Source organism: Candidatus Methylomirabilota bacterium, assembly GCA_035709005.1.
Taxonomy (GTDB): domain Bacteria; phylum Methylomirabilota; class Methylomirabilia; order Rokubacteriales; family CSP1-6; genus 40CM-4-69-5.
On the sequence record DASTFB010000087.1, the window covers coordinates 1 to 56,150 of the forward strand.

The window sequence follows — 56,150 nt, forward strand, 5'->3', positions numbered from 1 at the left end:
CGCCAGGCCCTCGACGCGGGCGCCGCGGGCGTCTACGTCGCGGCATGCCATCCCGAGGACTGCCAGTTCCGGGAGGGCAGCGCCTGGCTCAGCGCCCGCCTGTCGGGCGCGCGCCTGCCGGCCCTCAAGGACGTACCGTCCGGGCGCGTGCGGGTCGGCTACTTTTCCCCGGTCGAGGTCGAACGCTTCCTCCGCGAGCTCGAGGAGTTCCGGCGGGGACTGCCGTGACCGCGATCGTCCCCGACCGCCGCCCGAAAGCCGCGCGCATCGCCGGCTTTCTGGCCCTGCTCACCGCCGTCTCGTGGGCCCTGGGCACGCTGGCGGCCTGGCCGTGGGCGGCGACGCCCGCCGGCGAGGCACGGCTGAGAATCTCGCTGAGATACGTGAGCGGTTTCGAAGAGGCGGCCCGTCCGGACGAGCAGACCGGCGGGCGTCTGCGTCACATGCGTCCGGTCGAGGGCACGTCCGGGAGGACAGCACGCCGCGCCCAGGCCCGGCTCACCGTGTTCATCCACGGGCGGCCCGTCCTCACCCGGACCTACCAGCCGACCGGGCTCAGACGTGACGGCCCCATCTACGGCTACGAGGAGATCGCCGTCACTCCGGGCCGGCACCGCGTGGCCGTGACGCTCACCGACCTCGGTCAGACGGAACGCCGGTGGTCTATCGAGCGCGAGGTGGAGTTCCCGCCTGGCCACGCTCCGCTTCTCGAATACGCGCCCGGGCGTGGCTGGCTCCCGAGAGAGGAGCACCATGACTGACTGCCCCTTCCAGCACCCCGGAACGACGAGCGACCCGCGCGTTGCCATCTACTGCCGCCTGCCCACGGGCCGCGTACGCATGCCGACCCGCGACGAGATCGAGCGGTACTGCCGCAGGGCGCGCTGGGAAGCCTGCCCCACCTACGTCGCCGCCCGGCGCCGAGTCCGTGCTCGTGGCGCCGCGGAATGAGCCGGACGGCCCGGAAAAATGAGCCAGGCTCCTGATTCGCACGGGCCACCGAACGCCCTACCGTACGGGCAGGTGGAACGCCCGTTTGGCGGGAGGTTCGGCGTGGCGATCGAGGCGCGGTACGACGGCATCCTGACGGCGGCGGCTGACGTCTTCGGCCGCCGCGGCTTCCACCAGGCCTCGATCCGCGAGATCGCGCGGGCGGCCGACCTCTCGGTGGCCGGGCTCTACCACTACGTGGGAGGCAAGGAGGAATTACTGTTCCTCGTCCTCGACCGCGCGCTCGATGACCTGCACGCGAGCCTGGATCGGGCGCTGGCCACGGCGCGCACACCCCAGACGAAGCTGCTGGCCCTGATCCGCACGCATCTCGACTTCGGCTTCCACCACCCGCTCGAGCTCAAGCTCATCAACCGCGAGACCGAGCTGCTCGCCGAGGCCCGCCGCGCCGAGATCGGCGCCCGGCGTAACGCCTATGTACAGCGTGGCCTGGCCATTCTCCGCGAGCTCGACCCGCATGGCCGGGCCGGCGACGAGCTGCTGTCGGCGACCAACCTGCTGCTCGGCATGCTCAACGGCATCGCTCGGCGTCCTCACCTCACGGCCGGCGACGAGGTGGGAGCGCTCGCTGCCAGCGTGGGTGCCCTCTTCCTCCACGGCTTCCTGGAACGCTCGGCCGTGGTCGACGGCCCACCGGCGACGACCCGGGGAGGCGGACATGACGGTTGACGCCATCATCGAGCATTGCCGGGCCGTCGTCGCCGAGCCGCTGGGCGCCGTCGCCGAACGCTGGAAGGCGGCTCACCCCGGTGGCCGCGCGGTGGCCGTCTACCCGGTGTGGGCGCCCGCGGAGGTGATCCATGCGGCGGGCATGCTGCCGCTCGCGCTCCTGGGCGGAGGCACCTCGGTCGAGCTGACCCACGCCGACGCGCGCTTTCAGTCCTTCGTGTGCTCGATCGCCAAGTCCAGCCTGGAGCTGGGCTTTCAGGGGCTGGTCCGAGGCGTGGACGGCTTCGTGTTCTCGAACATCTGCGACGTCGCCCGCAACCTCGCCTCGATCTACAAGCGGAACTTCCCCGAGGCCTTCGTGGAGTACCTGCACCTGCCGCAGAACTCCACCTCGCCGGCCGTCGTCGGGTATCTCCAGGGGGAGCTCCGGCGGCTGGCCGACGCCTTCGCGCAGAGCTTCGGTCTCGAGGTCACGGACGCGGCGCTGGCCAAGTCCATCGAGACCTACAACACGCTCCGCGCCCGGCTACGCGCCCTGTACAGGCTGCGCATCGAGGCGCCCGAGAAGCTCTCCACCGTGGAGCTCTACCTCGCGCTGCGCGCGGCCACGCTGGCGCGGCCCGAGGACACGCTGGGCTGGCTGGGCGACCTGGTGGCGGCCCTGCCCGGCCGGCCGACCCGCCGTCAGGACCGGATGCGCGTGGTCCTCGAGGGCGCGTTCTGCGAGCAGCCGCCCCTCGGCTTGCTCGAAGTGCTGGAGGAGGCCGGCTGTTACGTCGTGGAGGACGACTTGCTCCTCGGCTGGCGCTGGTTCACCGCCGACGTCGCCGCCGACGGCGACCCCTTCGAGCGCCTGGCCGCAGCCTACGTGAACCAGGCCGCGCCCTCGTCCACCCGGCACGAGGGGCGGCAGCACCGCTCGGCCGGTCTCATCGACAAGGTCCGCCGCTCGGGGGCGGACGCGGTCGTCTTCGCGCCGGCGAAGTTCTGCGAGCCGGCCCTCTTCGACTACGTGCTCATGAAGCAGGGCCTGGAGCGGGCCGGCATCCCGCATCTCGTCGTGGAGTTCGAGGAGAAGATGTGGACCTTCGAGCGCACCCGCAACGAGATCGAGACGTTCGTGGAGTCCATGCTGTTCGACTGACGACGACGGCTCGGGAGGGTCCGATGGCCGAGGCAGTCACGGAACGGCAGTACCAGGGACGGGTCCACCAGCGTTCCCGCCAGCTGATGTCGGCCTGGATGAGCGAGCTGGCCCGCGCCGAGGCCGAGGGCGTGCCCACCGGCGCCCTGATGATCTCCGGCAACTGCGTGGAGCTGCTGAGGGCCTGTCACGTCCTACCCATGTTTCCCGAGGTCACCGCGCTCCAGAACGCCATCCGCAAGAAGTCGCTGCCCCTCATCCTCAAGGCCGAGCAGGCCGGCTACTCCTCCGACAACTGCGCCTATGTCAAAGCCGACATCGGCCTCTTCCTGGACGGGGGCATGGGACCAGGCAAGCCCATCCCCTTTCCCACCATCACCGTGTGCAACTACGTGGGCTGCAACGTCTACGTGAAGTGGTTCGAGCATCTGGCCGACGTGTCGGGCTCCCGGCTCTTCGTCCTCGACACCCCCTTCGCCCGCACGCCCGAGCCGACCCCGGGGGATGTCCGCTACGTGGTGAGCCAGCTCGAGGAGCTCATCACGCTGTGCGAATCGGTCAGCGGCAAGAAGTTCGACATCGACTATCTGCGCGAGATCCTGGGTCACGCCGCCCGCGCCGAGGCGGGCTACGCCCGCTGCAAGCACCTCACCCGCCACCGTCCCGCTCCCTTCGACGCCTACTTCGACTCCATCAACATGATGGGCCCCATCAACGTTCTGCGGGGCACGCGGGAAGCGGCCGAGTTTTTCGACGAGGCCGTGGCCGAGTTCGAAGAGCTGGTGACCCAGGGCTTGGGACCGCTCAGCGAGGAGCGGTTCCGTACCGTGGTGGAGGGACCGCCTCCGTACCCCTACTACAAGAGCTTCCGCAACCTCTTCACCCGGTGGGGCGCCGTGGCCGTGCAGTCCACCTACTCGACGGTCGGCGGGATCTGGGAGTGGGGCTTCCGCCACGACCCGCAGCGTCCCCTGGAGTCGATCGCCGAGCAGATGCTGCGGGAAAACCTCACCAACCGCTCCATCACCGCCCGCTACGGCCAGATCAAGCGGTACGTCGAGGAATGGGAGGCCGACGCCCTGGTCATCCACTCGATCAAGTCTTGTCGCCTGTTCTCGGCGGGTCAGGGCGACATGCGCGATTACTTCACCCGGGAGCTGGGCGTACCGACGCTCCTGGTCGAATCCGATCTCGAGGATCCGCGCTACTACGCGGAGGCCCAGCTGCGGAACCGGATCGACGCTTTTTTCGAGGCCCTCGAGCACAAGAAGCTCGTGGGGGCGGGCCACTGAGGCGGCGATGAGGGACAAGACGCCGGCCACCGTCGAGAAGGTCCCCGTCTACTGCTATCAGTGCGTGGCCGGTCCCGATCTCCTGAAGGTCGTGGTCCGTGACGGCGTGGCCGTCGGCGTCGAGCCCAACGGCGATGTGGCCGCCGAGCACCCGGCCGGCGGCAAGGTGTGCGTGCGGGCCTACGGCCTCGTCCAGAAGCTCTACAATCCGGCGCGGGTCAGGACGCCGCTCAAGCGCACCAACCCCCGCAAGGGCCGCGACGAGTCACCGGGCTGGCAGGCGATCTCCTGGGAGGAGGCGCTCGACCTGCTCGCCCAGCGCCTGCGGGCCCTGCGGGCCACGGGCCTCGTCGACGAGGCGGGCTACCCGCGGCTGGCCGTCACTTTCGGCTCGGGCGGCATCGCCCCGGCATACCTGGGCACCTTCGCGGCCTTCCTCGCCGCCTGGGGCCCCATCGACCAGGGCATCGGCAGCGGGCAGGGCGTCAAGTGCTATCACTCCGAGCATCTCTACGGGGAGTTCTGGCACCGAGCCTTCACCGTCGCGGCCGACACACCCCGCTGCGACTTCGTGCTGTCCTTCGGCTACAACGGCGACGCCTCCGGCGGTGTCACCGGTGTGCACCGCCACGCCGAGGCGCGGGCCCGCGGCATCACCTGGGTGCAGTTCGAACCCCACCTCTCGGTCACCGGCGCCGGCGCTACCGAGTGGGTGCCGATCCGCCCCAAGACCGACGCCGCCGTGCTGCTGGCGATCCTCCACGTGATCTTGCACGAGCGGGACTGGCGCGCCGTCTGTGATGTCCCCTTCCTCGAGCGAATGACCGCTTCCGCCTATCTGGTCGGACCCGGCGGCTATTACCTGCGCGATCCGGAGACCCGAAAGCCACTCGTGTGGGATCGGGACCGCGAGCGACCGGTGCCCTTCGACGATCCGGCATGCGCGCGGCCGGCCCTGCACGGCGAGTTCATCGCGGCCGGGCTGGAAATGGGCCCCGATGGCGCCGAGCGCAGCGTGTGCGAGCGCGTCCGGCCGGCCTTCGCGCACCTGATCGACCACGTGAGCGGGTACACGCCGGAGTGGGCGTCGGCGATCGCCGACGTCCCCGCCGCCACGATCCGGCGCCTCGCCGGCGAGTACCTCGCTCACGCCAACGTCGGCGCCACCATTGCGATCGAGGGCACGATCTATCCCTACCGTCCGGTCGCTATCCTGCTCGGCAAGACCGTCACCAACGGCTGGGGCGGCTACGAGTGCTGTTGGGCACGCACGGTGCTGGCCGCCGTGGTCGGAGCGCTCGAGGTGCCCGGGGGCATTCTCGGCACTACGGTGAGGCTCAACCGCCCCGCCCAGAACCGGCTCGACTCCGTGCGGCCGGGACCCGACGGCTTCATGGAGCAACCCCTCAATGACACCGGCCGTGATCGATGGCAGGCCGCCCCCCACGTCCGCAACGCCTACCGCACGCTGGTGCCGCTCGCGGATCACTCACCGTGGTCGGCGGCGCTCGGGCCCGCCCATTTGCCCTGGCTCTTCATGGAGAGCCCGCCCGAGCAGTGGCCGGCCCCCACCGTGCCCGACGTGTGGATCATCTACCGCACCAACCCGGCCATCTCCAACTGGGAGACGGGGCGGATCGAGCGTGCGCTGGAGCGCTTCCCGTTCGTCGCTGCCTTCGCCTACACGCAGGACGAGACCAACTGGTACGCCGATCTCCTGCTACCGGAGGCCACCGACCTCGAGTCGCTTCAGCTCTACCGCGTGGGCGGCACCAAGTACATCGAGCAGTACTGGGAGCACACGGGTTGGGCGCTCCGTCAGCCGGTGACGCGCCCGCCGTACGACACCCGCGATCTCACCGATGTCGCCACCGAGCTGGCCGCCCGGACCGGCCTGCTCGACGCCTATCTGACGGCGCTCAACCGCGGCGCCGGCACCACCGTGCCGCTCACCGGCGACCACTACGACTACGCCTTCGCGCCGGGCGCAAGGCCGTCGGCGGACGAGATCTGGGACCGCGTGTGCCGGGCAGCCACCCGCTCGCTCAGCAAGGGCGCCGTTGAGCGCGACCTGGCCTGGTTCAAGCAGCACGGCGCCTTCTTCGTGCCGTTCCCGACGCGGCAGTACTACCTGCACGGCGCGATGGCGGCCAGAGGCCTTCGCTACGAGCTCCCCTACCAGGAGCGGATCAAGCGGCTGGGCCACGAGCTGGGCGCGCGCCTGCACGAGCGCGGCATCAAGTGGTGGGACGTGCAGCTCGACGAGTATCAGGCGCTGCCGCCGTGGAAGGACTTCCCCGGGATCTGGAGGGGGACGGCCGCCGCGCACGGGCGGAGCGCCGAGGACTTCCCGTTCTGGCTGCTGACCAGCCGGAGCATGCAGTACTCCTGGGGGGCCAACGTCTCGCTGCCCATCCTGGCCGAGGTCGCCCGCCGCGTCAGCGGCCACTTCGGCGTCATGCTCAACCGGCGCGCCGCCGGCCGCCTCGGCATCGCGGACGGCGATCTCGTCGAGATCGAGTCACCCACCGGCACCACGCGCGGGCGAGCCATCCTGCGTGAAGGCGTCCGTCCCGACGTGGTCGTCGTGCTGCAGCAGTTTGGCCACTGGACCACGCCGTTCGCGCGAGACCTGGGTATGCCCAATCTCAACCAGGTCGCGACGATGGATCTGGCCCTGACCGACGCCACGGGCAGCGGCGCCGATCTCGTTCCCGTCGCCGTCCGGAGGGCCGGCTGATGCGCTGGGGCATGGTGATCGACCTGCGCCGCTGCGTCGGCTGCCAGACCTGCACCATTGCCTGCAAGCAGGAGCACGGTCTGCCCGCCGACTACCAGTGGCGCTTCGTCGCCGACTGTGAGGTGGGCGAGTACCCGGACGTGCGCCGCGTGTTCCTGCCCATGCAGTGCATGCACTGCGCCGAGCCGCCGTGTGTGCCCGTCTGCCCGACCGGCGCCTCGCGCCAGCGGCCCGACGGCATCGTCTGGGTCGCCTACGACGCCTGCGTGGGATGTGGCTACTGCGCGGTGGCGTGCCCCTACCAGGCCCGGCACCTCATGCACGACGCCTGCGGCTACTTCGCGTCGCCCACGCCCTCCGAGGAGGCCGTGGCGCGCCCGGAGCGCCGGGGCGTGATGACGAAGTGCACCTTCTGCAAGGAGCGCGTCGACGCCGGCGTCGCCCGCGGCCTGCAGCCCGGCGTGGACGCCGACGCCACGCCAATGTGCGCCGTCGCCTGCATCGCCGACGCGATCCTGTTCGGCGACCTGGACGATCCCACGAGCCGCGTGGCCCGGCTGGCCGGCGCCGGCCGCGCCGTGCCGCTCCTGCCCGAGTGTGGCACGCAACCCTCGGTGTTCTACGTGGTGGAGTGAGCCGTGAGGAGCTTCGACACCTGGACTCCGGCCACGCTCATCCCCGTGCGCCCCCAGCGGCTCTGGGGCGCCCCGGCCGTCGCCAACTTCGCCGCCGGCGCCCTGGGCGCCGGCTTCTACCTGGCCGCCGCCGTCACCGCACACTTCCGGCCGGCGCCGGCGCTCACGCTGGCCTCGTGGTTGGGGCCGGCGCTGGTGCTGGCCGGGTTCCTGGCGGTGGCCACCGAAGCCGGCCGGCCCTTGCGCGGCCCTCGCGTGCTGGCGCGTCTGTCGACCTCCTGGATGTCGCGGGAGCTGTGGGCGGGCGGCGCCTTCGCCGTGCTGGCCGCAGCTGAGTTCGTCGTTCCTGGCCCGGGCCCGCGGCTGCTCGCTACCCTCGCGGCCGCCGGCCTCGTCCTGGCCCAGGGCTTCATGCTGCGCCGCGCCCGTGGCGTCCCCGCCTGGAATACGCCCGTCATGCCGCTGGTGAGCCTCGTCTCGGCGGTGGTCGCGGGCACCGGGCTGCTCACGCTCGCCGACGTCCTGGCGGGCGGAACGCCGAGCGGGGCCAGGCTCTTCGCCGTGATCGCGCTCGCCCTGGGCGCCGGCATCGTCTGGCTCGGCTACGTGACCTGGTATGGCGACGAGGCATCGTTGTCGGCTACGCGCGCGCTGCGGGAGGGCGGCGGCGCCATCGCGGTGGTGGCCGGCGGCTACGTGTTCCCGCTCCTCGTGGCCGCCGTCGGCCTGATCATCCCCGAGGCGGCGCGGATTGCCGCGGCCCTGGCCGGTACCCTCATGATGGCCGCACAGGTGCAGGCCAAGGCCCTGGTCATCCTCCAGGCCGGCCTGCTCCGACCCATCACCGTCCCCCACCTCAGGCTCGACAGGAGACCATCATGATCCTCGGCGCCGGAGTCGACGTGGGCTCCACCCAGACCAAGGCCGTGCTCGTCGACAGCGCCCGACGCATCGTCGGCCGCGCGCTGATCGATACGGGCGCCAACGTCACGCGTGCCGGTGAGACGGCCTTCGTGCGCGCCTGCCAGACCGCCGGGATCGACCGCGAGGCCATCGCCTACGTCGTGGGCACCGGGTACGGCCGCTACAAGGTCACCTTCGGCGATGCCCAGATCACCGAGATCACCTGCCATGCTCGCGGGGCGCACTTCCTCTTCCCGCGCACGAGGACCGTCATCGACATGGGCGGGCAGGACACCAAGGCCATCAAGGTCGGCCCGGACGGCTCGGTCGTCGACTTCTCGATGAACGACAAGTGCGCGGCCGGCACCGGGCGCTTCCTCTCGGCGGCGGCCGACGTCACCGGCCTGCCCCTCGCCGAGATCGGCCTGCGCGCGCTGGAGGCCAAGAACCCCGTCCGCCTGACCTCGGTCTGCACCGTCTTCGTGGAATCCGACATCATGTCCTACCTGGCTCAACGCAAGACGATCGAGGACATCCTGGGCGGCGTCCACAAGGCGATCGCCACGCGGACGATGGCCCTCGTGCGACGCGTGGGCGTGGACGACGAGGTCACCTTCACCGGCGGTGTCTCGCGCAACGTCGGGATGGTGCGCGCGCTGGAAGCCGTGCTCGGCCGCTCTATCAACGTCAGCGACGACGGCCACTTCATGGGTGCTCTCGGTGCCGCTCTGTTCGCGCTGGAGCGGGCCGAGGCGGCCGCCGCCGCGCCGCCCACCACCGCCCACGGACCAGCCGCGGAGCCCGCCAGCGCGGCCCCGGGAGTGCGGGAGGCCTGACCATGCTCGTGGCTGGGATCGACATCGGCTCGGGAACGACCAAGTGCGTGCTCGTCGACGCCGAAGGCATCCGGCGCGGGCGCGCCCAGGTGCGCACCAAGGCGGACTTCGAGCACGTGGCCGGCGAGGCGCTGGCCGCGAGCCTCGCCGACGCCGGCGCCGACTTTCAGGCGCTGGCCTACGTGGCCACCACCGGGCTGGGGCGCTATGCCGTCGCGGCGCGCGACATTCAGATCACCGACCTCACCTGCGGCGCCCGGGGGGCCGCCGCCGTGTTCCCCAGCACCCGTTACGTGCTCGACATCGGCGCTCAGTGCTCGCGGGCCATCAAGCTCCGTGAGGGCGGCAAGGTCAAAGAGTTCCACATGAACGAGAAGTGCGCGGCCGGTTCCGGCGGCTTTCTCGAGCGGGCGGCCAAGTACCTCGAGGTCGCCGTGTCCGACATCGGTCGGCTGTCCCTCGGCGCCGGCCGGCCACAGCCTATCTCCAGCGTCTGCGCCGTGCTGGCCGAGTCGGAGATCATCAACCACGTCTCCGAGGGCGTCGGCGTGGAGAACATCCTGCGCGGCATCCACAACTCGCTGGCCGACCGCGCCCTGGCCCTCCTCAAGCGCGTGGGCCTGGATGGCGAGGTCACCTTCATCGGGGGCGTGGCCCGTCAGGAAGGCATGGTCCACGCCCTCCGCGACAAGCTCGGTATCGCCGTCAACGTGGCCGACGAGCCGCAGTTCATCACGGCGCTGGGGGCCGCCCTCCTGGGGCTGCAGCGCTTCCGCAAGCGGCAAGCCGCCGCGGCGGCCTGAGGGAGGCGGCACATGAATCGCCCGGCCATCACCGTCCGCCCGGTCGAGCTGACCGACCTCGACGACATCGTCCGCATCGACGAGAAGCTCACCGGGCAGACGCGCAAGGACTACTGGCAGACCCGCCTGGAAATCGCCGCGCTCCGCCCGCCCTGGATGTCGCTGGTGGCCGAGACCGACGGCCGCCTGGTCGGCTTCCTCTTCGGCTGGGTCGGCGAGTCGGAGTTCGGCATCGCGGCGAGAATCGGCTGGATCGATCTGATCGGGCTCGACCCCCGCTACCGCGGCCTGGGGGTGGGACGCGCCCTGGTCGAGCGCTTCGTGACGAGCGGGCGGGAACTGCGCGCCCTCAACAAGGTCGCCACGCTCATCGACCTCGGCCAGACGGACGTGCGCGAGTTCTTTCTGCGCCTGGGCCTCCGGCACGGGCCGATGGTCCAGATGGAGATGTCGGTCTGATAGTGCATCGCCGGCCCGCCCCGGCCGGCCAGAGGAGGACGGTCATGCGCTTGCTCATCGCACTGCTGCTCAGCATCGGCACGGCGGTCGCGGCTACCTCGGCGGCGCCGGGCCAGGAGGTCTACAGGATCGGGGCGATCTTCTCCATCACCGGCCCCGGCTCCTCGCTCGGCATCCCCGAGCGTGACACCGCGCTCATGATCGAGAGCGAGGTCAATGCCAGAGGCGGGATCAAGGCGCCGGACGGCCGGCTGCACCCGATCAAGCTCGTCATCTACGACGACGGTAGCGACGAGACCAAGGCCGTCCTGGCCGCCAAGAAGCTCATCGACGAGGATCGGGTCGCGGCCATCATCGGCACCACGCTCAGCGGCACCTCGCTGGCCATCCTCGACACCGTGCAGAAGGCCGAAGTGCCGATGGTCTCCTGCGCGGCGGCCATCAAGATCGTGGAGCCGGTGGCCGAGCGGAAGTGGATCTTCAAGACTCCCCAGAGCGATCACCTGATCGTGGGGGTGCTGGCCGAGCACCTCAAGGCCAAGGGGCTCACCCGGGTGGGCTGGCTCAACGTGGATTACGCCTTCGGCCAACTGGGGTGGATCGAATTCGAGAAGGCGGCCCGGCGCCTGGGTCTCACTGTCGTGGCCAACGAGAAATTCGGCCAGCGGGACGTGGACATGACCGCCCAGCTCACTCGCGTGAAGGCGGCCAACCCCCAGGCCGTCATCGTCTGGTCGATCCCGCCCTCCGCCTCCCTCGCCACCAAGAACTACGCCGACCTCGGGCTGCGAGCGCCCCTGTTCCAGAGCCACGGTGTCGGCAACAAGCGCTACATCGAGCTGGCCGGTCCTGCCGCCAACGGGGTCGTCTTCCCCGTGGGCAAGTTGCTGGTCGCCGAACAGCTCGCCGACGGCGACGCGCAGAAGCCGGTGCTGCTCGCCTATGCGCGCGACTTCGAAGCCCGCTACGGCCCGCGCAACACCTTCGGTGGCCACGCCTGGGACGCGCTCTGGCTCGTGTTGCGGGCGATGGAGACGGCCGGACCGGACCGGGCGGCCATCCGCACAGCCATCGAGGGCACCCGGAACTTCGTAGGGATCACCGGCATCTTCAACTTCTCGCCGACCGACCACAACGGGCTCGACGTGCGGGCCGTCACCATGGTCCAGATCGCCGACGGCCAGTGGAAGGTCGCCCGGTGAGCATTACCGACCAGCTGGCCCAGTACCTCGCCTCCGGGCTGGTGGTGGGGGGCGTCTACGCCCTCATCGGGCTGGGCTTCGTGATCGTCTACAGTGTCACCCGGGTCATCAACTTCGCCCAGGGCGAGATGGTGATGCTGGGCGCGTTGGGTACGGCGACCCTGGTGGAGCGGGGCCTGGGCCTTCCCGCAGCCTTCGCACTGACGGTCGTCGCCGTCGCCGCGCTCGGCGCCGTGCTGGAGCGGGTGGCCGTCCACCCGCTCCGCGCCGGCCCGGCGTTGTCGCTCCTCATCCTCACCATCGGCGCCTCCATCGCCCTCCGGGGCGCGGCGCTGATCGCCTGGGGCACCGACCCCTTCGCGCTGCCCGCGTTCTCCCCGGGGCCGCCCCTTCGCGTGCTCGGGGCCGTGGTCGTGCGGCAGGGGCTGTGGGTGCTCGCCGTCGCTGTCGTCGTCTTCGCACTGCTGTGGGTCTTCTTCACGCGCACCTACCCGGGCACCGCCGTCCGTGCCTGCGCGGTGAACCCCCGCGCCGCCCGGCTCATGGGCATCCGCGTCGACCGCATGTTCCTGCTGGCATTCGCGCTGGCCGGCGCGCTCGGAGCCACCGCCGGCGCCGTGATCGCGCCGATCACGTACGCCACCTACGACATGGGCCTCTTGCTCGGGCTCAAGGGATTCGTGGCCGCCGTGCTCGGAGGCCTGGTGAGCCCGCCGGGCGCCGTCGCCGGCGGTTTCCTGCTCGGCGTGCTCGAGTCCCTGGCCGCCGGCTTCGTCTCCTCCGGCTACAAGGACGCCGTCGCCTTCGTCATCCTCATCCTGCTCGCCCTCGCCCAGGTGGCCGGCTGGCTGCCCTGGCGGGTGGCCGACGAGGCCTGAGCGATGAGCGCTCGCCGACGCTGGGCGGTGCTGGCCGCGGTGGGGGCAGGGCTGGCCGCGCTGCCGTGGCTCGTCGCCTCCGGCTACGTCCTGGGCACGCTCGTCTTCATCGGCCTCAACGCCCTGGCCGCGCTGGGGCTCTCGCTGGTCATGGGCTATGCCGGGCAGGTGTCGCTCGGCCAGGCCGCCTTCCTCGCCCTCGGGGCCTACGTGAGCGGCGTGTTGACCACCACTGGCGGCTGGAACGGCTGGGCCGCGCTCGCCGTCGCCTTCGTCGCCGGCACCCTGACCGCGCTCCTCGTGGGATTGCCGATCTTCCGCCTGTCCGGCCTGCTCCTGGCCATGGCCACGCTCGGCTTCGGCATCATCGTCTACTACGTCCTCGTGAACTGGAGCGCCGTCACCGGAGGGCCGTCGGGGCTCACGGGCATCCCGCCGCTGCGGGTGGGACGCTTCGCCTTCACCACCGACGCCCGCATGCTCTGGCTCACCTGGGCCTGCCTGCTCGTAGCCATGGGGCTCGCCGGCAACCTCGTCGACTCCCGTATCGGACGCGCGCTGCGGGCCATTCACGGCAACGAGGCCGCCGCCCAGGCGGCAGGTATCGACGTGACCCGGCTCAAGCTCGGCGTGTTCGCGCTGGCCGGGGGCCTCACCGCGCTCGCCGGGTCGCTCTACGCTCACTACCTGACCGTGATCAATCCTTCGCCGTTCGGGTTTGTCTACTCCGTCGAGCTGGTGGTCATGGTGGTGCTCGGAGGCGTTTCGAGTCTGTGGGGCGCGGTGCTGGGCGCCGCCATCGTCGTGGTGCTCGTGGAGGGGCTGCGGAGCCTGCTGCCCCGGGTGGCGGCCACACACGGTGCCGCCGAGTACGAGATCATCCTCTTCGGCCTCGCCCTCATGGCCTTCATGGTCTTTCTGCCTCGCGGCCTCAGCGGACTGCGACATTCGCGGCCATGACGGTGCGATCCCTCCTCGACGTCCAGGGTCTCGCCAAGCACTTCGGCGGCGTGGCCGCCGTACGCGGTGTCGACTTCGCCGTCGCCTCCGGCCAGATCAAGGCTCTCATCGGGCCCAACGGCGCCGGCAAGACGACCATCTTCAACATGATCTGCGGCGCCCTGGTGCCCACCCGGGGCCGGGCCTTCTTCCGCGGGGAGGCGCTGCCGGTAGGCCGCCCCGACGCCGTGGCGGCGCGCGGCATCGCCCGGACCTTTCAGCTCGTGCGGCTCTTCGGCGATATGACCGTGCGGGAGCACGTGCTGGTGGGCGGCCATCGAGGCGGGCGCGCGGGCTGGACGGCGTGCGCCCTGCGGACCCGGGCCACGCGGCGAGAGGAGCAGCGCCTGCACGCGCGCGCGGCCGCCGTCCTCGAGCGCGTCGGACTGGCCACTCGCGCCGATGTCCCGGCGGCCGCATTGCCTTATGGCGAGCAGCGGCTGGTCGAGGTGGCCCGCGCGCTGGCCATGGAACCGAGCTTGCTGCTGCTCGACGAGCCGGGGGGCGGCCTCGATGCCGGGGAGCAGGAACGGCTGGCCACCCTGATCCGCGCCATTCGCGACGACGGCACCACGGTCCTTCTCGTCGACCACCACATGGACTTCGTGATGGGGATCTCGGACGAGGTCCTGGTGCTTTCATACGGCCAGAAGCTCGCCGAGGGCCGGCCGGCCGACGTGCGCAGGCATCCGGCGGTGATCGCCGCCTACCTCGGCGAGGAGGCCGCCTGATGCTCGACGTCGTCGGCCTCGACGTCTTCTACGGCCGCGTCCAGGCGTTGCGCGGGGTGAGCCTGCACGTGACCCCGGGCGAGCTGGTCACCATCGTCGGACCCAACGGCGGTGGCAAAACGACGCTCCTGCGCGCGCTGACCGGCCTGGTGCCCGTGCGCGCGGGCACGATCGCGTTCGGCGGCGCCCGCATCAGCGACCAGCCGACCGAGGTCATCGTGCGCCGGGGCCTGGCCCTGGTGCCCGAGGGGCGCGAGCTCTTCGGGCCGCTCACTGTGCGGGAGAACCTCGCGCTGGGCGCCTACCCGTGCGGGCGGGCCGCGCGGCGGGCGCACCTCGGCCCCGACCTCGAGCGCGTCCTCGGCCTCTTCCCGGCCCTACGACCGCGTCTCGGTCAGGCCGCAGCCACGCTGTCGGGCGGGGAGCAACAGATGGTGGCGATCGGCCGCGCCCTGATCAGCCGGCCGCGCCTGCTGCTGCTCGACGAGCCGTCGGTGGGCCTGGCGCCCCTCGTCATCGGCGAGATCTTCCGGGCCCTGGCCGCGTTGAAGCGGGAGGGGCTCACCATGCTCCTCATCGAGCAGAACGCGCGCGCCGCGTTCCGTATCGCCGATCGCGGCTACGCTCTCCGCCCGGGCGGCGTGATCTCGGAGGTGACGGCGAACGGCCATGGTTCCGAGCCGGCCCACGCGTACGGCCTCGTCCTCAGTCGCCAGGAGGCTACCCCATGATCGACGCCACCGCTATCGAACGATCCTCGCGTCCCGACCTCACGGCCCTTCAGCTCCGCCGGCTCCGCCGGGCGGTGGCGTGGGCAGCCGAACGCGTGCCGCTCTACCGAGAGCGGCTGGCCCGAGCCGGCGTCCACTCCGACGACCTCCAATCTCTCGACGACCTCCGCCGCCTGCCCTTCACGGACAAGAGCGACTTCCGCGACACGTACCCCTACGGGCTGCTGGCCGTGCCCCTCGAGCGGATCGTCCGCATCCACGCCTCCTCGGGAACGACGGGCAAGCCGACGGTCGTCGCCTACACCCGGGGCGACCTCGAGACCTGGAGCGAGGTCATGGCGCGTACGCTCCAGATGGGCGGCGTCGGCTCCGCCGACGTCGTCCACAACGCTTACGGGTACGGGCTCTTCACCGGCGGGCTGGGCTTCCACTACGGCGCCGAGCGTGTGGGCGCCGCGGTGATCCCGATGTCGGGGGGCTTCACCGAACGCCAGCTGACGGCCTTTACCGATTTCGGCTCCAGCGTCCTCTGCTGCACCCCGTCCTATGCGCTTCACCTGGCCGAGGCCCTCGGGGATGCGGGAATCGCCACCAAGGACCTCCGGCTGCGCGTGGGCTTCTTTGGCGCCGAGCCGTGGACGGAGGCGATGCGTGACGCCATCGAGAGCCGGCTCGACGTCATGGCGCTCAACATCTACGGTCTCAGCGAGGTGATCGGACCCGGCGTGGCGGTGGAATGCCCGGAGCGCCGGGGCATGCACGTGGCCGAGGACCACTTTCTGCCCGAGATCGTGGACCCGGCCACGCTGGAGCCCGTCCCGCCCGGCGTCACCGGGGAGCTGGTCTTCACCACCCTGACCAAAGAGGCCTTGCCCCTGCTGCGCTACCGGACTCGCGATCTCACCGCAATCGACCCCGCGCCCTGCCCGTGCGGCCGGACGCTCGTCCGGATCGGGCGGATCATGGCCCGAACGGACGACATGCTCATCGTCCGCGGCGTCAATGTCTACCCCTCGCAGATCGAGCACGCGTTGCTCGGCGTTCCCGGGCTGGCCCCTCACTACCTGCTGGTACTCCGGCGCGAGAGCGCGCTCGACGCGCTGGAAGTGCGGGTCGAGACCGCCAGCGGCGGCGAGGGCCCGGCGGCCGGCGCGCTCAGCACGCTGGCACGTCGGAGGATCCACGAAATCACCGGGATCACGGCCGACGTGAGCGTCGTGTCGCCCAGAACCCTGGAGCGGAGCGTGGGCAAGGCCAAGCGGGTGCTGGATCTACGGAACGGGCGACGATGAGCAGGGCGGCCTCCCCGAGCGACTTCCGGTTCCTCCGTTACGCCGACGAGCGGGACATCGTCAGGATCACGCTGGCCCGGCCGCCGCTCAACATTCTCACCATCGAGGTGCTGCACGAGCTCGGCGAGGCCCTCGAGCGGGCGGCGGCCCGGCCGGCCCTGAAGGCGCTCGTGCTGGCGGCCGAGGGCAAGGCGTTCTGCGCCGGGGTCGCCGTGGAAGACCACCTGGGCGAGCAAGCGCGGCCGATGCTGGAGGCCTTTCACCACGTCTTCCGCCGACTGCGCGCGCTCGACTGCGCCACCCTGGCCGCCGTGCAGGGCGCGGCGCTCGGCGGCGGCGCCGAGCTGGCCACCTTCTGCGACCTCGTCGTGGCCGCCGAGTCGGCAACCTTCGGCCAGCCCGAGATCAAAGTGGGCGTCTTTCCGCCCATCGCCGCGCTGCGATATCCGGCTCGAATCGGGCCGGCCCGCACGTTGCGCCTGCTCCTGTCCGGCGACGTGATCGACGCCACCGAGGCGGAGCGGATCGGTCTGGTCGACCGCGTGGTGCCAGCGGCCCGCCTCGACGATGTCGTGGAATCGGAGCTGGCCCGCTTCCGCGCATTGAGCGCGGTCGTGCTCCGCCTCACCAAGCGCGCCGTACTTGCCACCGCCGGGCTCGACTTCGCCGAGGGGCTGGCCCTGCTCGAGGAGCTCTATCACGACGAGCTGATGACCACCGCCGACGCCGAAGAGGGTCTGCGTGCCTTCGTCGAGAAGCGCAGGCCGGTGTGGCGGGATCGCTGAGGAGGCTGCCATGAGATTACGGGGCCGGACCGCGCTCGTCACCGGCGGCGGTCGCGGCATCGGCCGCGCCATCGCCCTGGGCCTCGCTCGCGAGGGCGCCCAGGTCGCCGTCCTGGACCTCCTGGCGGAGGCAGCCGAGCGCGTGGGGCGTGAGATCGAGGCTCTGGGCGTCAAGGCGCTGGTTCTCGGCGCCGACCTCACCCACCGCACGGAAGTCGCCAGGGCCGTCGACGAGCTGATCGGGCAATGGGGCCAGCTCGACGTCGTCGTCAACAATGCGGGCTGGGACCGGATGGAGCTCTTCCTCGACAGCGAGGAAGAGACCTGGGACAGGATCATCGCCGTCAACTTCAAGGCCATGCTCTACGTGCTGAAGGCGGCCTTGCCCCACATGGTGGCGCGCGGCGACGGGCGGGTCGTCAACATCGGCTCCGACGCCGGGCGCGTGGGCTCGACAGGGGAAGCCGTCTATGCCGGCAGCAAAGGCGCCGTCATCGCCTTTTCCAAGACCCTCGCCCGCGAGCTGGCGCGCCACGGCATCACCGTCAACGTCGTCTGCCCCGGCCTCACCGAGACGCCTCTGCTGCAGGGCATCCGTGAGCAGTCGCCGAAGACGGCGAAGGTCATCGAGGCGGTCACCCGGGCCATTCCTCTCGGGCGGGTGGGGACGCCTCAGGACGTGGCCGAGGCGGTGGTGTTCCTCGCCTCGCCGGGGGCTCGCTACATCACCGGCCAGACGCTCAGCGTGAGCGGCGGCCTGACGATGTGCTGAGCTCGCAGCTTGCGCAGGTGGGAAAGGAGACGCCAATGACGGACAGGCCGAAGGCGATCGACATCATGTATTACGTGGCCACGCCCGAGTTCATCGCCAGGTGGACGGACGCCAAGAAGGGCGAGCTCATCTGCCGTATGGAGCGGGCCATCGGCAGCCTGCCCCAGTTCGAGTCGCTCCCGGCCATGCTCACGAAGATGGACGAGGCCGGGGTGGAGCGTGTGTTCATCGCCCAGACCAAGATGTGGTCCTACTGGAACCGCTGGATGTACATGGACACCCGGCTCGACGAAGTTCTCCAGTACACCGAGACGTACCCCGACCGGTTCGTCGGCCTGGCCGGCTATAACCCCTTCCGCATCAAGGAGAGCCTGGCCGAGATCGAGACGGCCGTGACCCGACACGGGTTCAAGGGGGTCTACGTCCACATCTACGGCTTCGACATCCCGCTCCACGACAAGAAGATGTATCCGCTCTACGCCAAGTGCGCCGAGCTCGACGTGCCTGTCTCGGTGCAGACCGGCCACGTGCTCGAGGCCATGCCCAGCGAGCATGGCCGCCCGATGTACCTCGACTACGTGGCTGCTGACTTCCCCACCCTCCGCCTGCTCGGCGCCCACACCGGCTGGCCCTGGGTCGAGGAGCTGATGAGCGTCTGCTACAAGTGGGACACCGTCTGGTTCGGCGTCGACGCCTGGATGCCGAAGTACCTCAAGCCCGAGATCATCAACTTCATCGGCAGCCGTATGGGCCAGGACCGAGCCGTGTGGGGAACGAACGGGCTCGGCTGGAAGGAGAGTCTGGACCAGGTCGACGCCCTGGGGCTCCGCCCCGAGGCGCGCCAGAAGCTGATCCGCGACAACGCTCGGGAGCTGTTCCGGCTCTAGCCAAGAAAGGAGCGTCCCATGAACCCCTGGCTGGTGCTGCTTGCGCTGATCGTCCTGGCCGCGGCATTCGTCGTCGCCCCCGTCGCGGCGGCCAGCCTGTCCTACTGGCGGCGGGCCTGGCTGGTGCGCTGCCCTCAAGACGGTGCCGAGGCCCGGATCGCCGTGAACGCCCGCCGGGCGGCGCTGGCCGAGGTGCTGGGCGGATCGGGGCCCGAGATCGTGCGCTGCACGCTCTGGCGGACGCTGCCCTCGCTGAGACCGTGCGGACAGGAGTGTCTTGCGCGCCCGATCAGCGAGCGGCGGCCGGCCGGGCCACGCTGGCACCGCGGGGCCGGCGTGCGCACGATCGTGGTCCCGCTCGATGGCGCACCGGGCAGCGAATCGGTTCTCCAGACCGCCGCCGACCTGGCCCGCGCCCACGGGGCCAGCGTGCGCCTGGTGCGCGTCGAGCAGCCGCCATCCCTCGTGTACTCCCTCGATGATCGGATCGTCGCCTACTCCGATCAAGAGAGCGCGCGGATCGAGCAAGAGGCACGGCGCTACCTGGCCGGTATCGCACGAGGGCTCCCGGACCTGCCCGTGGACCTGGTCGTCCGGTTCGGCGATTCCGCCACCGAGATCGCCGAGGAGGCCGAGAAGGCCGACGCCGATCTCATCACCATGGCCACCCATCGCCGGCGAGGCGTCATGCGCGCTCTCAAAGGGAGCGTGGCCGAGCGCGTCGCGCGCTCGACGGACATCCCGCTGGTGCTGGTCCCCTACGGCCCGCCGGCGGCGGCCTGAGGCGGTGACCGGCCCTCCCCCGGCCCGGCTCGTGGCGCCGAGTCGCGGCAGCGTCTGGACGACGCGCACCGTCGCCTGGTACGAGCGCGCCGACGCGCGGAGCGACTACGCGCGTCGCGTCCTCGACGTCATCGCGCCGCTCGTCGCCGACTGCCGCTCGGCTCTGGACGTGGGCGCTGGCTTCGGGGCCCTGGCCCTGCCCCTGGCCGAGCGCCTGCGGCAGGTCACGGCACTCGAGCCCTCGCCGCCGATGGCCACGGCCCTCCGCCGTGGCGCATCCCGGCGCGGCCTCGGTAACGTGACGGTGATCCAGGGGGCGTGGGGCGAGGTCGAGCTCGAGCCCCACGACCTCGTCATCTGCGCTCACGTGGGGTCCCTGCTGCACCCCGGCTCGCCCTTCCTCGCCGACGTCGGCCTGGCGGCCAGGCGTGGCGTGGCGCTCGTCCGCGACACGCCCGGCGGCGATGACAAGTTCTTCTTTTCCGAGCTGTACCCGATCCTGCTCGGACGGACCTACGAACGGTGCAACGGTGCCGCGGCGACGGTCGGCGCCCTCGACCCGCTCGGTGTGAACGCGGCGGCAACCGCCATCGAGTATCGTTCCGACCAGCCCTTCGACAGCCTGGACGACGCTTGCGAGTTCTGGACGACCCACCTGGGACGGGACGACGCGCAGGCCCGGGCCTTCCTGCGTGATTTCCTGGCGGACCGGCTACGGCGCGAAGGCGACCGATGGATCGCGCCCTACCGCAAGCGCGCCCTCGTGGTCCACTGGCGAGTGCCCCAGCCATGAACACACCGACCGAGACGCTTCGCGACGAGCACGTGCTCATTCTCCGGGCGCTGGATCTCCTCGAGACGGCGGCCGCGCGTGTCGAGCGTGGCCTTGCCACCCCCGAGGGGTGGTGGGCCGACGTGATCGCGTGGTTGCGCGGCTTCGCCGACCGGAACCACCACGCCAAGGAAGAGCGCGCGCTGTTCCCCGCCATGGCCAGGGCGGGCGTGCCGGCCGAGGCCGGCGGCCCCATCGCCGTGATGCAGGAAGAGCACGGGCAGGGACGCGCGCTGCTGCAGGTCGTGGCGGACGGCGAGGCCCGACCGCGCGTGGTGGCGGCGCGACGCTACATCGACCTGCTGCGCAACCATATCGAAAAGGAAAACGAGGTGCTGTTTCCGCTGGCCGACGACCTCCTCGACAGGGCAGCGCAGGACGCGCTCGGGCGCGAATTCGCCACGGTGACGGCGGAGATGGGGCGCCACGCTTCGCTCGAGCACGCCGCAGCGGCCCTCCAGGCGCTCGTCACGGGGCTGGCCGGTTCGCCTGACGCCGCCGGTACCCGCTAGCACGCCGTCAGGGCCGGCCGCTGACAGCCATGAGGTCCGGGGTCCAGGGCGGATCGAAGGTCAGGCTCACGCGGGCGTCGGTCACCCCCGGGACCCTCAGCACCGCCTCGCGCACCCAGTCGAGCATCACCTCGTGGATGGGGCAGCCGGACGTGGTGAGGGTCATGGTGATGTCGACCCGGCCGCCTTCGATCTCGACCCGGTAGACCAGCCCCAGCTCCACGATCGAAAGGCCGAGCTCGGGATCGAGCACGGTCCGGAGCGCCGCGACGACGTCGTCCCGTTTGACGGGCAGCGCCACATCGGAGCCGCCGGCCAGCACCGGTGTCGCCCCGGGCGCGGCCGGCACCCAGGCGCAGCCCGGATCCTCGGCCAGAGGATCCCCCGTCGCCGCCCAGGCCCGGGCCCGGGAGCCTCCGCAGCGCTCGCGATACTCGCAGCGGCCGCAGCGCCCCCGCAGCTGCGCGGCATCACGGAGCGAGCGGAATAGCGGGTGCTCGCGATAGACCGCCACCAGATCGTCCCGGCGCACATTGCCCGCCGATAGCGGCAGGAACCCGCTCGGGCAGATGGCACCCAGGTGATCGATGAAGACGAATCCGTTACCGTCGGTCACCGCGCGTCCGGCGCGTCCGATTCGGTCGGGGCGCACCCCCGATAGTCCGGGGCGACGGCCGATTCCCTGCTGGGCCAGCACCCGGTGATAGTGCGGGGCTTCGGTGGTCTTGACGCCGAAGGGCACGCGCGCGGCCAAGCCGGCAGCCCACACCAGGACGTCTTCGATCTCGTCGGCCGCCAGCGCCTGGCCAGCGTCCGCGCGCCCCACGGGAATCAAGAAGAACAGCGCCCACAGGGCGGCCCCGTACGTCTCCATCTGCGTGGCCAGCGCTGGCAGGTCGGCGACGGTTCGCCGGCAGACCGTGGTGTTGATCTGCAGCGGGAGCCCGAGCCCGCGGGCCCGCTCGATGATCCGCATGGTGTGCCGGTGCGATCCCACGACGCCGCGGAAGGCGTCGTGGACGTCCGCCGTCGCCCCATCGAGACTCACCGCGAGGCGGGCCAGCCCCGCGCCTTTCAGGCCGCGGAGCCTGGCTTCGGTGACCGCTGCGGTCCCGCTCGGAGTCAGTGACACGCTGAGGCCGCGCGCCGAGCCGTAGGCGACGAGCTCGGCGATATCCGGCCGCCGCAGGGGATCGCCGCCGGTCAGCACGAAGAGTGGCGGGGGATCGCCGAAGTCCCGCACCCGGTCGACGAGCCGGCGGGCTTCCTCCGTCGTGAGCTCGCCGGGATCGCGATGGGGCATCGCCTCGGCGCGGCAGTGCACGCACGCGAGCGCACACGCGCGCGTCGTCTCCCAGATCACGATGAACGGCGCTCGATCGAAGCCGCTCACGACGCCCGCTCCCGAGGCGACGCGGCCTGCCGGGCCCGGGCCCGCAGGTGGCCCAGGACCCGGACGAGCGCGAGACCGAAAGCCAGCCCCCCGGCGGCGACGAGGGTCGCGGCGATGGTGATCACCGCCGCGTCCCCAATGCCGATCGCGATCGCCAGCGTGGCCAGTCCCGTGGTCAGCAGCGCATAGGCGGTCCCCTCGCCGGCGGGCCAGCCGAGCTGAGCCAGCGTCGGCACCGGCCGCCGTCCCGCCCGGGGGCCATAGGCGCGGTACCAGACGAGGAACGGTACGATCTTCAGCATCATCCCCGCGATCGTGAGCGACACCCAGCCGCCCAGAGCCAGCACACCATAGGCGAGCGCCAGCCGGGGCCCCGACCAGAGTCCCGTCGCGAAGCCGAGGCCCAGCAATGTGGCCGGGGAAAGAAACGCCGCGCCCGTCAACACGAACCGCAGTCCCCAGTCGAGGCTCGGCCGCTTGCCGCGCCAGGCCATCTCGGCAACCCACGCGAGATGACCCGCGACGGCCACGGCCACCAGCGAGGCGCCGACGACGGTGAGTGCGCTCGCCTCGAGCAGGAGACCGGCGACAAGGCCGGGGACGCCGAGCACGAGGCCCCAGAACTGGGCGCGCCCTACCCAGCCGTCGGGCTCGCGCGCGAGCAGGAACATCGGGTAGAGGCGGGCCGCCACGCCGATCACCATGGGCAGCACCCAGCCGAGCAGGGCCAGATGCACGTGAGCGTGAAGGTTGGCGAAGACCGCGCCCGGCAGGAACCTCCAGATCTTGTCGAGGCTCAGAGCCAGTCCGAAGAGAGCGGTCAGGGCGAGCCCCGCCAAGGCCAGCGCCACCAGGCGAGCGGTGAAGCTCCACCGCCGCAGACCGCGCACGGTGAGCGTCACGTTGACGAGATGCATCGCCATCCCGGCGACGACGAGACCGGCGCCCCACGCGAGCCCCTCCCACCGGGCGATGGCGAAGTGCCCCACCATTCCTACGACGCCGGCGGCGAAGAGCGCCAGTTGCCAGCGCGCCAGCCGCTCGCTCCAGACGGGACGCTCCAGCACCACGGGGATGAGCTGGTAGCTCGCCCCCATGATGGCGAGCGTGATCCACCCGAGCGTCAGCGTGTGGGTGAGGGCGAGGAGCCGTGGCTGGTAGTAGTGGCCCGCCAGCTCGGAACCGAGCCACGGCACCGCCAGCGCGGCCACGACGAAGGCGGCCGCCGCGGTCATCAGGTAGCTCAGCGGCAGCGCGACCGACGGCCCCCGCCCAGGCGAGGGCCGGATCATCCCCGGCCGCTCGCCGATCCGGGCTCGTCTGGCAGCTCACCCAGCGCCGCGAGCAGCCTGCCGAGGTCGACGCCGGCCGCGGCCGACGCCTCGGCCAGCGTCAGGCCCGCCCCGCAGCAGTGATTGATCCCGAAGCGCTGCAGCACCTCGAGGGCCCTCGTGGACCGCCCGGCGACCTCGCCGACCGTCTGGGCCGCCGCCGTGCGCGAGGTTCCCGTGGCGTGCCCTTGATGACCGTGGCAGCTGCACGTGGCCATGACTGGTTCCTCCTGACACCAGCGTAGCCACCGGGTGCCGGCGCGCCTATGATGCCGGTCATAGGCCGGGCGAGCCGCGCTATCCGCGCAGGGCCAGACCGAGGACCACCACGGCGAGCACGACGAGGACGTTCGCTCGAGCCACCCACGAGGCGCGCACGCGCAGGCCGGGGTCGGCCCCCGGCGCCCCCGCGCGCGGCCCCAGAACGAAGTCGTGGATGACGCCGAGCGCCAGGGCGAGCACGACGAGCCCGAGCTTGACGTGGAACAGCGGCACCCCGAGCAGGTACGGCCGCAGCCACAGGTTCAGGAGCCCGCTCAGCAGGAGCAGGCTGAGCGCGATCCACCCCACCGTGCGAAAGCGCAGGCCCGTCGCGTGAACGAGGCGCAGACGCTCGGCTGGCTCCAGTCGTCGCACGACCGGGACCAGCACGAGCGCGATGAAAAGCATCCCGCCGATCCACACGATAGCCGCCAGCACGTGCAGGCTGCGGGCGAGGAGCGAGAGGCTCACGGCTCAGCCCATGAACGCGCGCGCCACGGTGAGATAGATCAGGATCGACAACAGATCCTGGATCACCGTGGCCAGCGGTCCGGAGCCGAAGGCCGGATCTCCGCCCAGGCGCTGCAGGAGCCACGGCAAGGCGATCGCCACCGCGGTCGCCGTGGAGCACGCCGCGGCCAGGGAGATGCCGAGGACCGCCATGAGCTGGCTGCCATCCCAGCGCCATGCCAGGGGGACCGAGGCCAGGGCCAGTCCGAGCCCGATCAGGATCCCGGTGACGATTTCCTGGCGTACCACGCGGACGAGCGGGATGCCGACGGATAGCCCTCGGACCACCAGTGTCTCGGTCTGGGTACCGACCGCGTCGGCCAGGTAAACGATGCCGGGCAGGAAGAACGCCAGGACGAGGCTCGAACGGACCTCGTGCTCGAAGGCGGCGACGAGGTCGGCAGCGAGCACCATGCCCGCCAACCCTACGACCAGCCAGGGCAGGCGGTGGGCCAGACGACGCCACACCGGCTCCTGGAGCGAACGCCTGGCCGAGAGCGCATCGCGCCAGAGGCCGCCGAGCCGGGCCATGTCCTCATGGTGCTCGGCGAGGAGCACCGCCAGGAGCCGCTGGGGCGGGATAAGCCCGACGAAGCCTCCCGCCTCGTCGACGACCGCCAGCGCCGACTCGCCCTGCTGAACCGCCTTCCAGGCGGCGAGCTCCTGGTCGGCCCCCGGACGTACGACGGGCGGGTCGGGATCCATGATCGTCCGCGCCGACGAATCGGCCGGGGCCCGCAGCAGCGCCTCGATGGGAACCAGGCCCACCAGGCGACCCTCCACGCACACCGCGACATCGGTGGCGCAGTCGTAGCGCTCGCCGGCGAGGGCCGCGCGGATCTCGCCGGCGGTGGCCTCCGGTGTCGTCGTCGGAACGCGCCGCGCGACATGCTCGCCGGCCGTCTCGAAGGCCACCGGGAAAACGGTCTCGTCGTCTGGGACCGCCATGTCTCCTCCCTGGGCGCGCCTAGCCGGCGGGGCGCGGGCGGCGTTTGACGACCAGCACCGAGCACGGGGCGTGATGGAGCACGCGCTCGGAGACGCTTCCCAGCACCAGACGCATCATGGTTCCGTGCCCGCGCGCTCCTACGACGACGAGATCGATCTGCGGCTCGCTGGCGGCGCCGATGATCTCCTCGGCCGGGTTGCCGAGAATACAGGATTGTTCAACATTTGCGGTCTTCGATCTCAGTTCTGTCTCGAGATCTCTCAGCACACCCTCGAGCCTGGTCCGCCAGGCTCCGGCCGACTCCCGGAGCGCCGTCGGGACCGGCACCGCAAAGAGCTCGGGATCGGCGACCGGGATGCGCGGGGGCTCGGCCACGGCAACCAGTCGAATGACGAGCGTCGGGTCCAGGGGGAGCGCGGCGAAGAACCGGGCGGCCCGCATGGAGTCCGGCGAGCCGTCCACGGCGATGACGGCCTTCCGCAAACCTGGCGGCCGTCCCTTGACGACGAGCACCGGGCAGGGCGCATGGTGTACGGCCGCCGTCGAGACGCTACCGAGCAGCCAGCCTTTGACAGCGCCCAGGCCCCGGGCCCCGACGACGACCAGGTCGGCGTTCCACTCCTCGGCAAGCCGGGAGATCTCCTCGCGCGGCTCGCCCTCGACCACCCGCGCGCTGGCCGCCCACCGCCGAGTGAGGTCGGCACGGGCTTGCTCGGCGACAGCGGCGGCAGCCCCTCGCAGGCCGTCGTAGTAGGCCCGCACCGTCGGAATGTCGAGGGCCGAGTGAGGCAGCGTCACCACCGCCAGGACGACGATCTCGGCTGAAGCTGGCAAGGGGAAGCGGCTCAGCCACTCTCCGGCCGCGCGGGCGTCCGCCGAGCCATCGGTCGCGTACAGGACCCGCATCCTCGACTCCTCCTCTGCCCGCGATCAGGGCTCGCGGGATGGCGCGGCCTGGCCCGGCGGCGTCTGGACCATCATGCCCGCCGGGCGCACGACCAGGACGGGCACGGCCACGCCGCGCAGGACGGCTTCGGCGACGCTGCCGAACATTTCCTTCTCCCGGCCGGTGCGGCCGTGCGTCGTCATCACGATGAAGTCGACCTCGTAGTCGCGGGCCGCTTTCGCGATGGCGGCCGCCGGTGCACCATGCCACAGGACCGTAGCCACCGCGGCGCCACTGCCCTCCAGGCGATCCCGTATCGACTTCAAATACGCCTCGGCTTCGCGGATGGGGGCGAGCTGGCCCTCGACAGGCGCGGGCTCGTGATCGAACCGCGCGCTGGTGACACGGACCACGAGCAGCTTCGCGCCGGAGGTACGGGCGAGCTCCCGGGCGACGGGCAGGGCCGCCTCGGCCGTCTCGGAGCCGTCGAGCGGCAGCAGGATTCTCTTCACTGGCATCGCATGTCCTCGTCGGGCGCCCCGGCCGACGCCGGAGCGTCATGGGTGAACCCATTCCAGCACGGCGATCGTGCCGATCCCCGCCACGATGAGCACGACCTGGCTGACGCCAGCGGTCAGGGCGGCCCGGCGATGCAGCGCAGGAATGAGGTCGGCGGCGGCGATGTAGATGAAGCCGGCGGCCGCGAGGGCCAGCACGTACGGCACCGCTCCGTCCACGACGTCGAGCGCAGCATACGCCAGAATGCCGCCGAGCGGCGTGCTGAGGCTCACCACCGTATTGAGGGCCACCGCCCGCGAGAACGAGTAGCCGCTGTCCAGGAGGACGGCGATGTCCCCCAGCTCCTGAGGCAGCTCATGGGCCACCACGGCGACCGCGGTGGCCACGCCCACCGGGACACTGACCAGGAAGGCCCCGGCGATCACCACGCCGTCGACGAAGTTGTGCAGGCCGTCGCTCGTCAATATGAGGGGCCCCGTCGCCCGGTGGGTATCGCACGTCCCGTCGTGGCAATGCCGCCACAGGATCAGCTTCTCGAGCGTGAAGAAGAGGACCAGCCCGGCGAGCACGGTCCCCAGCATGGCGACCGTCTCGCCCGCGCGAAGGGCCTCGGGCAGCAGGGCCAGGAATGCCGCCCCCATCAGGGTTCCCACGGCATAGCTCACGAGCCCGGACAGCAAGCGTCCGCGCATCCGGTCGGGAGCGGTGCGCACCAGCCCCGCGGCGACGAGCATCGCCGCCACCGTCATCAGGCTGGCCCCCACGATCCAGATCAGGCGCACCGAGCCTCTGGCTTGCCGAGACCCCGACGGAATGGGAGATTAGGGGGGGCATCTGGCCGACGGGCTCGGTAGTCAGCGGAGGACACGGATGGAAGCCTTTGTCGTCGGAGAGGAAACGTCTCATCACGTCGGTGATCCCAGATGCCCGGCATGCTGGGAATCGTATCCCGAGCTGTGTCCATGCGGGGGGTTGATTCACGCCGCCGGCGAGCCGGAGGAAGACGCCGACGGTAACCTGCTCGTGGTCACGCGATGCGATCAGTGTGGCCGCTCGGAGGACGACCTCGACGCTGTGCGGTAGGCGGAAAGGCCGGCCCTGAGTCTCGCGCCGCCCTACCCGATCGTCGACGTCGCCGGCCGTCTGGGCCTGGCCGACGCCGACCTCATCCCCTACGGCCGGAGCATCGCCAAAATCCACCTGCGCGCCCTCGAGGCGCGACGCGGCGCGCCCGACGGCAAGCTCGTCGTCGTCTCGTCCATCACCCCCACCCCGCCCGGAGACGGCAAGACGACGGTCAGCATCGGACTCGGCCAGGCCCTCAGCCGGATCGGCCGGCGGGCCATCGTGGCCTTGCGCGAGCCCTCGATCGGTCCGTGCCTGGGCGTCAAAGGCGGGGGCACGGGCGGCGGTCAGGCTCAGGTGGTGCCCGCCGACGCCATCAACTTGCACTTCACCGGCGATATCCACGCTGTCGAGGCGGCCCAGAACCTCCTCGCCGCGTGCCTGGACAACCACCTCCACCACGACAACACCCTTGGCATCGACCCTCGTCAGATCTTCTTCCGGCGGGCGATCGACATGAGCGATCGGGCCCTCAGACAGATGGTGCTGGGCCTGGGCGGGCGGGCCCAGGGCTACCCCCGTGAGGAAGGATTCGTCATCACGGCCGCCTCCGAGATCATGGCCCTGCTCTGCCTGGCCGAGGATCTGATGGACCTCAAGGCCCGGTTGGGCGGCATCCTGGTGGCCTTCGCCTTCGATGGTCGTCCCATCTTCGCCCGCGACCTCGGGGTGACCGGCGCGATGACGGCGCTCCTGCGCGACGCCATCCACCCGAACCTCGTGCAAACCCTGGAAGGGACGCCCGCGCTAATCCACGGCGGCCCCTTCGCCAACATCGCCCACGGCTGCAACTCTGTCGTCGCCACGAAGCTCGGGCTCAAGCTCGCGGACATCTGCGTGACCGAGGCGGGCTTCGGCGTCGACCTGGGCGCCGAGAAGTTCTTCGACATCAAGTGCGGCTACGCGGGGCTCGTCCCCGACGCCGTCGTCCTGGTCGCCACGGCGCGCGCGCTCAAGTTCCACGGAGGCGTGCCGCTGCCGGCGCTGGACCGTGCCGATCCCGACGCGCTGAAGACAGGGATGGCGAACCTGGATAAGCACCTCGAGAACGTCGCCCTGTTCGGCGTGCCCGCGCTCGTCGCCGTCAACCGCTACGGCTCGGATACCGAGGCCGAGCTGAGGGCGATCATCGAGCACTGCGCCGATCTGGGCGTGCCCGCCGCCGTGGCCGACGTGTACGGGCGCGGGGGCGCCGGCGGCGAGGCGCTGGCCGGAGCGCTCGCGGATCTGCTGGCGCGCGCGCCCTCACGGTTCCGGCCCCTCTACGACTGGCGGGCCCCGATCAGGGCCAAGATCGAGACGATCGCCACCCGCATGTACGGCGCCGGGCAGGTCGCCTACACGAGACGCGCGGAGGAGCAGATCGGCCGCGCCGAGGCGCTGGGCTTCGCCGGGCTGCCGGTCTGCATGGCCAAGACCCCGCGGTCGCTGTCCGACGATCCGGCCCTTCTGGGCCGGCCCCGTGACTTCGTGCTGACCGTGAACGAGGTCCGTATCTCGGCCGGCGCCGGCTTCCTGGTCCCGATCACCGGCGAGATCCTGACGATGCCGGGTCTCCCACGCTCGCCGAACGCGGAGCGGATCGACGTCGAGGCCGACGGGCGGATCACCGGCCTGGTCTGACTGCGTATAATCGTGGGCGTGCTGCGGCTCGAGCATCTGATCGAGCGGGCGGCCCGACACCTGGGCGGGCCCCGCGTGCTGGCTCTGCCCTTCCTGCGCGCCCTGGCCGTGATCTCCGGGTACGTCTGGCTGTTCCTGGCGCCCGACTACCAGGGCTGGCACGCCGTGCATGCCACCATGCTGGCCTTCCTGCTCTACAGCGTGAGCGTCATCACCCTGGTCTGGGTCCGCACGGCCAAGATGCTCCGCTTCCACGATCTCGTGCTCGCCGGGGATCTCGCCTTCGCGCTGCTGCTCATCCATCTCACGGGCGGGGCGACCAGCACGCTGTTCCTGGCCTTGCTGGTGATCGCCGGGCTGCAGTCCTACTACTACGGACTCACCCGGGGGGTGCTCGTCGCCGCCGTCTCGGCGGCCGCCTATATCGCCGTTTCCTGGCCGACGATCGATGAAGTCCAATGGGCCAACATGGCGATCCGGCTCTCGGTCCTCATCGGAACGGCCCTCGGCGTCGGCCTCCTGGGCGATGCCGAGGACCGAGAACGCCGCCAGGTCCTGATGCTGTCGGCCGACGCGGAGGAGCGCGAGCGCTTCATCCGGAGCGTCGTCGATAGCGTCGGCGAGGGGCTGATCGTGCTGGATCCCCAGGGACGGGTGACGACCTGGAACCACGCCCTGGAAGCCCGGTACGGCATCGCGGCCGCCGAGGTGGTCGGCCGGAATCTGTTCGAGTTCAATCCCGAATTGAAGCGCGAGGCGCTGGTCGAGCCTCTCGAGCGACTGCTGCGTGGCGACATCGACGAGTTCGCCCTCGACGCGATGGAGCACCAGACGCTGCGCAAAGGGCCGGTGGTCTTGAATATCCGGGGCAGCCTGCTCCGCCACCGCGGGCAACCGGCAGGAGCGGTCCTCCTGATCGAGGACATCACCAGACGAGTGGAATTGGAGCGGGCCGCCCGCCAGACGGAGAAGCTGGTGGCCCTGGGCACGCTCTCCACGGGGCTCGCCCACGAGTTGAACAACCCGATCGGAATCATCTCGTCGCGGATCGAGCTGATGCTGCTGGAGACCGATCCGCAGACCCTGCCCGCAGCCATCTGGGAGGACCTGAACGTTCTGCGCCGCCACGCGGAGCGCATCACGCGAATCGTGCAAGGCCTGCTCTCGTTTGCCCGTCAGTCCGGCCGGGCCACCGGCCCTGTCGATCTCAACCGGATCGTCGACGACACGCTGCTGCTCGTGGAGAAGCAGGTCGTCAAAGACGGCCTCACCCTGACCCGGCGCCTGACCCCGGACCTCCCCGTCATACAGGGCGACGCGACGGCGCTCGAGCAGGTGCTGATGAACCTGGTCCTCAACGCCCGCGAGGCCATCGACGGGCAGGGGGAAATTTGCGTCGAGACGGACCTCGCCGCCGGCCTGCCCCAGCAGGTGCGCTTGACCGTCCGCGACACCGGCCCCGGCATCCCCGCCGAGATGCTGTCCCGGATCTTCGACCCGTTCTTCACGACCAAGCCCCGCGGGACTGGTCTGGGATTGTCCATCTCGTACGGTATCGTGCGGGAGCACGGCGGGAGCCTGGATGTCCACTCCGAGCCCGGTCGAGGCACGACGTTCGTCGCGTCGTTCCCGGTGACCCGAGCGGCGTAATCCTTGCCAGAGCGCTCTGCCGAGGCCGTTGCGCCCCATCGGGGCTCGGCCACCCCACCGCGCCCTCCCCGATCACTGGTAACAGCCTGATTTCACGCGCCCTCGAGATGGCAGCACAGTTGCTCTCTCCTCTTCTCAGATCGCGGCTCGCTGGAGGAGGCTCGAACAGAGATGCAGCCCTCGGTCCTGGTCGTGGACGACGAGGCCGACCTGGCCGCCACCTGTGTCCGGCTGCTGCACCGCCACGGCTACAACGTAGTATCGGCGGGAACACGGCGACAAGCGCTGGAGACGCTGGCCAGTGGGCAGTATGACCTGGTCGTCACGGATCTGCGTCTTCCCGACGGCGATGGTCTCGACGTCGTACGCGCAGCCCGGGCGCTCGCCCTGCCTCGACCGGTCGTCGTCATCACGGGGTTCGGCTCGGCCCAGGCTCGTCAGCAGGCGCTGGCAAGCGGCGCCTCCGCGTTCCTGCCCAAACCCTTCGCCCTGACCGAGTTCGCCGATCTCGTCGACCGGCTCCTGCCCTCCAACTCCCGCGCCGCCCGCCCCCGCGCCTGACCGGGTGGTGTCCGAGGACACGGCGCCGCCCGAGCGGCCGGCGCGCGTCGAGCGCGCCAGGCATCAGGTCGGGCTCATCGCCGGACCGCTGCTGTTCCTGCTCGTCATCGCGCTGCCCGTGCCGGCGCTCGGCCGCGAGGCGCATCTGCTGCTCGCTGTGTTCGCGTGGGCCGTGGCCTACTGGGTCACCGAGGCGCTGCCGGTGGCGGTGACGGCCCTGCTGTCGTCCCTGCTCGCCATCCTGCTGGGCATCGCGCCGGCTCCAACGGTGCTGGCGGCCTACGCCGACCCCGTCGTCTTCCTCTTCATCGGCAGCTTCATCCTGGCCGAAGCGATGAAGAGCAGCGGGCTGGACCGGCGTCTGGCCTTCGCCCTCTTGCGTCACGACTGGGCGACACGGTCGCCCGCGCGCCTCATGCTGGCCATCGGCGTCGTGAGCTGCGCGCTGTCGCTCTGGATCAGCAACACCGCCACCACGGCCATGATGCTTCCGGTCGGCGTGGGCATCCTGCGCGCACTGGGCGAGACGGGTGGCGCGGCCCCGCGCTTCGCCATCGGCTTCCTCTTGATGCTCACGTGGTCGTCCTCGGTCGCCGTCGGCGTGCCGGTAGGCTCGCCGCCGAACCTGATCGCCATCGGCATGGTGCGCGACCTCACCGACCGCCGGCTGACCTTCTTCGACTGGGTCGCGGTCACCATGCCGCTCACCGTCGCGATGCTGCTGCTGTGCTGGCTGATCCTCGGACGGCTCTATCGGAGCGAGCCCCGGCCGCCTGGCCACCTGCGCGCCTACCTGGCCGAGGAGGAGCGGCGCCTGGGCCCCTGGAGCCGCGCCCAGACCAACGTCGCCTTCGTGTTCCTGCTGGCGGCGCTCCTCTGGATGCTGCCCGGGGCCGTGGCGATGGTCGCCTCACCCGGCGGCGCCCTGCCCCGTTTCTTCGAAGCGCGCATGCCCGAATCCGCGGTGGCGCTGGGAGCGGCCGTCCTCCTGTTCATGCTGCCCACCAACTGGCGGCGGGCCGAGTTCACCATCACCTGGCGGCAGGCGGCCCGGATCGACTGGGGCACCATCCTGTTGTTCGGCGGCGGGCTGGCCCTGGGCCGGCTCATGTTCGACACGGGGCTGGCCCGCACGATCGGCGACGCGGCCACGCGCCTGGCCGGCGCCGACAGCCTGTGGGGGCTCACCGCGGTCGCCATCGTGATCGGCGTGGTGCTCTCGGAGACGTCGTCGAACACGGCCTCGGCCAGCATGGTCGTGCCCATCGTCATCGCGGTCGCCCAGGGCGCCGGCCTGAGCCCGATCCCGCCCGCGCTGGGCGCGGCGCTGGGCGCGAGCTTCGGCTTCATGCTCCCGGTCTCCACGCCGCCGAACGCCATCATTTACGGCTCCGGGCTCGTCCCCATCGGCGAGATGATCCGCTCGGGGATCTACCTGGACGTGGCCGGCGCGATCCTGATCTGGGTCGGTCTCCGGCTGCTCTGCCCGCTCTTCGGGGTGCTCTAGCCCTTCTTGACCTTCGGTTTGGTGACACCCCACAGAACGCGTGGGCCCTGCGCGGCCTGGGAGAGCATGGTGTCCTTCCGGACGGCGGCGATCGCCGTCTTCCGGCGCCGGCGCACCTGGGAGGATCCGGCGATCTCCTGGCGAGGCTTGCCGGCCTTCGGCGATCGACCGGGCCCGGGCGCCGGCCCTTGGCGCCTCTTCGCTCGTGACTTCATGGCGTCTCCTTTCCAGTCATTCCGCCTCGACTGAGCGGACCGACAACACGGGGCACGGGGCGAGGCGGATCACCCGGTCGGCCACGCTGCCGAGCAGGGCGCGCTCGACTCCGCCCCGTCCGCGGGTGCCGAGGACGATGACGTCGATTCCGGCGCTCCTGGCCATCGTGAGGATGTCCTGGTACGGCACCCCGGCGCGAGCCTCCACCCGGACGACGAGTCCGGCCGCACGGGCCTCGGCGGCCCACTGCTCGAGCTTCTTCGTCGCCCACTCACGCGCGGACTCGTAGACCTCGCGCAGTCGCGGCCCGGAAACCGGCGATTCCGAGTACAGCGGCGCCTCGACCAGCACGTGGAGCAGCACCAGCTCGGCGCCGGTCGTCCGGGCGAGCTCCCTGGCAACCCGCCACGCCTGCTCGGACACCGACGAGAAGTCGGTCGGCACCAGGATCCGGCGATACGGTCCGGGCGCAGCGCTCACGCGCCGTCCTTCGTCTTCTCGCGCTCGGCGGCCTCTCGCTCGAGGTGCCAGTAATGCCGGTCGCGGGCTCGCAACATCTCCTCCGAGGTCCGCACCTCGGCATCGGCCGGCTGCTCGACCCCCAGGGCACGTCCCAACTCGTCCACGACGTCCTGATCCGGAGTGGCGACGCTGCCCCCGACCGCCTCCTCGCCGCTGCTCGTGGCGCGCTGCCAGTCCGCGTCCACGTCGCCGCCGGTGAGGATCGGGCTGGTCTCCGGGTGGGACAGACGCTCGGAGCCGAGCTCGCTTGTCTCGCTCTCCTGGCGGGACCTCGGCTCTCGTGGCGCGCCCTGCTTCTGCTTACGGAGCCGGGCGCGCTTCGGCTTACTTCGGGACACTCGACCCTTCTTCGACCGCGCTTTCATGGCGTCCCTCCGATCGATAGTGACGAGAAGCTCCTCGAGACTCCCGGGCCGGACTTCCTCGATCTCGTAGCGGACACGCACGAGAGGGCGGCGCACCTGAATGATGCGACCGAGATCGATGGGAGTGCCGAGCAGCACGAGATCGCAAGGCACCGCCTCGATCGTCGCCTCGAGATCCGCCAGTTGCGCGCGGTTGTAGCCCAGCGCCGGGAGGACCGGCCCGATGGCCGGGTAGCGCTCGAGCGCATGCCGGAGGTCGCCCCGTGCGTAGGGACGAGGATCGACCAGCATCGCGCCGTACCGGCGAGCGGCCAGGGCGGCGGCCCCGGCGCCCAGGCCTCCGTGGGTGAGCGTCGGACCATCCTCGACGGCCAGCACGCGACGGCCGGCCAGGCGCTCGGGCTCGTCCACGGTGACCGGCAGCCGCGTGTCCACGATTCGCGCCCGGGGATTGAGGGCGCGGATGGCCACCCGCACGGCCTCGACCGATGCCGGCGGCGCAGAGTCCTCCTTGACGATGACGGCCACATCGGCGGCTCGCAGGTTGGCCTCTCCGGGGTGATGCCGGCTCTCGTGCCCGGGCCGGTGAGGGTCCACCAGGCATACGTGCAGGGCCGGCGCGAAGAACGGCAGGTCGTTGTTGCCGCCATCCCAGACGATCACATCGGCTTCAGCCTGGGCGCGAGCCAGGATGGCGCCGTAGTCGACGCCGGCGTAGACCACACAGCCGGCTTCGATGTGAGGCTCGTACTCCTCCCGCTCTTCGATCGTGACGCCGGCCGCGTCGAGATCGGCCAGCGTGGCGAACCGCTGCACGCGGGCCGCCACCAGGTCGCCGTAGGGCATCGGGTGGCGCACGACCACCACCCGGCGCCGCCGCTCGCGCAGGATCCGCACGAAGTGCCGGCTCACCGCGCTCTTGCCGCAACCGGTACGGACGGCACAGACCGCCACCACGGGGACGGAGCTCGCCAGCATCGTGCGGCGGGGACCGAGGAGCGCGAAGTCGCTGCCCGCGGCCAGCGTCCGGCTGGCCAAATGCATCACGTCCTCGTGGCTCACGTCGCTGTAGGCGAAGACGACCTCGTCCACCGACAGGTCGCGGATCAGGCGCTCCAGATCTCCTTCGGGCTCGATCGGGATTCCCTGACGGTACCGAGGCCCGGCCAGAGAGGCCGGGTAACGCCGCCCGGCGATGCCCGGGATCTGGGCGGCCGTGAAGGCCACCACTTCCGTGGCCGGTTCCTCGCGGTAGACGACGTTGAAGTTGTGGAAATCGCGGCCGGCCGCGCCCAGGATCAACACCCGTTTGCGCCTGGCCAGGCTCATGGCGCCTGCAGCACGGCGCCCGCGCGCCCTCAGAGCGGAAACCGTAGCAGGGCCGCCATCCCGCCGGCTCGCTCGAGCGCCTCGTGAGCCTCGATCATCACGATCTCGCCGCCCGTCTCCACGACCCGATCGACGACCTCGTCGGACAGGCGGACACGCTTCGTCGGCCCACCGCACATCCGGCACGTCGCGGCCTCGCCGGGCTGCAAGGCCGCGCACGACGTGCAGGCCGCGCCCGTTTCGTCGAAGGTGCGGAGCAGGTAGAGCCTGCGCACCGCCCCCCGGCCCACGGCGCGCAGCGTCCCCTCGACGCCCGCGACCGCCTGTCCGCCCTTGGCCGCCTCGGTGAGGAGCTCGTCCACGACCCGGCCTTGCTCGCTGGCGTCCAGCCGGGCCAGCAGCGCGGTCGCGCGGTCAACCAACGCGCTGGCCGGCTCGTGGCGGGCCCCGGAGATCGTGCCGGCCACGCGGCCGGCCAGGGTCGCCGGCAACCGCGAACGGAAGACGGCGACGATTCGATCCTCGCCGGCCAGCACGATCCGTGCGTTCGCTGTCTGGTCCACCAGCTCCCGCAAGGCCTCGGCGACCGCTTCGAAGTGCTGGTCGCGGTGAACCTCGATGTGCCGCTGATAGCGGGACTGGGCGAGCAGCGCCCAGCCCCCTCGATCGTGGCGCCCGGGAACGTCGTGTTCCAGCGTCACCTCCTCGCCGAGTCCAGCCGGGTCGATCGGGATCAGCCTGGCGTGATTGCCGTCCACGAAGGCCACGATCGTCGGCGGCGCCTCGGCGACGAGAGCGGCCAGGGGGGTGAGCAGGGGCTTGTCCGCCACCGCGAAGGTGTTGTCGAAGGGCACGCGTAGCGGCACGATCTCGCGGAGCCCGAGGGGGCCACAGGCGAAGAGGGCGACCCCAGCGGCCTCCGGGACCGTGGCCTGCTTCACCAGGCGCTCGCCCTGCTCCTCGATCCAGTCCAGGTCCGCCTCCAGCTCGGCGCCGGCCCGCCCCCGGGCTTCGCGCAGGTTGTTCTTGAGAAACACCCGCACCCGTTCACGCTGGTGCTCGTCGGCCCAGCGGGTGTCCAGGTACACGCTCACCACCGGCGAGGCGGCCTCGCCGAGGCGGGCCAGGGCGTTCACTCGCTCACGCAGATCCATGAGACGCCTCTCCTCACTCGCCCGCGAGCAGGCGCTTGGCCGCGTAGTATTTCTTCGGGTACCGGCGGGCCTCCCGCTGGCGTTCGCGATAGCGCTCGAGCCTGGGCATGAGGGCGGCGAACGCGGCATCGAAGGCAAGCCGCGACGTGGTGGCGGTCTGCTCCACCCTGATCGCCGGGCGGTACGGCAGGCGAACGGTCAGCGCGCAGCGCTGGGCCGGGCCACCCTTCGGGCCATTGTCGTCGATGAACGTCACCAGCGCCTCGATGGGCGCCACGCCAAGCCGCTCCAAGGCTCGCTCCAGCCGCGCCCTGATCCGCCCGCGGAGGGCGCGGTCGCCTTTGACGCCTCTAATCCCGATCATGCCGTCCTCCTCGACTCCTGTCGCTGATCACACGCAAGCCTGGTGCCACATCGGAAGTACCGCAATTCACCGCCCTACACGGGGCCTGTGGGGGGCTGTCGCCGCTGCCCCCACCCTCCAACGCCGGGCGGCCCCAGATCGGCCGATTCTACCCGATGCAGGAACCCCGGCCGGTCACGGGAGCATGACCCCGCCCATAGGGTGCTCGGTGTCGGCCAACGTGACGGTGCGCGCCACGAGCCCCGCCCGCTCGCGGACGCACTCGGCGGTGACGAACTCACCGGGCGTGATGTCGGCAGGCTCGAGCTCCACCTCCAGGAAGTCCCCGGCGAAGCGGCCGGGGACATCGATACGGATGAAGACGTTGAACCGGGTTGACGGAGTGTAGCGGATCGTGCGACGGGTCAAGACCGTCTCTCCCCGCTCGACACGCCAGGGACCGACCTCGTCGATGACCAGCACGCCGTCCGTCGGGTCGAGGGTCACCACGGTTCCCGAATACCGCTCCGGACCGGCGGCAGACGCCGAGCCACCCAGGACAAGTCCCAGCGCTGCCACCAGCAAGGTCCACACGAGTATCGGACGGCTGCGCATCGCTGCCTCCTATTCCATGGCTGGCATGTGTTCGTCCTTCTTCTCCGGCACCTCGGTGAGCGTGGCCTCGGTGAGCAGCAGCAGGCTGGCCGCCGACACGGCGTTCTCCAGGGCGACGCGGACCACCTTGGTCGGATCGATGATCCCTGCCTCCACCAGATCGACGTACTGGCGCCGGGCGGCGTCGAACCCGAGGTTGCCCGCGCCCTTGCGCATCTCGTTGACCACCACGCCGCCGTCGGCCGCCGAGTTCTCGGCGATCTGGCGGGTGGGCGCCTCCAGGGCCCGCCGGAGGATGGCGAGCCCGGTCCGTTCGTCGCCTTCACATTTGGCCTCTTCGCGTTCCACCGCCTCGATGGCCCGGAGCAGGGCGAGGCCGCCGCCGGGCACGATGCCCTCGGCCACCGCTGCCTTGGTGGCGCTGATAGCGTCGTCCAGGGCCTCCTTCCGGCTCTTCATTTCCGCCTCCGAGGGAGCGCCCACACGGATCACGGCCACGCCACCCGACAGCTTGGCCAGGCGCTCCTGCAGCTTCTCGCGGTCGTAGTCGCTCGTCGCCTTCTCGATCTGCTGGCGAATCTGCTGCTTGCGACCCTCGATGGCTTGCTTGTCCCCCGCCCCGCCGATGATGGTGGTGGTCTCGCGGTTCACGACCACCCGCTGGGTCCGCCCCAGCTGGCTGAGGTCGACGTTCTCGAAACGCACGCCGAGCTCTTCCGTGATGACGCGCCCGCCCGTGAGCACGGCGATGTCCTCCAGAATGTCCTTGCGCCGGTCGCCGAACCCCGGGGCCTTCACCGCCACACAGCGCAGCGTGCCCCGCAGCTTGTTCACCACGAGAGTGGCCAGGGCCTCGCCCTCGATGTCCTCGGCGATGAAGAGCACGGCCGCCCCGGCCCGGGCCACCCGCTCGAGCAGCGGCAGCAGATCCTTCATCACGCCGATCTTGCGATCGGTGAGCAGGATGTGGACGTCCTCGAGGACCGCCTCCATCTTGTCGGCGTCGGTGATGAAGTAGGGCGACAGGTAGCCGCGGTCGAACTGCAGGCCCTCGACGACCTCCAGTTGCGTTTCCGTCGTCTTGGACTCTTCGACGGAGATCACCCCCTCGTTGCCCACCTTCTCCATCGCCTCGGCGACCAGCTCGCCGATGGCGGGGTCGTTGTGGGCGGAGATGGTGGCCACCTGGGCCTTCTCCAGCCGGCTCTTCACCGGACGGGACAGCTGGCGCAGCGCCTCCACGGCGACCCGCACGCCGCGGTCCAGCCCCCGTTTGAGGTCGATGGCGCTGGCTCCGGCGACGACGTTGCGCACCCCGTCGGCGAAGATGGCGTGGGCCAGGAGGGTCGCCGTGCTGGTGCCATCGCCCACCGCGTCGCCGGTGCGCTCCGCCGCCTGCCGGATCATCTGCACGCCGAGCTGCTCGGCCTGATCCTCCAGCTCCATCTCCTTGGCGATTGTGACGCCGTCGTTGCAGACGATCGGAGGCCCGAAGCGCTTCTGGATCAGCACACATTTCGATCGGGGTCCCAGCGTGACCCGGATCGCATCCGCCAGGGCCGTCGATCCCCGGAGCACCTTCTCCCGGGCGTCGGACCGAAACAGGACCACCTTGTGGGCCATCAGGGCTCTCCTCGTCACGCCCGCCGGCGCAGTTGACAGGTCAGACAATAGCGGGCCCAGGGCACCGCCTGCAGACGCGCCAGCGGGATGGGCCCGCCGCAGTCCTTGCACGTGCCGAAGGATCCCGTCTCCAGGCGGGCCAGGGCGGCCTCGACCTCGTCGAGCTCTTGCTTTTCCTGGCCCTCGAGCCGCGAGAGCACCGTGGTAGCGACTTCCTTCGCCGCGTCCTCGTCGAAGTTGCCCGCGGGGTGGGGCTCCAGGGTCGCCAGCTCCGTGTCCGTGGTCACCACCCGCCGGAGCAGCTCACGGCGGGCTTCGAGCAGTCGGGCTCTGAATTCCTCGATCGTGGCTCTCATCGCGTCCCCTTCACATGCCCGCCGAGGGCTGTTCTGTTTACGAGCACGTCGGCCTTCTTGAAACTCTTCATCGACCCGGTGCGGTGCAGGGCCGATGCCACCGGTTTCCCCTGTGAAATCAAACCCTTGGGCCGTGGGCCGCGCGCGGTGACGCCCCAGGTGGGGCGCCGGCGCCCCGCTCACCGCCTTCGGTGGCGGGCTCGCGTTCCTTCTCTAGAGCGCCGCGATGAGGAGAGCGCCGCGATGAGGGGGGCCGGGTCATCGATCACTCGCCCGAGCAGCCAGCACCGCCGGGCCCGTGGCCCGTAGGTCAACGCGACCCCACGCTACCAGAGGTAGTTGTCGGGATCGATGCCGCGGACGGCGGGCAGCGTCGCCGCCAACGCCTTGAGCACGTCGCGCTCGGTCACCATGCCGACCAGGCGTTTGCGCTCGACGACCGGCAGGCAGCCGATCCGGCCCTCGTACATCAGGGCGGCGGCTCGCGCCAGCGGCGCCTGGGGCTCGATGGTGACCACGTCCCAGGTCATCGCATCACGCACGCGCAGATTGGCGAGCGTGGAGCCGAGGCCCCGCAGCCGTCGCTGGGCGACGCCAGACAGGTACTCGGCCAGCTCGGGCGCCAGCACCGCCCCGCGCAGGTCACGATCGGTGATCATGCCGACGAGGTTGCCGGTGTCGTCCACCACGGGCAGGTGGCGCACCTCTCGCTCCCGCATGGTGGCGGCCGCGGTCTCCAGCGGCGCCTCGGGATCGATCGTGATCGGATCCTTCGTCATGACATCGCGTACCCAAGGTGTCATCGTCTCCTCCCCAGTGGGTTCACGCCCGGGCCGCCCGCAGCAGGACGAGCGCCTTCGGCGGCACAGTCAGCTTGGCTCCCTGTCCCGCGCGCCCGCCCGTCCCGGCTTCGCTGCTATCGATCAGCACCTCCCAGTCCAGGCCGGGGTGCGGGTCGGGCAGCGTGAAGGGCACGGGCAGGTCGTGCGCGTTCATCAGGACGAGCAGGGTATCGCCGGTGATCGGCTCCCCCCGCTCGTCGACCTCGTCCATGGCCTCCCCGCACAGGCGGAAGCCGAAGGCGGGCAGCGCGACGGCGCGCCACTCGGCGTCGGCCATCTCGCCGCCGTCCGGGCGCAACCACGCCAGGTCCTTCATCCCGGCCGCGCAGAGCGGACGCCCCTGGAAGAACTTGCGGCGCCGCAGCTCGGGGTGGCGGCGCCGCAGCCGGATCAGTCGCCGCGTGAACTCCAGCAGGCGCCGGGCACGGTCGTCCAGGTTCCAGTCGCACCAGGACACCTCGTTGTCCTGGCAGTACGCGTTGTTGTTCCCTCGCTGGGTGCGGCCAATCTCGTCGCCGCCGGTGAGCATGGGCACGCCCTGCGACAGGAAGAGCATGGCCAGGAAGCTCCGCATCCGGCCCTCCCGCATGGCCAGGATCGTCGGATCATCCGTCGGCCCCTCCACGCCCCCGTTCCACGAGTGGTTCTCGTCGGTGCCATCCCGGTTGCCCTCGCCGTTGGCCTCGTTGTGCTTGTGGTTGTAGCTGACGAGGTCGGCCAGCGTGAAGCCATCGTGGGCCGTCACGAAGTTGATGCTCGCGTAGGGACTGCGACCATCGTCCTGGTAGAGGTCGCTGGAGCCGGTGAGCCGATAGGCCAGCTCGGCCAGCTGACCCCCTTCACCGCGCCAGTAGCGGCGGACGGCGTCCCGGTAGCGGCCGTTCCACTCCGCCCAGCCTATGGGGAAGTTGCCCACCTGGTAGCCGCCGGCAGCCAGATCCCACGGCTCGGCGATCAGCTTCACCTGGGAGATCACCGGGTCCTGGTGGATCACGTCAAAGAAGCTCGCCAGTCGGTCGACGTCGTGCAACTCGCGCGCCAGCGTCGCGGCCAGATCGAAGCGGAATCCGTCGACGTGCATCTCCAGCACCCAGTAGCGCAGGCTGTCCATGATGAGCTGCAGCGTCCGCGGATGGGTCATGTTCAGGGCGTTGCCGCACCCCGTGTAGTCGACGTAGCGACTGGGGTCGTCCGGGCGCAGTCGATAATAGGCGGCGTTGTCGATACCCCGGAAACAGAGCGTCGGGCCCTGGTGATCGCCCTCGGCCGTGTGGTTGTAGACGACGTCCAGGATGACCTCGACGCCCGCGTGGTGCAGGGTCTTCACCAGCGTCTTGAACTCGCGCACCTGCTGGCCCCGGACGCCGGAGCTGCAGTAGCGCGCGTCCGGGGCGAGAAACGCGATCGAGTTGTACCCCCAGTAGTTGGTGAGCCCCCGCTCGACCAGGGCTCGCTCCGACACCGCCTGGTGAACGGGCATGAGCTCCACGGCGGTCACACCCAGCGCGCGCAGATGATCGAGGACCGGGGGACAGATCAGCCCGGCGTAGGTGCCGCGCAGGTCCGGGGGCACTCCGGGATGGCGGGCCGTGAACCCCTTCACGTGAACCTCGTAGATGACGGTCTGATTCCACGGAGTCCCGAGCAGGTGATCGTCCCCCCACGGGAAGCTGGGATCGATCACCACGCACTTCGGGATGTCGCCGGCATCGTCACGGTCGTCGGGTAGCACCTCTCCGCCGGGACCCGACCGCTGACCGAGCAGGGGGTCGCTCCAGGTCACCGTGCCCGCGATGGCCTTGGCGTAGGGGTCGAGCACGAGCTTCGCGGGGTTGAAACGATGACCCGCTACGGGCGCCCACGGGCCGTGGACGCGATAGCCGTAGAGCTGGCCGGGGCCGGCCTCCGGAAGATAGACGTGCCAGATCTGGTCCGTGCGCTCACGGATCGGGATCCGTGCAATCTCCCGCCCCGCATCGGCGGGGTCGAACAGGCAGAGCTCCACCCCCGTCGCGTGCTCGCTGAAGAGCGCGAAGTTGACGCCGGAGCCATCCCAGGTCGCGCCCAGGGGATAGGGACGACCCGGCCAGGCCCGCAGTGGCGTCACCACGCTCGACCGAGGTGCAAGGAGGCGGCCAAGCCCGGCCAACCGCCTACCACTCGCCGAATGGGCGACTTGGCTGCCGGGCCGTCCCCCACTCCGCCTGCGCTGCGGTCGCAGCCGCCTCAGTGGGGCGCGAAGGGGACACTGGATGGAGGCTCGATCAGGACGCGGGCCGGGCGGCCGTCCTCCAGCGTGATCCGGGCGGCGACGAAGTGCTGGACGAGCCAGACCACCGTCTCCAGGTGGGCCGAGACCCGTGGACAGGTGAATGTCGAGCCGGTCCGGCCGAGAGCCAGGAATGGCACGAGCTGGTCGGCCAGGTGCTCGTCCACAGCCGCCTTGCTCGCCATCCAGGCCAGGAGCTCATCCACAGCCACCTCGGCGACCTGTTCGGCCGGCAGCCCCCGCCGGCCCAGCGCGGAGAAGCCAGCCCGACCCCGCAGCGCCAGGAAGAGCACCGTGCCCGGCCCGAGCGCCCCCTGGTCTTCCTCCACGGCGATCGACGCGCTCAGGCCGGCCGCCAGCAAGCGCTCTTCGGCCCGGCGGCGTTGCCGCTCGGCGATCGAGCGCGGCAAGCGGGAGACCGCGGAGAGGCCCACCACCTCGGGGTGCGCCGGCGGCGTCTCGAGCACGAGGCCCTGCACGTCCGAGGCAGGTTCGACCGCCGCCTCGATCTCTCCTCCACCCGCCGGATACCAGCCCCAGCGGCGCAGGGTCACCGTGGCGTGGATGCCGGCCGGCGCCAGCGCGGGCAGGAATACATGGCTGAGGTAGTGAACGGGCGGACTCCAGGGCACGTGGGTCCCACCCACGAGGGTGATCCGTGACGGCGTGCCGGCGAAGGCCAGCGGCAGGAGCACCGTCTGTAAGATGAGGCTCACCGAGCCGGCGCTCCCCCGGATCGCCCCGACGTCGAAGCGATAGCTTCCCCCCGCGGGCGCGCGCGGGGCGAAGGTCAGACACGTCGAGTCGAGCCGGTCGCCCGTGACTTCGGCGGCGCTGATCGCGGCCAGCGCCCGGACCGCCGCCAGGTGCTGAGGCTGCAGCCCTGGCTTCGGCCGGCGGACCCGGATGTTCGTGAGGCTCAGCGTCCGGCCCAGGGCGACGGCCAGGGCCAGGGCCGCGCGGAGCACCTGGCCGCCGCCCTCACCGTGCGAGGCATCGAGCGCGATCACGGGGTCCTTCATCGGACCAGACGATCGAACTGCTCGCTTTCCCGGGCGTCAGCCGTCGGCGTGACCGGCGTCGGAAAGAACGCTGGCGACTTCGGCAGCCTGGGCCTCCGCCTCCAGCGCCCGTTGCATCGCGAGCAAGCGCCTGCTGGGCCGGACGCTGTAGCTCGCCGGATCGCGCAAGCGGCGGACGGCGCCGGGCAGCGCGGCGATCTGGGCTCGAGCGTAATCGCGAATAGCCGGCAGCGACGGCAGTGGGTCCACCAGCGCCCCGCCGCGCATGACGGGACGCAGCAACGGCTCGCCGCCGGCCGGGGCCGGCTCCTCCCGCAGCGCCACCACGTCGCTCGCGAACCCTCCATCGGCTCCCCGGAATCGGTACACTTGCTTCTCGCCGGCCAGCGTCGCCTTGCCTGCGCTGAGCTTGAGGACGTTCCGCCCGGCGTAGCTGACGATCTTGTAGGCCATGTCGAAATACGGCGCATCAGCCGAGACGTTCATACGGGTGCCGATCCCGAAGGCGTCGATGGGGGCGCCGGCATCGAGCAGCGTCTGCACCGCATCCTCATCGAGCCCGCCGCTGACGAAGATGCGGACGTAGCCGAGACCGGCCTCGTCGAACAGGCGCCGGACTTTCTTGCTGAGGCTCAGGATGTCGCCACTGTCCAGGCGCACCGCGGCCAGGCGGTGGCCCCCAGCCTCCAGCTCCCGGGCTACGGTCACGGCCTTGTGGGTGGCGGCCACCGTGTCGTAGGTGTCCAGGAGCAGCGTGGTGCCGGCGGGGAAGGCGCGGGCGAAGGCGCGGAACGAGTCGATCTCGTGGGCAAAGGCCTCGATGTACGAGTGCGCCATGGTGCCGGCGGGCGGAATCCCGTAATAGAGACCGGCCAGGACATTGCTCGTCATCTCGGCGCCGACGATGAAGGCCGCTCGCGCGGCCTTCAGGCCGGCGTCGATGCCGTGCGTGCGGCGCAGGCCGAAGTCCACGACGGGCCGGCCCCGGGCCGCCAGCACGCTGCGCACGGCCTTGCTGGCCTGCAGCGTCTGCAGGTGACAGAAGTTCAGGATCGCCGTCTCCACGAGCTGCGCCTCGATGATCGGTGCCGTGACCTCCAGCAGCGGCTCGTTGGCGAACACGACGGTGCCCTCCGGCACGGCCCGCACCGACCCCGTGAACCGTAGCTCGGAGAGGAAGTCCAGAAACGCGCGGTCGAAGCCCCCGAGCGAGCGCACGTAGCGGATGGCCGCCTCGGAGAACTGGAACTGCCGCAGGAACTCCAGCACGTCCTGCAGGCCGGCCGCCACCAGGAACGACCGGTGCGGGGGCAGCTTGCGGACGAACAGACTGAAGGTCGCCTCGGCTCGCATCTGCTCGCGGAAATACGAGGCGGCCATCGTGAGCTCGTACAGGTCCGTGAAGAGCGCGGCATCGCGCAGCGTGAGCGGCCCCGAGCTGTACGTCCCGCACGGACACGTCATGCCAGATGCTCCCTCATCCAGCTCACCGTGAGCGCGGTGGCCCGGGCCAGCGCTCCGGGGTCTTCGAAGAGATGGTCGCCCCGGGGCACCACCTCGAGCCGCTGGGGGCCGGCCAGCCGGGCCCCGAGCTCTTCGTTGGCAGCGCGGGTGGCGACATCGCGCTCACCGACCACCAGCAACGTCGGCACGCGGACCCGGGCGGCGGCGTCCTCGGCGCCCGCGGGGTTGGCCGAGCGCAACGCCAGGGCGCGCACGCGCCGATCGGTGGCCGCGACCTGCAGCGCCGCGGCCCCGCCCGAGCTGGCCCCGGCGATGCCCAGGCGGTGCGCGTCGAGCTCATTTCGGGCCTGTAACAGGTCCAGGGCCGCCCGCAGATCATCCGCCTGCTGGGCCAGCGTGCTCTCGTCCTCGCTGCCCTCGCTCTCCCCCTGCCCGGTGAAATCGAAGAGAAAGGCCGCGATTCCGGCGCCACGGAGGGCCTCGGCGGCGGCGCGGTTGCGCGGACTCGCCTTGCTGCTGCCCCAGCCGTGGGCGAACGCGACGGCCGGGTGCGGCCCGGCCCCTTCGGGCAGCAGCAGCTCGCCGGCCAGCCGGTGGCCGCGCGAGCTCCTGAACGACACGCGCACCCCTGACCGCGGGGCGCCCCCGCGCGGAGCCTGTTGCCTGGCTCCTTCCAGCATGCTCAGCACGGCGTCATCGGCGACCGGGGAGAAGTCGACGTAGTAGGCCCCCACGGCCATGAACAGGGGGTCGATCACCAGGCTGACGAAGTGATCGGCCACGCGCCGAAAGCGCTCGGCCGCCTGCGTCGCCGAGCAGGGCACGGCGATCGTGACCTGGCTGGCGCCGTGCCGGCGCGCGTAGGCGAGCGCCGCCCGCATGGTGAGGCCGGTGGCGAGCCCGTCGTCCACCAGCACGACGTGGGCCCCCGGCAAGTAGTGGGCGAGCGGCGGTACGCGATAGAGGTCCATGCGCCGCTTGATCTCGGCGGCGACGCGAGCCTTCGCGCGGTCGATGTCTGCCGGCTGCAGGCCCAGAGCCTCGACGGTCTCCGTCTCGAGGATGACCTCGCCGTCTTCGTCGAGCGCGCCGAAAGCCAGCTCGGGGGCGACGGGCGCCGTGAGCTTGCGTGCATAGACGACGGTGAGCGGGAGGCCCAGCCTTTCGACGATCGGCACGGCGACTGCGACCCCCCCTCGGGGGATCGCCGTCACCACGGCGGGAGGGGTGACAATCGAACGCAGCCGGTCGGCCAGGATTCGCCCGGCCTCGGCACGATCCCGAAATGGGGTCATTGTGTCCCTGTAGGAATATGGCAAGGCGTCGTTGTCCGGGGCCGCCGGCGAGCCTGGGTCGATCCGATCGTGTCTCAACTCCGTTCTCCTTTCGTTGCCGACACGGTTCGGCCATCGCCTCGCATCAACCGCAGCCGGGCGACGTTCTCGGTCAGGGCCCGCTCCACCGCGCCGTTGACGCTGTCGGCAGGAAACTGTCCATCCGGCCCGCGCTCGCCGGCCGGCCGCCCCGAGAGCATGCTGAGGCCCTCGTCCACCGTCGAGACCACGTACACGTGGAACCGCTCCTCGCGGACCGCCTGCACCAGGTCCTCCCGAAGCATCAGGTGGCGGGCATTGCCCTCCGGGATGACGACCCCGTGCCGCCCGTCGAGGCGCCGGGCCCGGTAGACGTCGAAGAAGCCCTCGATTTTCTCGTTGATCGCCCCTACCGGCTGGATCCCGCCCTGCTGGTTGACCGAGCCGGTGACGGCCAGGGATTGCGTGAGGGGAATGCCGCTGAGGCTCGACAGCAGCGCGTACAGCTCGGCGGAGGAGGCCGACAGCGCCAGCGGACTCTGTCGGGCGTAGGGCCCGGCCAGGAACCCCGTGAGGCGGTGGGCGGTCACGGGCGCCCCTCGTCGAGGAGCGTGATCGTCGTCGCCACCACACGCGATCCCTCGTAGACGCAGTCGACCGTTACGACGTCCCCCTCGTGCAAGCCCCCCGGATCGAGTGGCTCCTCGGTCCACTCGCCGCGGTCGCGGCCGGGCGCCTGGGGCGGGCGTCTCACCCGCACGGACACGGCCGCGAGCTCGACGACGATCGGACGGCGAATGACCTCCAGCCCGCGCACCGTCCACCACTCACGAAGCTCGCCCAGGATGATGGTCCCCGCCTCGCGGTCGACGCCGAGGACGACGCCCGAATACCTGACGGTCTCGGCTGCGTGCGACACAGGGCCGAGAACGAGCGCCATGAGCAGCGGGCCGCTCAGCCGCCGGATCAAAACCCGAATGGCGATCCTCCTGTCGTGGGCTACCGCAGAGGCGCACCCCGCGGCTGAGGTGCATGGGCGGTGCCACGAGGTCCACGCCAGGAATTCGCGGGCTTAGCCGGGTGTGGTCAAGCGGCTGTGAGGGCAGGTGCAGGCACGTGTCCCGCGGCCGCCCCACCCTGGGGCGCCGGGGGCGGGACGGGAAGCGAGCCTGTCCGGATTTCCGCCCAGAATCCACGACTTCGCCCCGCCCGGCCGTGGCAGCGCCATTGCACAAAGCGAGAGCACCATGCTGGCGAAGCTACGCCACCACCCTGGCGACTCCTGCCCCTGAACGCGGGACGGTGTGACGTGGTCCTGTTCACGCTTCCGCCGCACGAGAGACTGGGTGAGGCTCTGGGTCGTCTCGGCGGACTCGCGCGAGGCCGAGCCTGCATCGAGCGGTTCCCCAACCAGGAGCTTCACGCCACCGTGGACGGCGCGGTCACCGGGCGACATTGTCTGCTGTTAGGGGCCCTCGCCCCGCCCGACGAGCACCTCCTGGCGACGCTGCTGCTCGCGCACACGCTAGCCAAGGAGGGCGCCCTGACCATCACGGCTCTGCTTCCTTACCTCGGTTACGCCCGACAGGACCGGCAGGAGGTCGGCCGGAGCCTGGCGGCGGCATGGACCGGCGAACTCCTCCGCGCCAGCCGCGTCGATCGCGTCGTCACTGTCGACGTGCACAGCGGCTCCATTCACCGGCTCTTCCCGATTCCCGTCTGCTCGCTGTCCCCGGCCCCCGTCTTCGCGGCCGAGCTCGCCCGCCTGGGCTTTGGCGATCCGACCATCGTGGCCCCGGACGAAGGCGCGCTCGAGCGCGCCGAGGCCGTCCGGCAGGCCGCCGGGATCGACCGCCCGCTCGCCCACTTCACCAAACGCCGGACAGAGGCGGGGATCGTCCACTCGATGCTGCACGGAGAGGTAGGCCGGCGAGTCGTCGTGGTGGACGACATCCTGGATACGGGTGGCACCCTCGTATCGGCCTGCGAAGCCCTCCGCTCCGCCGGCGCCGAGGAGATCGTCATCATGGCCACCCACGGACTCTTTACGGGGACGCGCTGGCAGGCGCTGCCATCGCTCGGTGTCGCGCGGATCTTCTGCACGGACACGACTCCCCTGCCGGAGCGTGCCGCGGCCGCCGGGGTGGTCGTTCTTCCGGTCGCAGAACTCATCGCCGCGCACCTTCCGGTGGTCAGGCGAGAATACCGGGCATGACCAGTCCGTAGACGGTTTCACTCGCTTTCCGGAACGAGCGCGAGCTGCCGCAGCCAGACGGCAGCCCCGGCATCGCTCGGCGCCCGCCAGTCCCCGCGCGGGGACAGAGAACCTCCGGAGCCGACCTTCGGGGCATTGGGGATGCAGCTCCGCTTGAACTGGCTTTGCTCGAAGAAGCGGCGGAGGAAGACGGCAAACCACGCGCGGATCTCCCCGACGGCTCGACCCTGGCCGGCCGGGTGCCCGATGTCCCTCAGCATCTGCAGGCAACTGGGACGAATGTCGATCTCATGCGCCGCGCAGCCAATGGCGGCCATGAGACGACGAGCCTGCTCCAGTGTCCGCGCGGTTGTGGCGAAGCCCGGCATCGTGTAGGCGAGGATGTGCGAGCGGGGTAGCCGAGCGCGTCCATGGCCTGCGCGCACACGAGCAGCGCGTGGGTGGAGTCGAGGCCTCCGGAGATCCCGATGACCAGCCGCTCGATCCCGGCCGCCCGCAGGCGTGTGACCAGCCCCTGGACCTGGATGTGGAAGACCTCGGCGCACCGCTCGTCACGTCGGCGGGGGTCGCTGGGCACATACGGAAAGCGCTCGTAGGACCGCTCGGGCAGGAGCCGCCCGGAACCGGGCAAGGCGAGATCGACAGGTACCCGACGGAACTGGCTCAATTGGGAACGGTGGTGTTGCAGATTGTTGGGGAAGCTGGTCTGCCTCATCCGCTCCTGGCCGAGCCGGTCCGCCGTGATGAGCTGTGGCGGGTCCGCGAACCGTTGTGACTCGGCCAGGAGGTTGCCATTCTCGTAGATGAGGGCCTGGCCGTCCCAGGCCAGATCGGTGGTCGACTCCCCGGGGCCCGCGGCCGAGTAGAGGTATGCGGCCAGACAGCGCGCTGACCGGCTCGCCACCAGCTGGTGGCGATAGTCGGCCTTGCCGATCGTGATGTTGGAGGCCGAGAGGTTCAGAAGCACGCTGGCCCCGGCGAGCGCGGCGTACGAGGAGGGCGGGATCGGTACCCACAAGTCCTCGCAGATCTCCACGTACATCGTGAGTCGGCGCTGTGCCTCGACCTGGAAGAGAAGGCGGTTGCCGAAGGGGACGCCCCGCTGGTCCAGCAGGGTGAACAGGAGCAGACAAGCCCGGCGCTCGGCTGCCTCGCGCATAAGGCCCGCCGCCTGTTCCTCGTTGAACGCCGGATCGGCCACCCGCACAGGCGGGATGGCCACTGCCACGCGGACGAAGTCGTGATTGTAGAGATTGAAGAATGCCTCCCCCGCTCTCAAGCGGATGCCTTCTCGCGGGCGCAGAGGCTTATCGCCATCCTGCCGCCCGCTCAGTGCGATCGCTCCGCCAAAGTCTGCCTTCGCGGCCGCCCCTTGGAGTCGCGACTGCATCGCGACTTGGATCGCCCCCGCATGTCCAGGGGGCGCGACGCCCGCGCCCCAGTGGGGCGCCCGCGGGACAGTGTTCTGGGGATCGACCGGGAGTAGTGCGCCGCTGGCTATAGAGTTCGAGGTTGGCAGGCCACCTGCAGGGGTCCGGGTGCCCAACCAACCCGGCAGGAGGAAGCGATGAAGGTCGTGGGAGCCGTATGACGAAGGAGCAGTTCCTCGCCCAGGTGCAGGCGGCCGAAGGGCCGGCCGATCGCCGGGAGGCGGAGCGCTGGTCGAAGGCGGTCCTGACCGCGCTGAGCCGCCTCGCTCCCGACTCCGAGACCCGGCGCCAACTGATCACCCAGCTCCCGGGCTTCCTCAAGAGGCCATTGCTCGCCGAGACGCCCCACGCCCTCCTCATGGATGGCGAGGCGCTGATCCAGCAGGTCGCTGCCGACCTGGATATCCGGGCTCCCCTCGCCGAGCGGGCGGTACGAACGGTCTACGGCGTGCTGCGCCAGGCGGTCAGCGCGGGCGAGCTCGCCGACTTCGAGGCCCGGATCCCGCAGGATGTGGCCCGACTCCTCAAAAGCATGTGAATCCATCGCCGACCAACCGACATCTGAATGGTGCTATGACGTCGAGAACCATCGATCACGACGTGGATCCGGACCTCACGGTCGACGTCGCCTCCACCGGGGCAGCCGACGTGGCAGAGGCCCCCTGGGAGGAGACCGAGGAGCTGGAACTCGAAGGGGAGGAGGAGCGCGTCCGCGCGGCCGACTCCTTCGCCGTGTACCTGAACCAGATCGGCAAGATCCCCCTGCTCACCGCCAGGCAGGAAGTGGAGATCGGCCGCCGCATCGAGGCGGGACAGTTCGAGCTGTGGACGGCTCTGGCCGGCATCCCCTTCATCGTACGGTCCCTCGTCGAAATGGCAGCCCGCGTCAAGACGGGAGAGGTCGCCGCGGAGGAGGCGATCGTCCTGCCGGAAGGCGGCGAGCTCGGCCCGAAACAGCTCGAGCCCGTCATGAGGGGCTTCGCCCGGATCCGCCGCCTGGAGGCCGAGAACGCCAGGCTTCAGGCCTCGCTGGCCGACGGCCGTCTGTCCACGGCGACTCGACGGAACTACCGCGCATGGATCGCCGCCAATCGCGCCGCGATCGGCAAGATCGTGGGACAGCTTCCGCTGCACCCCAGCCTGCTCGACGACCTCGTCCGCCAGGCCCGCGAGGCGTTCAGCGGTGGCCGCGACGTCGGCCTGCCGCGCGAGGAGGTCGCGGCCCTGCTGTCACGAGTCACCAAAGCCGACGAGGCGGTCCGGCTGGCCAAGCGGCAGATGGCCGAGGCCAATCTGCGTCTGGTGATCTCCATCGCCAAGCGGTACCGGCACAGCGGGCTTTCCTTGCTCGACCTCGTCCAGGAGGGCAACCTGGGCCTCCTCAAGGCGATCGATCGCTTCCAGTACCGACGCGGCTTCAAGTTCTCGACGTATGCCACCTGGTGGATCCGCCAGGCGATCACGCGGGCCATGGCGGACCGCGGCCGCACGATCCGGATGCCGGTGCACGTGGTCGAGCGCCTCAACAGGGTTTCTCGGGTTCGCCGGACCTTGACGGCCCAGCTCGGTCGCGACCCCAGCGCCGAGGAGCTGGCCCGCCGCACGCGGATCCCGGCCAAGAAGATCCGGCTCGTCCTCGACGCGGCCCGCCAGCCCGCCTCGCTGGAATCCCCCATCGGCGAGGGCGTCGTCCTGGGCGACGTGCTGGCCGACCCTGCGGTCGCCTCGCCGGTGGACGATCTCCTGGCCGAGGATCTCACCGTCCACGTGGGCCAGGCCCTGACCAGGCTGACCCCCCGAGAGCGTGAGATCATCAGCCTCCGCTTCGGTATCGGCGACCGCGAGACCCTGACGCTGGAGGAGATCGGCCAGCGGCTCGGCCTCACACGTGAGCGCATTCGCCAGATCGAGGTCCAGGCGCTCCGGAAGCTCCGCCGGTCCCCCCTCGAGAGCTTCACGCAGAACTAGGGCCCTGCCCCGTCCCGTCGGGCATCGGCGCACACCGGTGTCCCGCCATCGCCCCACGCGGCCTCACCGAGGCGGCGCCGTCCCCTTTCAATTTAATTCGGCGCGACGCGGCCGTAGACGAAGCGGCAGGTTCTGGCAGTCTGGTTGCACCAGCAGGACGCCGCAAGGAGAGACGGCCATGCTCGACAATGCGACCTACGACCTCATGGAGACCGTCGCAGTTCTGTCCAAGGGCCTGCATCGCTACGAAACGTTCCAGCGTGACGCTCGGGACTGTCCGGAATGCCTGCAGATCTGGACCTACATGCGGAAGACCGAGGAAGACCGCCTGCTTCATCGACGCCAGATCCGGCGGAACCCAGACATCGACTGGCACCCATTCGAACGTGTACCGGAACACCTGCGGCGACTGCGTGGCGGTGTCCTGCAGCTGGCGGACGACCCAACGGGAGTCGAGAATGGTCCGTACTTCCAGCATGCCCGTACCCCGGTCGGCATGACGAGGGGGTCTCGTCGCCGAGCGCCCGGAGCCGGGCCAGGAGGGTTGTAGTCATGCATAACCTTCGACCTCGCTGGCAGGAGGGCCGATCAATGTGCATTTGCGGGCACGCGGAAGCGAACCACAGCCCCATGGGTCGGTGCCGGGTCCCCGGCTGTCCCTGCGAGCACTTCGAGCCGATTCCCGAGATGCCGTTGCCAGCGCGGGGTCTCGCATGAGCCGCCGCGCCGACCAGGGACAGGTGCGCGACTGGATGACCAGAGCGCCCGTGACCGTGACGCCGGAGACCTCCGTCGGCGATACCGCCCGCCTCATGCGCTCACGAGAGATCCGCCATGTCCTGGTCACGGAGGGCGAGCAAGTCGTCGGGATTGTTTCCGACCGCGATCTCCGCGGCCTCCCGCAGGAGGCCCAGCCGGGCCCGCCGCCCGGCGCACCGGTCGCCCGGGTGATGAGCGAGCCTCCCCTCATCGTCGAGCCGGATACCTCGGTCACGGTCGCGGCCCGGGCGCTCCTCGACAGCCGAATCGGCGCCCTGCCGGTCGTCGACGCCGGGCGGGCAACGGGGATCTTCACCACGGCCGACGCCCTGGAGGCGTTGCTGGCGTGGATCGAGGCGCGCGAGCCCTGATGGGCGGCACTCCTCAGTCGAGCCTGGGCCAGACTCCGCACCGGCACCCTGGATGAAACGGCGGAAGCTCGTTCGCACACCAGGCAGTCATCGCCCGCCATGACGACCTCGGCCTCGCGAATCCCGGAGGCGAGGTAGTCTCACACCGCGTGCTCCTTCGACGAGATCACCATGATCGTGTGGGGGAGGGCGTCCAGACGTGTTCGAGGCCTCGAGGGTCGCCGGCATGCCTGCTGGAGGTTTCACCGCGCTACAGGCGCCGACCTCAGAGGATCGAGAAGCGCCGGTAGCTCATCGCTTGCTTGACCTGGGCGGTCGCCAGGTCCACCGCGGCGCGCCGCGGCGCGATGCGCGTGGCTCGGACGGCCTCGAGTACGGCGCTGGTGTTCGCGCGAATCTTCTCCTCGATCGCGTCGAAGGCCGCGACGGGGGTCGCCCCGCGGTATTCCATCGCCGCGCAGATGACCCCGCCGGCATTCGCGATGAAATCGGGAATGACCAGCACCCCGCGTTCGTGCAGGGCCTGCTCCGCGCCGACCGTGAACGGAATGTTGGCGCCCTGGACGACCAGGCGCGTCTTCAGCCGACCCACGTTGTCCTCGCGGACGACGTCGGGGCGGGCGGCGGGAATCCAGATGTCGCACCCGATATCGACGATCGCGTCCCGCTCGAGGCGGCGGCCGCCGTCATAGTCGACGACGCTCTTGCCGGCGTCCTTCAGGGCAGCGAGCCGCCCCACGTCGAGGCCGGCCGCGCTGTGGACCGTTCCCCGGGAATCGGAGACCGCGATCAGCACCGCGCCGCGCTCGGCCAGAAAGCGGGCGCTGTGCTTGCCGACCGCGCCGAAGCCCTGGATGGCGACGCGGGCGCCCCGCAGGTCGAGACGGCAGTGCGACGCCCCCACCTCGGTGGCGTGCCGGATCCCCCACCCCGTGGCGCCGAGCTCGTCCAGCGGGATCCCGCCCAGGGCCGACGGCAGCCCCACGGCCCGACCGATCTCGTCCTTGATCCATGCCATGCAGGTCTCATCCGTCCCCATGTCGGGACCGAAGATATAGTCGTCCTCGTGGCGCAGCGCGTGGGCGAAGGCGCGAATGAGACGCTCCTTCTGCTGGGCGTCCATGCGAGGATCGCCACGCAGCACGGACTTGCCGCCTCCGTGCGGCAGCCCGGCGGCGGCATTCTTCAGGGTCATCGCTCTCGCCAGGCGGGCGCACTCGTCGATGCTCACGTCAGGGGCCATACGCAAGCCGCCGAGCGAGGGGCCGCGGGCGACGTTGTCGACGACCAGCGCCGCCTCCAGCCCGAGCCTCGGCTCGCGGACCTGAACCACCTTCGCCGGGCCCAGATCGTCTGCGAACGCGAGCCAGCTGCCCAGGGCCATCACATCAGACTCGCCTACGCCGCGTCGGTGTGGCTCGGGTCACGGCCCCACGCGGGGTGGTGCTGGCACCCCACCGGGCTTCGCGTGCCCCGGAGCGAATAACGAAACATTGCCCATCGACGGCGAACTCTCCGAAGGAAAGCTGCGCCCCCCGGTCCACGGCCCGGAGGGTCGGTCGCCCGATGTGAGCGAACACGAGCCGTCTGACCTCACACGCCCGGGCTTTCCGGGCCACGTGCACGGCATCGAGATGCCCTCCCACGCCTCTGGCAAACCGGATGGGGCGATCCCAGCCGGCGGCCTCGGCGAACATCAGGTCGGCACCGCGGGCCCAACGCGGGAAGATGAAGAATTCCGGCGCCCAGACGACGACCCGGGCGGCGGCTTCGATCCGGTAGCCATAGGTCAGATGACTCGTGTGAACGACGCGGCGCCGCACGATGCCCAGTCCATCCCGGCGAAACGTGACCGCCCGAGGAACGAGCTTCCAGGGCCCAGCGAGACGCCGAATGTCGGTGATCAGCTCGGCGTCCTCGTCGGTGACCAGCCAGGCATCCAGCCTGCCCCGGGGGACCGCGCCGGGGCCGCCATCGAGCATCACGCGAACGCCCGCATGAGCCACCAGGAGACCGGCCGGCGCATACCGGGGTGAGTTCTGTGCGCCGACGCCGAGCGTCACCAGGCGCATCCTCGCTCGCTGAGCCTCACTCCTCCTCGAGCATGGCGTAGAGCCCGCGGAGCACGTCGATGTAGCTGAGGATACCCACGACCTCTCGCGTGTCGGGCTCCACCACCGGCATCGCTCCGACCCGGTGCTCGAGCAGAAGCTCAACCACCTCGTCCAGGTCGGTGTCCGGCTCGACGGCGATCACGTCCGAGGTCATCACGTTGACCACCGGGGTGGCCAGCTCCCTCCGCAGGGCCTCCGCGCCCTCGCCGGTGAGAGCGCGGGCAAGGTCCAGGCGGCCCAGGTCACGATCGCTCAGCATGCCTACCAGAGCGCTGCCCTCGACCACCGGTACGTGGCGGATGTCGCGCTCGCGCATGAGGTCCCATACCTCTGCGATGCTCGCGTCAGGGGACACCGTCACCGGGTCAGGCGTCATCAGATCGCCAGCCGTCACGACTTCCTCCATGGTCTTGACCTCCTATCCGAGAACTGATGCCCCGCCCGTGCATCGGCGGTGCCAAGACCCGACCGGCCGACATTCCAGAGGCTTGCGCCGTCGTCCGTGCCCGCCGACCAGCCCTCGGCCTGTGGCCGAAGTTCCCCGGCCGGGGCGGCAGCGGGACATCGAGGCGATCCGTTCGGTCTCCCATCGCTCCCCCGAGCCACATCCGTGCGAGCATCTATCGAGAGGGAGGCGAGCAAGGTGGCT

The 56,150-nt window shown here is 70.7% G+C and carries 60 protein-coding genes and 2 pseudogenes (1 of these 62 running past the window's edge); 34 read left to right on the plus strand and 28 right to left on the minus strand.

From position 1 onward, the window contains the following. From VFR64_14955 to VFR64_15070, 24 genes are all read left to right on the plus strand, one after another. Positions 1-228: hydrogenase iron-sulfur subunit (locus tag VFR64_14955; protein HET9491039.1), on the plus strand; the 228-nt coding region annotated here is incomplete at its 5' end. After that, on the plus strand, positions 225-761 hold the full coding sequence (locus tag VFR64_14960) for a hypothetical protein (GenBank protein HET9491040.1): 537 nt from the start codon (positions 225-227) through the stop codon (positions 759-761). The genes VFR64_14955 and VFR64_14960, both read left to right, overlap by 4 nt. Beyond that, positions 754-951 (plus strand): hypothetical protein, encoded by a 198-nt coding sequence (locus VFR64_14965; GenBank protein HET9491041.1) that lies wholly within the window; start codon positions 754-756, stop codon positions 949-951. Before VFR64_14960 ends, VFR64_14965 begins: the two co-directional genes overlap by 8 nt. Positions 952-1,053: 102 nt before the next feature. Then, positions 1,054-1,680 carry a TetR/AcrR family transcriptional regulator gene (locus VFR64_14970; GenBank protein ID HET9491042.1) on the plus strand — a complete coding sequence of 209 codons (627 nt, stop codon included), beginning with the start codon at positions 1,054-1,056 and terminating at the stop codon, positions 1,678-1,680. Then, positions 1,670-2,824, plus strand: coding sequence for a 2-hydroxyacyl-CoA dehydratase (locus VFR64_14975; GenBank protein HET9491043.1), 1,155 nt, complete (start codon positions 1,670-1,672; stop codon positions 2,822-2,824). The genes VFR64_14970 and VFR64_14975 overlap by 11 nt, the downstream gene beginning before the upstream one ends. 23 nt (positions 2,825-2,847) lie before the next feature. Further along, positions 2,848-4,116 (plus strand): 2-hydroxyacyl-CoA dehydratase family protein, encoded by a 1,269-nt coding sequence (locus tag VFR64_14980; protein ID HET9491044.1) that lies wholly within the window; start codon positions 2,848-2,850, stop codon positions 4,114-4,116. Between the two features lie 7 nt (positions 4,117-4,123). Beyond that, entirely contained in the window at positions 4,124-6,856 is a 2,733-nt protein-coding gene (locus VFR64_14985; protein HET9491045.1) for a molybdopterin-dependent oxidoreductase, read from the plus strand. After that, complete coding sequence (locus VFR64_14990) at positions 6,856-7,491, plus strand: 4Fe-4S dicluster domain-containing protein (GenBank protein ID HET9491046.1); 636 nt, start codon at positions 6,856-6,858, stop codon at positions 7,489-7,491. The genes VFR64_14985 and VFR64_14990 overlap by 1 nt, the downstream gene beginning before the upstream one ends. A gap of 3 nt (positions 7,492-7,494) precedes the next feature. Next, positions 7,495-8,373, plus strand: a complete 879-nt coding sequence (locus VFR64_14995) for a DmsC/YnfH family molybdoenzyme membrane anchor subunit (protein ID HET9491047.1) — start codon at positions 7,495-7,497, stop codon at positions 8,371-8,373. Beyond that, a complete protein-coding gene (locus VFR64_15000; protein ID HET9491048.1) occupies positions 8,370-9,230 on the plus strand; it encodes an acyl-CoA dehydratase activase in 861 nt (286 codons plus the stop codon). The genes VFR64_14995 and VFR64_15000 overlap by 4 nt, the downstream gene beginning before the upstream one ends. A 2-nt stretch (positions 9,231-9,232) precedes the next feature. Then, positions 9,233-10,033 (plus strand): acyl-CoA dehydratase activase, encoded by an 801-nt coding sequence (locus tag VFR64_15005; protein HET9491049.1) that lies wholly within the window; start codon positions 9,233-9,235, stop codon positions 10,031-10,033. Between the two features lie 12 nt (positions 10,034-10,045). Beyond that, on the plus strand, positions 10,046-10,492 hold the full coding sequence (locus tag VFR64_15010; protein ID HET9491050.1) for a GNAT family N-acetyltransferase: 447 nt from the start codon (positions 10,046-10,048) through the stop codon (positions 10,490-10,492). A gap of 44 nt (positions 10,493-10,536) precedes the next feature. Beyond that, positions 10,537-11,694 (plus strand): ABC transporter substrate-binding protein, encoded by a 1,158-nt coding sequence (locus VFR64_15015; GenBank protein ID HET9491051.1) that lies wholly within the window; start codon positions 10,537-10,539, stop codon positions 11,692-11,694. Next, complete coding sequence (locus tag VFR64_15020) at positions 11,691-12,572, plus strand: branched-chain amino acid ABC transporter permease (protein ID HET9491052.1); 882 nt, start codon at positions 11,691-11,693, stop codon at positions 12,570-12,572. The genes VFR64_15015 and VFR64_15020 overlap by 4 nt, the downstream gene beginning before the upstream one ends. 3 nt (positions 12,573-12,575) lie before the next feature. After that, on the plus strand, positions 12,576-13,532 hold the full coding sequence (locus tag VFR64_15025; GenBank protein ID HET9491053.1) for a branched-chain amino acid ABC transporter permease: 957 nt from the start codon (positions 12,576-12,578) through the stop codon (positions 13,530-13,532). Beyond that, a complete protein-coding gene (locus VFR64_15030) occupies positions 13,529-14,302 on the plus strand; it encodes an ABC transporter ATP-binding protein (protein ID HET9491054.1) in 774 nt (257 codons plus the stop codon). The genes VFR64_15025 and VFR64_15030 overlap by 4 nt, the downstream gene beginning before the upstream one ends. Continuing rightward, the gene (locus tag VFR64_15035; GenBank protein HET9491055.1) at positions 14,302-15,033 is read left to right on the plus strand and encodes an ABC transporter ATP-binding protein; all 732 of its coding nucleotides are present in this window, start codon (positions 14,302-14,304) and stop codon (positions 15,031-15,033) included. The genes VFR64_15030 and VFR64_15035 overlap by 1 nt, the downstream gene beginning before the upstream one ends. Further along, positions 15,030-16,325, plus strand: a complete 1,296-nt coding sequence (locus tag VFR64_15040) for a phenylacetate--CoA ligase (protein ID HET9491056.1) — start codon at positions 15,030-15,032, stop codon at positions 16,323-16,325. Before VFR64_15035 ends, VFR64_15040 begins: the two co-directional genes overlap by 4 nt. Beyond that, positions 16,322-17,110, plus strand: a complete 789-nt coding sequence (locus tag VFR64_15045) for an enoyl-CoA hydratase-related protein (protein ID HET9491057.1) — start codon at positions 16,322-16,324, stop codon at positions 17,108-17,110. The genes VFR64_15040 and VFR64_15045 overlap by 4 nt, the downstream gene beginning before the upstream one ends. Positions 17,111-17,120: 10 nt before the next feature. Next, positions 17,121-17,882, plus strand: coding sequence for an SDR family NAD(P)-dependent oxidoreductase (locus VFR64_15050; protein ID HET9491058.1), 762 nt, complete (start codon positions 17,121-17,123; stop codon positions 17,880-17,882). Positions 17,883-17,917: 35 nt separating this feature from the next. Then, positions 17,918-18,769 carry an amidohydrolase family protein gene (locus tag VFR64_15055; GenBank protein ID HET9491059.1) on the plus strand — a complete coding sequence of 284 codons (852 nt, stop codon included), beginning with the start codon at positions 17,918-17,920 and terminating at the stop codon, positions 18,767-18,769. Between the two features lie 18 nt (positions 18,770-18,787). Beyond that, positions 18,788-19,552 carry a universal stress protein gene (locus tag VFR64_15060; GenBank protein ID HET9491060.1) on the plus strand — a complete coding sequence of 255 codons (765 nt, stop codon included), beginning with the start codon at positions 18,788-18,790 and terminating at the stop codon, positions 19,550-19,552. 4 nt (positions 19,553-19,556) lie between these two features. Then, the gene (locus VFR64_15065) at positions 19,557-20,345 is read left to right on the plus strand and encodes a class I SAM-dependent methyltransferase (GenBank protein ID HET9491061.1); all 789 of its coding nucleotides are present in this window, start codon (positions 19,557-19,559) and stop codon (positions 20,343-20,345) included. After that, complete coding sequence (locus VFR64_15070; GenBank protein ID HET9491062.1) at positions 20,342-20,896, plus strand: hemerythrin domain-containing protein; 555 nt, start codon at positions 20,342-20,344, stop codon at positions 20,894-20,896. Before VFR64_15065 ends, VFR64_15070 begins: the two co-directional genes overlap by 4 nt. 7 nt (positions 20,897-20,903) lie before the next feature. On the opposite strand, the gene VFR64_15075 is transcribed toward VFR64_15070, so the two are convergent. From VFR64_15075 to VFR64_15110, 8 genes are all read right to left on the minus strand, one after another. After that, positions 20,904-22,289 carry a TIGR04053 family radical SAM/SPASM domain-containing protein gene (locus tag VFR64_15075; GenBank protein HET9491063.1) on the minus strand — a complete coding sequence of 462 codons (1,386 nt, stop codon included), beginning with the start codon at positions 22,287-22,289 and terminating at the stop codon, positions 20,904-20,906. Next, complete coding sequence (locus VFR64_15080) at positions 22,286-23,581, minus strand: hypothetical protein (GenBank protein HET9491064.1); 1,296 nt, start codon at positions 23,579-23,581, stop codon at positions 22,286-22,288. Before VFR64_15080 ends, VFR64_15075 begins: the two co-directional genes overlap by 4 nt. After that, a complete protein-coding gene (locus VFR64_15085; GenBank protein HET9491065.1) occupies positions 23,578-23,838 on the minus strand; it encodes a DUF542 domain-containing protein in 261 nt (86 codons plus the stop codon). The genes VFR64_15080 and VFR64_15085 overlap by 4 nt, the downstream gene beginning before the upstream one ends. Positions 23,839-23,917: 79 nt before the next feature. Beyond that, positions 23,918-24,352, minus strand: coding sequence for a DUF4149 domain-containing protein (locus VFR64_15090; GenBank protein HET9491066.1), 435 nt, complete (start codon positions 24,350-24,352; stop codon positions 23,918-23,920). 3 nt (positions 24,353-24,355) lie between these two features. After that, on the minus strand, positions 24,356-25,339 hold the full coding sequence (locus VFR64_15095) for a magnesium transporter (protein HET9491067.1): 984 nt from the start codon (positions 25,337-25,339) through the stop codon (positions 24,356-24,358). 19 nt (positions 25,340-25,358) lie between these two features. Beyond that, the gene (locus VFR64_15100) at positions 25,359-26,246 is read right to left on the minus strand and encodes a universal stress protein (protein HET9491068.1); all 888 of its coding nucleotides are present in this window, start codon (positions 26,244-26,246) and stop codon (positions 25,359-25,361) included. Between the two features lie 24 nt (positions 26,247-26,270). Beyond that, complete coding sequence (locus tag VFR64_15105; protein HET9491069.1) at positions 26,271-26,744, minus strand: universal stress protein; 474 nt, start codon at positions 26,742-26,744, stop codon at positions 26,271-26,273. Positions 26,745-26,783: 39 nt separating this feature from the next. Then, a complete protein-coding gene (locus tag VFR64_15110) occupies positions 26,784-27,527 on the minus strand; it encodes a ZIP family metal transporter (GenBank protein ID HET9491070.1) in 744 nt (247 codons plus the stop codon). Between the two features lie 316 nt (positions 27,528-27,843). Here VFR64_15110 and VFR64_15115 point away from each other — a divergent pair, with 316 nt between their 5' ends. The 4 genes from VFR64_15115 (at position 27,844) to VFR64_15130 (ending at position 33,211) form a co-directional block, all read left to right on the plus strand. Next, the gene (locus VFR64_15115; protein HET9491071.1) at positions 27,844-29,493 is read left to right on the plus strand and encodes a formate--tetrahydrofolate ligase; all 1,650 of its coding nucleotides are present in this window, start codon (positions 27,844-27,846) and stop codon (positions 29,491-29,493) included. 18 nt (positions 29,494-29,511) lie between these two features. Beyond that, the gene (locus VFR64_15120; protein HET9491072.1) at positions 29,512-31,143 is read left to right on the plus strand and encodes an ATP-binding protein; all 1,632 of its coding nucleotides are present in this window, start codon (positions 29,512-29,514) and stop codon (positions 31,141-31,143) included. 171 nt (positions 31,144-31,314) lie between these two features. Then, entirely contained in the window at positions 31,315-31,704 is a 390-nt protein-coding gene (locus VFR64_15125; protein ID HET9491073.1) for a response regulator, read from the plus strand. Positions 31,705-31,711: 7 nt separating this feature from the next. Beyond that, entirely contained in the window at positions 31,712-33,211 is a 1,500-nt protein-coding gene (locus VFR64_15130; GenBank protein HET9491074.1) for a DASS family sodium-coupled anion symporter, read from the plus strand. Here VFR64_15130 and VFR64_15135 read toward each other — a convergent pair. From VFR64_15135 to VFR64_15210, 16 genes and pseudogenes are all read right to left on the minus strand, one after another. Next, entirely contained in the window at positions 33,208-33,426 is a 219-nt protein-coding gene (locus VFR64_15135; protein ID HET9491075.1) for a hypothetical protein, read from the minus strand. The genes VFR64_15130 and VFR64_15135 overlap by 4 nt on opposite strands. A gap of 16 nt (positions 33,427-33,442) precedes the next feature. Further along, a complete protein-coding gene (locus tag VFR64_15140) occupies positions 33,443-33,907 on the minus strand; it encodes a universal stress protein (protein ID HET9491076.1) in 465 nt (154 codons plus the stop codon). Beyond that, a complete protein-coding gene (locus VFR64_15145) occupies positions 33,904-34,314 on the minus strand; it encodes a DUF6335 family protein (GenBank protein HET9491077.1) in 411 nt (136 codons plus the stop codon). Before VFR64_15145 ends, VFR64_15140 begins: the two co-directional genes overlap by 4 nt. A gap of 24 nt (positions 34,315-34,338) precedes the next feature. Then, positions 34,339-35,643, minus strand: a pseudogene (locus VFR64_15150) (GTPase). A gap of 29 nt (positions 35,644-35,672) precedes the next feature. Next, entirely contained in the window at positions 35,673-36,797 is a 1,125-nt protein-coding gene (locus VFR64_15155; protein HET9491078.1) for a Vms1/Ankzf1 family peptidyl-tRNA hydrolase, read from the minus strand. Between the two features lie 13 nt (positions 36,798-36,810). Beyond that, entirely contained in the window at positions 36,811-37,161 is a 351-nt protein-coding gene (locus VFR64_15160; protein ID HET9491079.1) for an HPF/RaiA family ribosome-associated protein, read from the minus strand. A gap of 174 nt (positions 37,162-37,335) precedes the next feature. Then, on the minus strand, positions 37,336-37,755 hold the full coding sequence (locus VFR64_15165) for a hypothetical protein (protein HET9491080.1): 420 nt from the start codon (positions 37,753-37,755) through the stop codon (positions 37,336-37,338). 9 nt (positions 37,756-37,764) lie between these two features. Continuing rightward, a complete protein-coding gene (gene groL / locus VFR64_15170; GenBank protein HET9491081.1) occupies positions 37,765-39,378 on the minus strand; it encodes a chaperonin GroEL in 1,614 nt (537 codons plus the stop codon). A 14-nt stretch (positions 39,379-39,392) separates the two neighbouring features. Further along, entirely contained in the window at positions 39,393-39,734 is a 342-nt protein-coding gene (locus VFR64_15175) for a TraR/DksA family transcriptional regulator (GenBank protein ID HET9491082.1), read from the minus strand. A 326-nt stretch (positions 39,735-40,060) separates the two neighbouring features. Next, a complete protein-coding gene (locus VFR64_15180; protein HET9491083.1) occupies positions 40,061-40,513 on the minus strand; it encodes a CBS domain-containing protein in 453 nt (150 codons plus the stop codon). A gap of 43 nt (positions 40,514-40,556) precedes the next feature. Then, a complete protein-coding gene (gene glgX, locus VFR64_15185) occupies positions 40,557-42,686 on the minus strand; it encodes a glycogen debranching protein GlgX (protein ID HET9491084.1) in 2,130 nt (709 codons plus the stop codon). Between the two features lie 116 nt (positions 42,687-42,802). Further along, the gene (rtcA, locus tag VFR64_15190; protein HET9491085.1) at positions 42,803-43,867 is read right to left on the minus strand and encodes an RNA 3'-terminal phosphate cyclase; all 1,065 of its coding nucleotides are present in this window, start codon (positions 43,865-43,867) and stop codon (positions 42,803-42,805) included. A gap of 36 nt (positions 43,868-43,903) precedes the next feature. Further along, the gene (locus VFR64_15195; GenBank protein ID HET9491086.1) at positions 43,904-45,331 is read right to left on the minus strand and encodes a nicotinate phosphoribosyltransferase; all 1,428 of its coding nucleotides are present in this window, start codon (positions 45,329-45,331) and stop codon (positions 43,904-43,906) included. Beyond that, a complete protein-coding gene (locus VFR64_15200) occupies positions 45,328-46,626 on the minus strand; it encodes an alpha/beta fold hydrolase (GenBank protein ID HET9491087.1) in 1,299 nt (432 codons plus the stop codon). The genes VFR64_15195 and VFR64_15200 overlap by 4 nt, the downstream gene beginning before the upstream one ends. Positions 46,627-46,700: 74 nt before the next feature. Continuing rightward, positions 46,701-47,234: a S16 family serine protease gene (locus VFR64_15205; GenBank protein ID HET9491088.1), complete on the minus strand. Its 534-nt coding sequence runs from the start codon at positions 47,232-47,234 to the stop codon at positions 46,701-46,703. Further along, positions 47,231-47,614 (minus strand): hypothetical protein, encoded by a 384-nt coding sequence (locus tag VFR64_15210; protein ID HET9491089.1) that lies wholly within the window; start codon positions 47,612-47,614, stop codon positions 47,231-47,233. Before VFR64_15210 ends, VFR64_15205 begins: the two co-directional genes overlap by 4 nt. A 339-nt stretch (positions 47,615-47,953) precedes the next feature. On the opposite strand from VFR64_15210, the gene prs reads away from it, so the two are divergent. Next, on the plus strand, positions 47,954-48,859 hold the full coding sequence (gene prs / locus VFR64_15215) for a ribose-phosphate diphosphokinase (GenBank protein ID HET9491090.1): 906 nt from the start codon (positions 47,954-47,956) through the stop codon (positions 48,857-48,859). Positions 48,860-48,876: 17 nt separating this feature from the next. Here prs and VFR64_15220 read toward each other — a convergent pair. Continuing rightward, positions 48,877-50,249: pseudogene (locus tag VFR64_15220) on the minus strand (hypothetical protein). Positions 50,250-50,446: 197 nt separating this feature from the next. Here VFR64_15220 and VFR64_15225 point away from each other — a divergent pair. The 4 genes from VFR64_15225 (at position 50,447) to VFR64_15240 (ending at position 53,387) form a co-directional block, all read left to right on the plus strand. Further along, positions 50,447-50,827 carry a DUF2267 domain-containing protein gene (locus VFR64_15225; protein ID HET9491091.1) on the plus strand — a complete coding sequence of 127 codons (381 nt, stop codon included), beginning with the start codon at positions 50,447-50,449 and terminating at the stop codon, positions 50,825-50,827. Between the two features lie 35 nt (positions 50,828-50,862). Continuing rightward, positions 50,863-52,257 (plus strand): sigma-70 family RNA polymerase sigma factor, encoded by a 1,395-nt coding sequence (locus tag VFR64_15230; GenBank protein ID HET9491092.1) that lies wholly within the window; start codon positions 50,863-50,865, stop codon positions 52,255-52,257. A gap of 178 nt (positions 52,258-52,435) precedes the next feature. Further along, positions 52,436-52,807: a hypothetical protein gene (locus tag VFR64_15235; protein HET9491093.1), complete on the plus strand. Its 372-nt coding sequence runs from the start codon at positions 52,436-52,438 to the stop codon at positions 52,805-52,807. 163 nt (positions 52,808-52,970) lie between these two features. Further along, on the plus strand, positions 52,971-53,387 hold the full coding sequence (locus tag VFR64_15240) for a CBS domain-containing protein (GenBank protein ID HET9491094.1): 417 nt from the start codon (positions 52,971-52,973) through the stop codon (positions 53,385-53,387). A 265-nt stretch (positions 53,388-53,652) separates the two neighbouring features. Here VFR64_15240 and VFR64_15245 read toward each other — a convergent pair whose 3' ends face one another. The 3 genes from VFR64_15245 to VFR64_15255 are packed head-to-tail and all read right to left on the minus strand — an operon-like array spanning position 53,653 to position 55,907. Then, positions 53,653-54,771: a Glu/Leu/Phe/Val dehydrogenase gene (locus VFR64_15245; protein HET9491095.1), complete on the minus strand. Its 1,119-nt coding sequence runs from the start codon at positions 54,769-54,771 to the stop codon at positions 53,653-53,655. 4 nt (positions 54,772-54,775) lie between these two features. Next, positions 54,776-55,459: a hypothetical protein gene (locus tag VFR64_15250; GenBank protein ID HET9491096.1), complete on the minus strand. Its 684-nt coding sequence runs from the start codon at positions 55,457-55,459 to the stop codon at positions 54,776-54,778. A gap of 16 nt (positions 55,460-55,475) precedes the next feature. Then, positions 55,476-55,907: a CBS domain-containing protein gene (locus VFR64_15255; protein ID HET9491097.1), complete on the minus strand. Its 432-nt coding sequence runs from the start codon at positions 55,905-55,907 to the stop codon at positions 55,476-55,478. A gap of 237 nt (positions 55,908-56,144) precedes the next feature. On the opposite strand from VFR64_15255, the gene VFR64_15260 reads away from it, so the two are divergent. Further along, on the plus strand, positions 56,145-56,150 hold the beginning of the coding sequence (locus tag VFR64_15260) for a CapA family protein (GenBank protein HET9491098.1). It continues 1,131 nt past the right edge of the window; the window shows 6 of its 1,137 coding nt (coding positions 1-6); its start codon is at positions 56,145-56,147; its stop codon lies off the right edge, out of view.

Coding starts and splice junctions, on each gene's coding strand:
- VFR64_15000 (HET9491048.1), top strand. CDS start 8,370: ATGATCCTCGGCGCCGGAGTCGACGTGGGCTCCACCCAGACCAAGGCC.
- VFR64_15100 (HET9491068.1), bottom strand. CDS start 26,246: ATGCGGGTCCTGTACGCGACCGATGGCTCGGCGGACGCCCGCGCGGCC.
- VFR64_15180 (HET9491083.1), bottom strand. CDS start 40,513: ATGACGAAGGATCCGATCACGATCGATCCCGAGGCGCCGCTGGAGACC.
- VFR64_15005 (HET9491049.1), top strand. CDS start 9,233: ATGCTCGTGGCTGGGATCGACATCGGCTCGGGAACGACCAAGTGCGTG.
- VFR64_15040 (HET9491056.1), top strand. CDS start 15,030: ATGATCGACGCCACCGCTATCGAACGATCCTCGCGTCCCGACCTCACG.
- VFR64_15175 (HET9491082.1), bottom strand. CDS start 39,734: ATGAGAGCCACGATCGAGGAATTCAGAGCCCGACTGCTCGAAGCCCGC.
- VFR64_15155 (HET9491078.1), bottom strand. CDS start 36,797: ATGGATCTGCGTGAGCGAGTGAACGCCCTGGCCCGCCTCGGCGAGGCC.
- VFR64_15195 (HET9491086.1), bottom strand. CDS start 45,331: ATGACGTGTCCGTGCGGGACGTACAGCTCGGGGCCGCTCACGCTGCGC.
- groL (HET9491081.1), bottom strand. CDS start 39,378: ATGGCCCACAAGGTGGTCCTGTTTCGGTCCGACGCCCGGGAGAAGGTG.
- VFR64_15025 (HET9491053.1), top strand. CDS start 12,576: ATGAGCGCTCGCCGACGCTGGGCGGTGCTGGCCGCGGTGGGGGCAGGG.
- VFR64_15015 (HET9491051.1), top strand. CDS start 10,537: ATGCGCTTGCTCATCGCACTGCTGCTCAGCATCGGCACGGCGGTCGCG.
- VFR64_15240 (HET9491094.1), top strand. CDS start 52,971: ATGAGCCGCCGCGCCGACCAGGGACAGGTGCGCGACTGGATGACCAGA.
- VFR64_15235 (HET9491093.1), top strand. CDS start 52,436: ATGCTCGACAATGCGACCTACGACCTCATGGAGACCGTCGCAGTTCTG.
- VFR64_14985 (HET9491045.1), top strand. CDS start 4,124: ATGAGGGACAAGACGCCGGCCACCGTCGAGAAGGTCCCCGTCTACTGC.
- VFR64_15060 (HET9491060.1), top strand. CDS start 18,788: ATGAACCCCTGGCTGGTGCTGCTTGCGCTGATCGTCCTGGCCGCGGCA.
- VFR64_15035 (HET9491055.1), top strand. CDS start 14,302: ATGCTCGACGTCGTCGGCCTCGACGTCTTCTACGGCCGCGTCCAGGCG.
- VFR64_15165 (HET9491080.1), bottom strand. CDS start 37,755: ATGCGCAGCCGTCCGATACTCGTGTGGACCTTGCTGGTGGCAGCGCTG.
- VFR64_15125 (HET9491073.1), top strand. CDS start 31,315: ATGCAGCCCTCGGTCCTGGTCGTGGACGACGAGGCCGACCTGGCCGCC.
- VFR64_14980 (HET9491044.1), top strand. CDS start 2,848: ATGGCCGAGGCAGTCACGGAACGGCAGTACCAGGGACGGGTCCACCAG.
- VFR64_14975 (HET9491043.1), top strand. CDS start 1,670: ATGACGGTTGACGCCATCATCGAGCATTGCCGGGCCGTCGTCGCCGAG.
- VFR64_15030 (HET9491054.1), top strand. CDS start 13,529: ATGACGGTGCGATCCCTCCTCGACGTCCAGGGTCTCGCCAAGCACTTC.
- VFR64_14965 (HET9491041.1), top strand. CDS start 754: ATGACTGACTGCCCCTTCCAGCACCCCGGAACGACGAGCGACCCGCGC.
- VFR64_15135 (HET9491075.1), bottom strand. CDS start 33,426: ATGAAGTCACGAGCGAAGAGGCGCCAAGGGCCGGCGCCCGGGCCCGGT.
- VFR64_15105 (HET9491069.1), bottom strand. CDS start 26,744: ATGCCAGTGAAGAGAATCCTGCTGCCGCTCGACGGCTCCGAGACGGCC.
- VFR64_15045 (HET9491057.1), top strand. CDS start 16,322: ATGAGCAGGGCGGCCTCCCCGAGCGACTTCCGGTTCCTCCGTTACGCC.
- VFR64_15255 (HET9491097.1), bottom strand. CDS start 55,907: ATGGAGGAAGTCGTGACGGCTGGCGATCTGATGACGCCTGACCCGGTG.
- VFR64_14990 (HET9491046.1), top strand. CDS start 6,856: ATGCGCTGGGGCATGGTGATCGACCTGCGCCGCTGCGTCGGCTGCCAG.
- VFR64_15145 (HET9491077.1), bottom strand. CDS start 34,314: ATGAAAGCGCGGTCGAAGAAGGGTCGAGTGTCCCGAAGTAAGCCGAAG.
- VFR64_15230 (HET9491092.1), top strand. CDS start 50,863: ATGACGTCGAGAACCATCGATCACGACGTGGATCCGGACCTCACGGTC.
- rtcA (HET9491085.1), bottom strand. CDS start 43,867: ATGAAGGACCCCGTGATCGCGCTCGATGCCTCGCACGGTGAGGGCGGC.
- VFR64_15245 (HET9491095.1), bottom strand. CDS start 54,771: ATGGCCCTGGGCAGCTGGCTCGCGTTCGCAGACGATCTGGGCCCGGCG.
- VFR64_15095 (HET9491067.1), bottom strand. CDS start 25,339: ATGGCGGTCCCAGACGACGAGACCGTTTTCCCGGTGGCCTTCGAGACG.
- VFR64_15085 (HET9491065.1), bottom strand. CDS start 23,838: ATGGCCACGTGCAGCTGCCACGGTCATCAAGGGCACGCCACGGGAACC.
- VFR64_15160 (HET9491079.1), bottom strand. CDS start 37,161: ATGATCGGGATTAGAGGCGTCAAAGGCGACCGCGCCCTCCGCGGGCGG.
- VFR64_15010 (HET9491050.1), top strand. CDS start 10,046: ATGAATCGCCCGGCCATCACCGTCCGCCCGGTCGAGCTGACCGACCTC.
- VFR64_15225 (HET9491091.1), top strand. CDS start 50,447: ATGACGAAGGAGCAGTTCCTCGCCCAGGTGCAGGCGGCCGAAGGGCCG.
- VFR64_15070 (HET9491062.1), top strand. CDS start 20,342: ATGAACACACCGACCGAGACGCTTCGCGACGAGCACGTGCTCATTCTC.
- VFR64_15250 (HET9491096.1), bottom strand. CDS start 55,459: ATGCGCCTGGTGACGCTCGGCGTCGGCGCACAGAACTCACCCCGGTAT.
- VFR64_15200 (HET9491087.1), bottom strand. CDS start 46,626: ATGACCCCATTTCGGGATCGTGCCGAGGCCGGGCGAATCCTGGCCGAC.
- VFR64_15050 (HET9491058.1), top strand. CDS start 17,121: ATGAGATTACGGGGCCGGACCGCGCTCGTCACCGGCGGCGGTCGCGGC.
- VFR64_15055 (HET9491059.1), top strand. CDS start 17,918: ATGACGGACAGGCCGAAGGCGATCGACATCATGTATTACGTGGCCACG.
- VFR64_15080 (HET9491064.1), bottom strand. CDS start 23,581: ATGATCCGGCCCTCGCCTGGGCGGGGGCCGTCGGTCGCGCTGCCGCTG.